We start from the raw sequence: 57,671 nt of genomic DNA, 5'->3' as shown, positions 1-57,671 counted from the left end.
TGATGCTCCGAGCTGGCGATCGAAGCTGCGCAGCAACTCGGTCTGCTCAAGGAACGTGTCCACCATGCCAACGCTCAGGCTGCGGGACGACTCGATCCGGTTCAGGAGGTCGTCGTAGCCGTCCGCGACCGGCGGGGCCCCGGGGTCCGTGCTGCCGAGCAACTCGGCATCGGTGAGCCCCAGTATGGACCGGAGTATCCCGACGTACTGCCCGGAGATCTGGCGCTTGCCGTTCTCCCACTCGGAGACATAGACCTTCAGGCTCGCTCTCGAAGCCACGTTGATCAGGTGCCGTCGGGCGTACGTCTCGATCTCGTGGATCAGCCGCTCTTGCGACCATCCGCGAGCCTTCCGAGCTTGTCGTAGCTGCTGGGACATGTGGGCACCCCGTGGCAAATCAGTTCGCTGACTGTCAGCAGCATGCATCACCTGATCACGATCCGTCAGGAGTTAACAAAACTGGGTTAACCCCAGCTAGCTACCGGGGGCACCCCTTCCGGAAGTTCCATAGAGGCAGCAGAAGTTGACAACCCATCTGATGCGGTGGGGGTTGACACTGGTGCGCACCAGTTGTTCACTACTGGTACGCACCAGTTGCTACCCGGAAATGCAGTGGGGACGGCACTCCAGCCGCCAAGCCGTCGCCGTCCCCGTCGCCCCTCTTCCAAGGGAGTTCCATCATGCCTGCAACGCTGCCCGTCACGCTTGCCTCCGCTGCCGCGTTCTCCTCGGAGCTGGCGGACCTGACCGAGACCGAGCTGATCGCGGCCATCCACGCCTCAGACTACGAGATGACGGTGAACCCCGACCCGTCCGAGCTGGCCGCCTACGCGGTGCAGGGCCTGCGGTTCCGGGGTCGCCTCGGCATCGCCCAGGACGCCATCCAGCTCCTGAGCTACTGGCTGACCACCGCCCAGCAGGAGCACCACAGCGCCGCCAAGGTGGCCAAGATCCGGGCAGCGCACAGCGAGAGCTTCGACGCCGACCTGATCATCCACATCTCGTTCGTGGTGCAGAGCAAGCGCCGGGAGATCCGCTCGACCCGGACCGGTCACGGCTGCCCGGTCTGCGGCGACTTCCACGGGCAGATCAACCCCGAGTGTGCCGCCGAGTTCGCTTCCCGCTCGTGGCTGTCCTGCCCGGAGTGCGAGGGCACCGGATGGGACTCGACCGGCATGGAGATCTACTGCCGGATCTGCGGCGGCTCGAAGCTGGTCGAGGCCGCTGACCCCGCCGGGGCGGTGGCTGCGTGACCTACGCCCTTCCCGCTGACGAGTCGGAGCGCGCCGCCATCTTGGACCTGGCGCGCCTGGCTCGTCGGGGCGACGTGCCCCGTCAGGTGGAACTGATCCGCCGCACTGGGGGCTGCTCGCACCCGATCCACCTGCAAGGCTTCCGCACCCTGCTGCACGGCCCGACCGGGCAGGTTCTCCACCGGTACGCCACGGACTCCGAGCCGGACGGCCGAATCAAGGTCGCCTGCGGCAACCGCCGGGCCTCGCGCTGCCCCGCCTGCTCGCGCACCTACGCCGCCGACACCTACCACCTGATCCGCGCCGGGCTCATCGGCGACGAGTCCAAGGGCGTCCCCGCCACGGTCCGGGATCACCCGCGCGTCTTCGCCACCCTGACCGCGCCGTCCTTCGGCCCGGTCCACAACCGTCCCGACTCCGGGGCCTGCCGCTGCGGCACCGCCCACCTGACCGGAGACCCGATCCTCGGCACCCCGCTCGACCCTGAGCGCTACGACTACGCCCACGCGGTGCTGTGGAACAACCAAGCCCCGGCCCTGTGGCGGAGGTTCACGATCTGTCTGCGCCGGAAGCTGGCCAAGGCCGCCGGGCTCACACTCAAGGACTTCAACGACGTGGCCCGCGTCAGCTTCGGCAAGGTCGCCGAGTACCAGCGCCGGGGCGCGGTCCACTTCCACGCCGTGATCCGCATCGACGGACCGGACGGTGCCGACAGCCCTCCGCCCGCCTGGGCCACGGTCGCCCTGCTCGATCGCGCGATCCGTGAGGCGGCTCGGGACTCCTACGTGCCGGTCGGCCCGTTCGCCGGTCGCCCGGAGGTCGTGGAGCGCTACGAGACCGTGCCCGCGATCCCCGCCCAACCGTCCCGCGTCATGCGCTGGGGCGAGCAGATCGACGTGCGCCCCATCCAAGCCTTCGGCGACGGCTCCGAGATCACCGAACAGGCTGTCGCCTCGTACGTGGCCAAGTACGCAACCAAGGCCGCCGAGAGCACCGAGAGCGTGGACCGTCGACTGATCGACCGCAGCGAGGTGGAGCGCTACGACGTGCCCGCGCACACGCGGCGCCTGATCGAGACGTGTTGGGACCTGGACGGGGCCTACCCGGAACTGCTGCTCGCGCACTGGTCTCACATGCTCGGCTTCCGGGGTCACTTCTCGTCCAAGTCCCCGAGCTACTCGACCACGCTCGGCGCGCTGCGGCAGACCCGGACGGACTTCCGCGCCGCCCAGGCCCGCGAGGAACTGCGCGAACGACTGCTCGAACAGGGTCTGCCCGACCTGGACGACCTGCCCGACGAAGAGACCTTGGTGCTCGCGCACTGGAGCTTCGCCGGGTCCGGACTCACACCGGGTGAATCCCTGCTCGCCGCCGGGATCGCCCGCGACATCTACGAGAACCGCGTCACCGCCCGCGAAGAACTCGCCTACCTCGAATCGGAAGGAGACATGCCCGACCATGCCCGATGAACTGCTCACCGTTCCGGAGGTGATGACCCGTCTCAAGGTCGGCCGCTCCACGGTCTATGACCTGATCCGCCGCCGCGAACTGTCCTCGATCACCATCGGCCGCGCCCGCCGCATCCACCCGGACGCCCTACGGGCCTACCTCGCCAACCGAACGGAGGCGGCTGCCTGATGCCCACCCCCAGGAAGAATCGCGCCAACGGCGACGGCACCGTCTACCAGCGCAAAGACGGCCGCTGGGAGGCCGCCGGATACGTACTTGCCACGGACGGCACCCGCACCCGCATCCGTGTCTACGGCCGCACCCGCAAGGAAGCCTTCGACAAGCTCACCACCGCCCTCGCAGCCAGCAACGAGGGCATCCCCGTCAGCACGGAGACACTGACGGTCGGCCAGTACCTGACCTACTGGCTCGACTATGTCGCCGCCGACCGGCTGCGCCCCACGACCCACCGCCAGTACACCGTCTGCATCGCGAAGTACATCATCCCGGCCCTCGGCAGCAAGAAGCTCGCCCGGCTCACCACCCGCGACGTGCGGACCTGGCTCGACCGCCTCCGCGTCACCTGCCAGTGCTGCGCCAACGGCACCGACGCCAAACGGCATCCCAACCGCTACTACCCCCACCGCGTCCCCCGCTGCTGCGCCATCGGCCAGTGCTGCGGCAAGCGCCTCGCTCCCCGCACCCTTCAGTACGTTCACGCCGTCCTCGGCTCGGCTCTCCAGCACGCCGTTCGCGAGGAACGCATCACCCGCAACGTCGCCCGCGCGGTCCAGCTCGGACCGATCCGGCCCCGCCGCTTCGAGCCGCTGACCTCCGAAGAGGCCCGACGCTTCCTCAAGACAGCCCGAGACGATCGACTTCACGCCCTGTGGGAGCTCGCCCTGCGCACCGGCATGCGCCGCGGCGAACTCCTCGGCCTCACCTGGTCCGACCTCGACACCCGCGCTCGAACTCTCGACATCCGCCGAACCCTCCAGCACGCCCCCGCCGGCGGCGGCACCGCGCTCTACCCCACCAAGACCCTGGCCTCCGAGCGGCGCATCGCCCTCCCCGACGCCTGCATCACCGCCCTGGCCCAGCACCACCGCGCGCAGCAGGCAGAACGCCGCGCTGCCGGGGCGGACTGGCACGAATCGGGGCTGATCTTCACCACCCCGGACGGGAGTCCCTTGCTGCCGACCTCGGTCACCGCGCACTTCCGGGTGTTGCTCGGCCACGCGGGCGTACGCCGCACCCGGTTTCACGACCTCCGGCACACCTGCGCCACCCTGCTCCTGGAGCAGGGCGTGGAGCTCGTCGTGATCAAGAACCTACTCGGCCACGCGCACATCTCCATTACCGCCGAGATCTACGCACACGTCCGTCTCCGCCTCCAACGCGACGCCATCGAAGCCCTCGGCAACGCGCTCACCGACCCCGACGACGACGGCCCCGAAGACGACGAACCCCCAGCTTGTGGGATCACCGTCCGCTGACGTTGCCGTCAGCGTTGCCGTCAAGCCACCCGCACACGCCACAGCGCCCCGCCAGAAAAACTCTGGCGGGGCGCTGTTCTGTGCAATCTGACGAGAAGCTCTAACTCGATGCTACGTGATGATAGTCGACTATTCTCGCACACCAAAGAGGATCTCTTCACTGCCTAGCTGGGAAATCAACCCAACGGCGGCGTCGCGAGCCGCCTTCTCGCGACGCATAGCAGCTGGATACGCATCTTCAGCCACTTCGCGACAGGCCGCCAGCTTGCCATAGAGCCCTTCAGCCTTCCGATAGCGCTGACTGCCCGCTTCGTCGAAGTGGATGGTAAGACCTTCAATCCTCTCCACCATTGGACCCAACTCGCCGTCCAATCTCCCACCTTCAAGGGCAGAAATTGCGAGATCGCAGAACTGCCGCAGGAGCATCAACTCCTGAGCCTCCGACAGAACTCCAAAGACGATGCGACTTCTCAGCGGCCAACCGGAGAGTGTGATGTATTCATCTTCTGGTGTTCCGCCGTCACCGCTCAGCGCAGGACAAATCCATTGTGTCTGCGAATCACCACGCTGAAAGCTCTCAAGATCGGCAACGAGAAGGTCTTCCACCTCCCCGGCCTCGATCGACTGCGCGCCCGTTGCCTGCAGGCACAGCACAGCATCATCACTGGTCAGGGGCACATAGATGCGCGCCAGAAGGCCGGCTACAAGCGTGCGCTGATCGTTCATGGCGTCGTTCCAATCCTCACCTAGCCACACCTGAGCGGAGCATACATCGGAGAGCTTGCCAGCTCATGCAGTCCAACGCGGGTCGCCTCACAAGCCGAGGCTATGAGGCGACCCGACCACGCTACGGCAACGCTCCACCTGGGCCTATTCGCCCCTGCTGCCACAGGTTGACGCCCTCATGGTAGACCTCCCGCCAGGATTGACCAGTTGGGACAGTATTGGCCCAGTCCTCATAATTCTCCGGCCCACCGACACGCTCGGTCATATAGCGCTCAAGCGTCAAGGCATCGTCCCGAGTATCAAAATTCCGCACGATGGTCATTTGATACTTCCCGCCGTACTGTGCACTCCAGCTCTCGAAATCTCCGAGCGAGTACCTACCAGCAGGATCGTTGGTAATACCCCACTTCAAGATGTCTCCATTCGAGGTGCCATGGATGACATACAGCGAGGTCTGACCCTTGTCCGGATAGTTACCGACAATGGGCTTCGAGGTATTGGGGATATTTCCACTCTTCGCCCCACCAGGAGGGCAGCCAAGCGTGTTGTGGACCAAGATCGGGGTCGATCCGGCCATCACATAGTACGTGTGATAGGCGACCCCTCCCCGCCTGCGTTTTCACAGGTCAGCGGGAAACTATCTGTCCACTGACGTCCATGGAAGTGCGCTGGTGTCCGCCGTCGTTGCCGTCAGCGTTGCCGTCAGAGGTCTACACCACTGCGATTGCCGAGCCTCGGCAGACTCGCGACTGAGCGGGACTGGTCCCTCCTCGGTCGGCCAGCTTCGCCGGACCAGGGTTCTCCAGGGGCCGCCAAGGCTCACCCGGTGACGCTTGCGCTTGGCCTTGGCGGCCCCTGGAGGTTCCTGGTACGCCTTCGGTGGCGGTCGAGGAGGGATCTGTCCCGCGACCGTGCACGATCACCACGACGTCGGCGCACCAGCGATCTTGCGTCCCCTCCGAGAGAGGCCCGGGGTTTGGGGCGGAGCCCCAAGTCCTCTCCCCCGCCGCCCTTGCGGCGCGGGCGGGCCGCGCGCCGGGAGCGGGGCGAAGACAGGAGCGTCGGCGCAGCGGTCCGCGCTGCGCCGCGCGAGCCGTCAGGCGAGCGCCTTGATGAAGCAGAGAAACTCCAAGCCACTCAGTGGCCTGACTGCTCCTGATCCAGAATCACCCGGCCGTCGTGCGTCCGGATGTGCGGTGCCTCGTCCCGCAGGGCGTCGAGCACGCGCACGGCATAGACCTGGGCCATCGTGGAGCGGACCTGCTCGGGCGTGAGCCAGTCAATCGCTACCGACTCGTCGGAGACCTGCTCGTGGCCGCCCTCTGGTCGGCATCGGAAGACCAGGGCGACGACGCCACGGGTCATGTTCTTATAGACCCCGGTCAAGCGCTCTACGTGGACCTTGATCCCGGTCTCTTCGTAGATCTCTCGGCGGACGCCGTCTTCGAGGGTCTCGGTCAGTTCGAGCACGCCGCCGGGTGGCTCCCAGGTGCCGTTGTCGGCACGCTGGATCGCGAGCACGCGCCCGTCTTCGCGGATCACTACGCCCGCGACGGACACGGAGTGCTGGGGCATGTTCCTGGCCCCGGTCGGCGTGGTACTCATGTACAGGAGACTACGGGACGAGAAGGACTATGGGCAGCACTGAGGCGGCGTCGTCCGCAAAGTCGAAGTACCTCCAGATCGCTGATGACCTGGCGGGGCAGATCCGCTCCGGCGTGCTGGAGCCCGGTGCCCCGGTGCCCAGTGAGGCTGAGCTCATGGACCGCTACGGCGTGGCCAGTGGCACCGCCCGAAAGGCGGTCGCCGAGCTCCGCACGGCGCAGCTGATCGAGACTCACCACGGGCGCGGCTCGTTCGTCCGGCGTCGTCCGCCGGTGCAGCGCAAGTCCAATGATCGCTTCCGCCGCTCCTACCGTGAGGCGGGCAAGGCTGCCTACCTCGCTGAGGCGGAGCAGCAGGGCGGCACTCCCTCGGTCACGGTGCTCTACGTGGGCGCGACGCCGGCACCGGAGGAGATCGCCGAACGGCTGGGGGTTCCGACCGGGTCGAAAGTGCTCGCGCGCAAGCGGCGGTACTTCACTGACGGGACTCCGACCGAAGAGGCGACGTCCTATCTACCGTGGGACGTGGTCAAGGACATCCCGGAGATGTTCGAGCAGAACCCTGGCGGCGGCGGGATCTACGCCCGCCTGGAGGAGCACGGGCACCGACTCGGCAGCTTCGCCGAAACCGTCCGCGCCCGACTGGCCACCAAGGCTGAGGCGGTCGCTCTGGCTCTGAGCCCTGGCGCTCCCGTGATCCACCTCGTCCGTCAGGCGGAGACCGAAGCGGGCCGCGTCGTAGAGGTCTGCGACACGGTCATGTCCGCTGACCAGTTCGTTCTTGACTACAGGTTCCCTGCCGAAGACTGATCGTCCGTCAACCTCGTTGGCCCGCCGCAAGATTCTTTCTCGCGGCGGGTTTACTTATGTACAGGAGTAGGGCATCCTCGAATCATCACTCCTGTACATGAGTGCAGGAGATCGACTCCACTAGAGGAGATTGCCTCTCATGGCTATCCGCTTCTTCAACGTCGACACGTCCAACGCTCAGGTGCTGCTCATGCAGAACCGTGGCCCGAAGCTCAAGAACCGCGAGACGGGCGAGATCGCCACCGACCGCGACACCGGCGCGACGCTCATGGTCCTGGACCTGGCCTACCTCGCGAACGGTGAGGCGGACGTCCTGACCGTGACGGTGCCCGAGCCGGGCATCCCCGCCGACTTGATGCCGGGCATGCCCGTTCGGATCACGGGCCTGATCGCGCGCCCCTGGGAGAACCCGTCCGGGCACGGCATCGCCTTCCGCGCCGTCGCCGTCGCCGCCGCCGTCCCCGCGAACTCGAAGGGCTGACCGTCGTGACCGCGGCTCAGATCCTCACCCTCCTGGCACTGGTCGCCATCGCGGCCGGAATGGGGTGGGCGCGCTGGTTCCGCCCGGCCGTGTTCTGGGCCCTGGTCGGCCTGCCGCTCGTCCTGGCCCGAGTCGCCTTCACCTACTACGCGACCATGGACGTCTGCGGGCTGACGGTCCCTCCGACCCGCTGGCAGATCTGGCTCCAGCGGGCCGTGTCCCCTGAGCGCGAGATCCGTCCCGTCCCGCCGAAGATCCGCCGTATCCGCCCGACCGCCACCGGCCTGCGTCTGCGGCTCCGCCTGGCTCCCGGCCAGGAACCCGCCGACGTGGCCGCCGCATCCGAGCGTCTGCGCCACACCTGGGGCGTGCATGGCGTCCACGTCCGCCCGATCAAGCCCGGCGTCATCGAACTGCGGTTGGTCGGCTACGACGTCCTTCGCCGCGTCGCGATGCCCCGCAAGACCCCGGCCGCTGAGGCGCTGCGCATCCCCATCGCGCTACGCGACGACGCGACCGTGTTCATGCGCGATTACCGCGTGAGCCCGCACGCCATGACGCTCGGTGCCACCTTGTCCGGCAAGTCCGTCTACCTCCGCAACCTGATCACGGGCCTGGCCCGTCAGCGCGTCGCCCTCGTCGGCATCGACTGCAAGCGCGGCGTGGAACAGGCACCCTTCGCGCCCCGACTGTCCGCGCTGGCCACCGACCAGGACCAAGCTGCCGAGCTGCTGCCGCTGCTGGTGGCAGAGATGGAGGCCCGCTACGACCTGATCCGCGCCCGTCAGGGCATCGCCCCCGGCGTCGCTGCCGAGGAGATCGCCGCCGATATCTGGGACCTGCCCGAGAAGATCCGCCCGGTGCCGATCGTGCTCCTGGTGGACGAGGTCGCCGAACTGTTCCTCGTCGCCACCGCCAAGGACGAGAAGCGGCGAGACCAGATGGTCACCGACCTGATCCGACTCGCCCAACTGGGCCGCGCCGCCGGGATGTTCATGGAGATCTGCGGGCAGCGGTTCGGCTCCGAACTCGGCAAGGGCGCGACCATGCTCCGCGCCCAGCTCACCGGCCGCGTGGTTCACCGCGTCAACGACGTCGAAACCGCCCGCATGGGCCTCGGCGACGTCGCCCCCGAAGCCACGGCCGCAGCCTGCGAGATCCGCCCCGATCGCCCCGGCCTGGCCGTGGTCGGTGACACCTCCGGCGGCTGGTCCCGCATCCGCACTCCGCTGCTCACCATGCGTGACGCCGTCACGGTCTGCCGCCAGTTCGCGCACCTGACTCCCGAGCTCCCCGCGCTGGCCCGCTTCCGCCCGTTCGTCCCGGCACCGGCCGATGCACCGGCAGACCTGCCGCCGCTGATCAGGCCCCTCCCGGTCGCCGAGTAGGCCCCCACCCCCAACGGTCGGCGCGTCCGTCTCGCGCCAAGTCCCTACCCCCGCCATGCCCGAACCCACCGAGAGGAGCCCAACATGGCCGCCGCTGCCCGTGCCCCCCGACGCCGCAAGCCTGCCGAGAAGCCCTGCGAGACCTGCACCGGAACCGGTTCCGAGTCGACCGCGCAGTACGTCGGCCGGGGCAAGGCCCGCCGATGGATCGGCATGGCGGACGCCCTGTGCATGGACTGCCTCGGCACCGGCATCGCTGCCACCGACTGAACTTCTACGACCGCCGGGGCCTGGCGGTGACCAGCCTCCCGCCCAGCCCCGGCCCAACGTCCGCTCTCTGGAGGTGATCCCCAATGAAACGCACCCTGGCCCGCCGCGTTGACGCCGTACTGATTCAAGCGCTCATCGCCGCCGCCCTGTCCTTCGCCCACCTGCACGACGTCGCGCAGGCAGCCGGACAGCAGGGCTGGAAGGCGTGGGCCTACCCGGTCTCGGTTGACCTGCTCCTGGTCGCCGCCTGGCGCAGGCTACGGGCCAACCGCGCAGCTGGCCGCCCCGTCCGGCTCGGCTGGGTCTGGTTCCTGATCGCGCTCACGGCGTCCCTCGGGGCGAATGTCGCGACCGCCGGACTCCTGAACCTGAACGCCGTCCCGGCCTGGCTGCGCATCCTCGTGGCCGGTTGGCCCGCCGCCGCATTCCTCGGCGGCACCCTGCTCGCCCACACCGGTACCCCCGCCACCGCTCCGGTCCCAGAAACCGAGCCGGACAGCGTCTACCTGCCCGATCCCACACCCGCGCCGGCACCTGCCGATTCGACCCCGGCCGTGGCCATCCCCGCCGTCTCGGCGGTCCCGGCCCCGCTGCTGGCTCACGCCCAGCGCATCGCCAACGAACACCACCGAACCACCGGCCACCGGATCGACACCAGCACCCTGCGCGCTCGGCTCGGCGTCCCCGCACCGCTCGCCGCCGCCATCACCGCCCAACTCGCCTGACAGGAGGAACACACCATGCCCCGCCCGAACAACTTCCGCGACCTGATCCGCATCGGCCCCGTCCACGTCGGCACCCACCACGACGAACGCGGACGCCTCCGCTACGCCGCCGTCTGCACCGCCCCGCGCTGCGACTTCTCCGCCGACTACCACAACCGAGCCGCCGCCGAACTGGCCGCCCGCACCCACCGCTGCCAGCCCAACTGACCAAGGAGCACCCGAGATGACCATTCACCTGCCGCTGCTGGCGTTCCTCGCCTTCCTGGCCTGGCTCGCCGCCCGCTTCTTCGCCGTCCGGCTGTGGATCGTCGCCGTCCTGGTGCTCCTCGGCTTCTACCTCGCTCACAGCTTCCTCGCTTCGGCGATCGACTCCGGCACCCGCACCGGCGTGCAGGTCGTCAACGGCACCACCCACTGACACAGACAGGAGATCCGCCATGGGCCTTCGCCCGAAGTACGCCGACCCCGTCGTCTACACCCCGACGCCGATGGTCCAGCCCCCGGCCGTGTACGCGCCGCAGAGCGCCGCCCCGGCCCCGACCCAGCCGGTCATCATCGCCGCCCCGGCCCCGCGCCGCTCGATCGCCCCCTACGTGGCCGCCGGTGCCGGTGCAGTCGCCGCTGTGGTCGTCGTCGGGGTGGTCCTCACGGCTCTGCTGCTGGCCGTGGCCATCACCGCCGCATCGCTCGCAATCACCGCGTTGGTGATCCGCTCGCTCCTCAAGCAGGACACCACGCACAAGCGCTGACGACGCCTCGGGGCGATCGAACTCCCGGCCAAGGACAGCCGATCGCCCCGAGCTCCCCGCCAACCCAACAGAGCCGACAGGAGACCTCCATCATGCACGCCCACAACCACGCCCCCGTCTGCGGCCACTGCGACGGCTTCCCGATCGTGGCCATCACCACCGGCCAGCAGACCGACTCCGGCGAGCGCGTCACCATCCGCGTCCAGTGCCCGGCCTGCCAGGGCACCGGCACCCGTGCCACCAACCGGCCGGTTCTCGCTCTGGCGGGCAGGTGACCGCCTTGGCCTCGGACATCCTCGACCCGATCACGCGCGCTGACCTGCTCCGCGTCGCCACCGCGCCCGGCTTCGACCGCTGGCGGCAGCAGATCACCCGCACCGGCGGTTGCGCCGCTCCCATCCGCCTGCGCGGCTGGACCAAGACCCTGGACCGACGCTCCGGCGCAGTGCTCCACCACTACGCCACCACCGATGAACCCGGCGGCGTGCTCCGGGTCGCTTGCGGCAACCGCCGTGCCTCTCGCTGCCCGTCCTGCGCCACGGTCTACGCGGCCGACACCTACCACCTGATCCGCGCTGGACTGGTCGGCGGCTCCAAGGGCGTCGGTGATGCGGTCCGCACCCACCCTCGCGTCTTCGCGACGCTCACCGCACCGAGCTTCGGCCCCGTGCACAACCGCCCCGGCACCGGCCGTTGCCGCTGCGGGCACCAACACGCCGAAAATGACCCTGACCTGGGCACCGCGCTCGACCCCGACACGTACGACTACGCCACCGCCGTGCTGTGGAACAACTACGCCGGCGAGCTGTGGAACCGCTTCACGCAGTACCTCGTGCGTGAGATTGCCCAGCGAGCCGGACTGTCCCGCTCCCGGCTCAAAGACGTGGCCCGTGTCTCCTACGCCAAGGTCGCTGAGTATCAGAAGCGCGGCGCGGTCCACTTCCACGCCGTGATCCGGATCGACGGACCAGAAGGGACCGACGACACCCCGCCCGCCTGGGCCACCGTCGACCTGCTCACCGACGCGATCCGCGCTGCCGCACGCCGCGCTGAGCTGGTCGCCCCCGCCGCCAAACCGCACCCCGCCCGACTGATCCGCTGGGGCCGACAACTCGACGTACGACCCATCCGGGCCTTCGGCGACGGCTCCCAGATCACGGAGCAGGCGGTGGCCTCCTACGTGGCCAAGTACGCCACCAAGGCCGCTGAGACCACGGGCACGCTCGACCGCCGCATCGCTGAGCTGGCCGACCTGGACCGCCACCAGGTACCGGACCACGCCCGCCGCCTGATCGCCGCCTGCCTCGCCCTCGACGACGACTACCCAGAACGGAACCTCCAGCGCTGGGCACACATGCTCGGCTTCCGGGGCCACTTCGCCAGCAAGTCACGCCGCTACTCGACCACGCTCACCGCCATCCGGGACGAGCGCGCCGCCTTCCGCGCCGCAGAACAGCGCGCCGCCCTGGGCCTGCCCGAACCAGGCCCGGACCGCGACCCGACGACCCTCACCCCCACCCACTGGATCTACGCCGGACAGGGCCTCACCCCCGGCGAATCCCTGATCGCAGCAGGCATCGCCGCCAGCCTGCGCGAGAACCGGGAAACCGCCCGCGAAGAACTCGCCTACCAGCGCGTCACGGAAGGAGAACCCACCCATGCCCGATGACCTGCTCACCGTCCCGGAGGTGATGCTCCGCCTCAAGCTCGGCCGCTCCACCGTCTACGACCTCATCCGCACCGGACGCCTGCCGTCGATCACCATCGGCCGCGCCCGCCGCATCCACCCCGAAGCCCTGCGCTCGTTCGTCAACACCCGGATGGAGGAGGCAGCCTGATGGCCACCCCGAAGAAGAACCGCGCCAACGGCGACGGCACCATCTACCAGCGCAAAGACGGACGCTGGGAAGCCGCCGGATACGTCCTCACCACCTCCGGCACACGCACCCGCATCCGCGTCTACGGCAGCACCCGCAAGGAAGCCTTCGACAAACTCACCAGCGCGCTCACCGCCAGCAACAACGGCATCGGCGTCAGCACCGAGACGCTGACGGTCGGCGAGTACCTGACCTACTGGCTCGACTATGTCGCCGCCGACCGACTGCGGCCCACCACCCACCGCCAGTACACCAACTCCGCCGCCCGATACATCACCCCCACTCTCGGCACCAAGAAGCTCGCCCGACTCACCACCCGCGACGTCCGCACCTGGCTGGACCGGCTCCGGATCACCTGCCAGTGCTGCGCCTGGGGCATCGACGCCGCCAGGAAGCCCAACCGCTACTACCCCCACCGCATCCCGCGCTGCTGCGCCATCGGCCAGTGCTGCGGCAAGCGACTCTCCCCCCGCACCGTCCAGTACATCCATGCCGTGCTCGGCTCCGCCCTCCAGCACGCCGTACGCGAGGAACGCATCCCCCGCAACGTCGTCCGAGCCGTCCAGGTCGGGCCGATCCGGCACCGCCGCTTCGAACCCCTCACCGCCGACGAAGCCCGACGCTTCCTCAAGACCGCCAAGGACGACCGACTCCACGCCCTGTGGGAACTCGCCCTGCGCACAGGAATGCGCCGCGGCGAACTCCTCGGACTCACCTGGACCGACCTCGACACCCGCACCCGAACCCTCAGCATCCGCCGCACCCTCCAGCACGCCCCGGCCGGCGGCGGCACCGCCCTCTACCCCACCAAGACCCTCGCCTCCGAACGGCGCATCGCCCTCCCCGACGCCTGCATCACCGCCCTGGCCCAACATCACCGCGCCCAGCAGGTCGAGCGCCGTGCCGCCGGAGACGCCTGGCACGACTCCGGGCTGATCTTCACCACCCCGGACGGCCATCCGCTGCTCCCGACCTCGGTCACCGCACACTTCCGGGTGCTGCTCGGCCACGCAGGCGTACGCCGCACCCGATTTCACGACCTCAGGCACACCTGCGCCACCCTGCTCCTGGAACAAGGCGTCGAACTCGTCGTGATCAAAGACCTACTCGGACACGCCCACATCTCCATCACCGCCGAGATCTACGCCCACGTCCGCCTCCGCCTCCAACACGACGCCATCGAAGCCCTCGGCAACGCCCTCACCGACCCCACCGACGACAACCCCGAAGACGACGAACCCCCAGCTTGTGGGATCACCGTCCACTGACGTTGCCGTCAGCGTTGCCGTCAAACCACCTCACACACCACATGGGCCCCACCGGAAACAAACTCCGGTGGGGCCCCTCACGGTTTTCTTCTGCGTCCAATCGGCCCTGGGCTAGAAGTAGCCAGCCCTCGCCAGCGTGACAGTCTGGAAATACCTGCCATCGCTATCCAATTCATCTTCGGGAAGCGTCGGCCTCCAGAACACGAGTGACTGCTCGGGAGAAATCAGCGCTCGACCGTCTTCGTGAACTTCGGCACCCAGACGTTCGCTCAACCATGAAATTACTTCTTCAGCGGGCGTCAAGAAGACGTCGCGCCCCTCATATCGAACGGCATCGCCCGACTCAGGCCGATGTACTTCGATGGCCTGAATTCTCCCACTCCCGTCCGGCGATGCCGAGATGCTCATGCCTGACGAGTAGTGAGCAAATCCCCGCACGGGAAAGAGCTCGCTTCCGGACGACTGAAAGCCGGGCAGACCCCGCAAGATCTGCTCAACCTCGTCGATGGTCATTCCGAGCGCGACAGGGCCCACACCCTGCAGCGGAACCAGTTCAACATCCATGGACTCTCCCGAGATCGACGTGCCGAGTCTACCTGCCCTACGGAGTCACCGCTGGCCACTGTGGACCGCCGGGGAAGACCTCACCGGTGCGAGGAACTGTCCGTTGAGCTTGGTACTGAGGATTGTCGGCCAAGCTATCGATCATTTCAGTTATCGCGTCGTCATACTTGTTTCCGAACCTTGCTCGGACATCATTGATGTCCATCTGCATGGCGTCATCAATTCTCCCCTGACCGATCAACTCACTCTGCCAGGAACGCCATGCCTGAGCCTCCCTGTAATAGCCAGTGCTGTACAGCTGAGCATGGTCGGCGATATCCATGCGAATGGACGGACCACTGTACTTTGTTATCAGCGACCCCGTAGAGGCATCCGCAGGCATGTGGTTGATCTGATTTCCCGACCCCGCAGGCTGCAAACGGCCGTACATTCCTCCGTTTGCCGGACAGCCGGTGTTGTGAACCAAGATCGGCGTCGATCCGGCCATCACATAGTACGTGTGGAGTTGCTGGACAGTCAGGTTCCAGCGGTTCGCCGCGCCCGGAGTGACCTTCGTGTTGACGACGGTGGGGTGCTGACCCTTGGTGCTGGCGAGCTTGTGGCCGGGCTTGAGGTGGTCTGCGCGGACCCAGGAGTGGGTGGTGTCGTCCCAGAACGGGTGGTTGGCAGTGGTGTGGATGACGGAGGTGCGACCGTGGCCGTCGTTGACGGTGACATCAAGGAGGTCCGTGTCGTGGTTGATCCAGACGTGCTGGACTGAACGAGCGCCCTTTTCCTTGCCAGTGTTCGGGTCGGCCGATTCGACCTTGTCCCCGACCTTGAGGGTGCCGATGGCCTTGGTGGTCCCATTCGCCATGAGGACCGGGGTCTCAGGCGAGAAACTGCACTTCGGCGTGGAACTGCTGACCTCAGTGCCGCCATTGCCCTTGGCGGGGTTGGAGGAGCCGGTGGTGGAGGCGTTGGTGTCGTTGGTGGTAGCGGTGGAGTCGTTGGCCGTGCCGCCCTTGCTGGTGTCCGTGGCTGCGCTGCCGGCGCTGTCGGAGGTTGCTGCCGATCCGCTGCCGGAGCCCTCGGTACTGGTACCACCGCCGCCGCTCGTGTCGGTTCCCGTTTGGTCATGGGAGGCAGGGCCGGCGGTGCTTCCGGTTGTGGTCGGTTCGTCGACTGGGCCCGTGCCTGCTCCGGCGCAGCCCATCTCGAGACAGCCTTCGGCTCCCGTCAGGCCGGCTACGCCGGCTACTTCGCTGGCGGCCGCTGAGGCCGCCATGATGCAGGCTGGGGCGAGGATGACGGTTTCGCCGCAGGCTACTGCTGCTGCTGCGACGGTGACGAGGACTACTACGACTACGACTACGGTGACGACGTCGGTGACGATGCTGCCGAGGCAGCTCCAGAATCCGTGGCAGCCGCCATCGTTGCTGGAGGTTGTTGTGGTGGTGGTTGTGGTGGTGACGGTGGTGGTAGTGCCTGTCGAGCCCTTGCCGGCGCTGCCAACACTGCCAAGGGATCCGCCTGGCTGGAAGGCTTGTGGGTTTCCGCAGATGCCGCCGTCGCAGACCATGAGGCCGGTGGGGTCGCGCCCGGTTGAGGGGTTGTCGGCGGCGTAGGTGTAGCCGCCCATCTGGTTGGGGTCGCCAGCTTCGAAGACGGGGTCGGGGCTGGTGAAGCGGCCTTCGGTGGGGTCGTAGGTGCGGGCTCCGAGGAGGTTGAGGCCGGTGTTGGTGTCGGTGGGCTTGCCGAGGTAGCCGTGGTTCTCGTCCGCGCTGACCCAGGTGGTGGGTTGCGTGCCGCGGGGGTTGCCGTAGGGGTCGTAGTAGCGGCGGGTGACGGCCAGTGAGCTGGCGTCGATGGCGGTCTCAGCGGTGCCCTGCCCGTTGGCGACCTCGTAGGTGAGGCTGCCTGAGGTGGAGCGAGTGAGGGTGGTGCCGTCGGTGCCTGGGTAGTAACGCAGGGCCGTCCAGGACTTGGTCGGGACCTGCTGGGTGATCTGCTCGGCGCCGCCGAACAGATACAGGACACGAGTCTGGGGAGTGTTGTTGACGCTGGTGGTCTGCTCCAGCAGGTTGCCGCTGGCGTCGTAGAGGTAGCTGCTGGTCTGGGCGCCGGTTCCGGCGGCGTCGGTGACGGTGGCGGTGCGGCCTTCAGCGTCGTAGGTGAAGGTCTGCGGTGAGGCGAGGGCCTGGCTGGCGCCGGGGCTGGTCCAGGTCTGTCCTCCGGCACCGCATCCCCAGATGATCATCTGGGTTCCGAGGGTGGCGCTGGAGCTGGGGTCGGCCAGACACATGCTGCTGGAGCTGTTGCTGGCGCCGAGGTTGACCAGTGTCCCGCTCGGGGTGGGCTTCCACTCCTGGGTGGGCTTGGTGTGGTCGCAGGTGTCGATGACGACCTTGGTGCCCTGGGCGGTGCCGTCGGCGGCGGTGTCGAGGCAGACGCCCTTGCCGGTGAGCTGGACGGTGCCGTCGGAGGCGAGGGTCCACTGCTGGGAGCTGGTGCTGTTGCAGGTGTAGATCTGGACCTTGTTCTCGGGGGTGGTGGAGCCCGAGGCGTCGTCCAGGCAGAGCTTGCCGCCGGTGGAGAGGGTGAACGCGGTGGCGAGCGGCCCGCTGGTGTTGCGGGCGGTGGTGTCGCCTGCGTTGGCGTTGTTGTGGCTGGGGTCGGTGTAGGTGGGGGTGGTGGTTGTCGTGCCCAGGCTGGGGTTGCTGCTGGTGATGCTGGTCGCCTGGTTGGGCAGGCTGGCTGCGGTGGTGCCGTCGGTTCCGGCGTAGGCGATGGTCTGGGTGGTGTCGTTGAGGGCGTTGCCGGTGGTGTCGTGGTTGACCATGCTCGTGCGGTCGCCGAGCAGGTCGTAGGTGTAGCTCTGCCAGTACGGTGCCGGGCCGCCAACGCTGGTGGTCTTGATGGGTGCGGTGGTGCTGGTCTGCGGACTTGCGTTGGCGCAGCCGCCGATGTCACCGACAGTTGGGTCGACGGTGTTGGGGCTGGTAGTGCCGCCGGTGTCACTCCACGCCTGCGTCAGGCGGTTGAAGGAGTTGTAGGTGAAGCACTGGGTGTCGTGGGTGGTGTTGTTCTGCAGGTCGTCGATCGAGGTGAGCGCGCCGGCCTGGTTGTAGCGGTAGTTGACGACGTCCAGTGCGGATGTGAGCGTCTGCAGGCTGGCGCTGGTCTGGGTGAGCGCGCCGGTGGTCTGGTCGTACTGGGCCGTGGTCGCGAACTGCTTCCCGCTGGCCTGGGTCTGGTAGTTCGCCTGGGTCTCACGCCCGAACGCGTCGTAGCCGGTCTGGGCCAGGTAACCAGGCGCACCGTAGATGCTCGACCCAAAGCCGTTCAGCTGGTCGGTGCCCCAGTATCCGTAGGTGACGGTCTCGGCCGGCAGGTTGCCGTCGGCCTGGTAGCTGGTGGAGTTCAGCAGGCCGGTGTTCGGGGTGTAGGTGGAGGAGAGGCTGTAGGTCACCGTTCCGCTGGACGGCGGCGCCGGCTGGCCCGCCGCGGCGAACCCGTCGCCGGCCGGAATCGTCATCGTCGTGCCGGTGGGCTGGTAGGCCGTGTTGTAGCCGGTGACCGCCTCGGTGTACGCGGAGCCGCTGGCACCGCCGACGTACCGGGTCGAGGAGGTCGGGTAGCCCTTGGCGAGGGTGTCGTACGTGTAGCCGGTCAACTGGTCGGCCGGGTTGGGCGTGGCCGACCAGGCGCCGGTGTACTCGCCGGTGACGCGGCCGTCCCAGTCGTACTGGTAGGACAGCGTCTGGCCGCGGCTGTCGGTGGTCTGCTCCAGGTTCCCCAGGGCGTCGTACGGTCCAAAAGTGGAGGTGCCGGTGTTGGGGTCGACCTGCTGGGTCTTCTGGCCGAGCAGGTTGTACTCGTAGGACCACGTGTTCCCGGCGCTGTCCTTGACCGAGGAGACCTGGCCGGCCGGGTTGTAGGTGTAGCTGGTCGTCGCGTTGGCGACACTCGCCTTGAGGTAGGTGTTGCTGGCCCACACTGAGGTGCCGGCGCTGTTGTAGATGACGAGGTTGGCGTCGTTCTGCAGCTTCAGGGTGCTGCCGGTGGTGGCGGTGAGGTTGCTGCTCCACAGGGAGGTCCCGGTGCTGCTGTAGACGTGCAGGTTGCCGTCCGTGCCGAACTGGGCGTACGCACCGGGGTTGTTCATGGTTCCGGCGGCCCACAGGGCCTTGCCGGTGGCCACGGAGTACAGCACCAGGTTGCCGTCGGCCTGCATCGCCAGTCGGGAGGTGCCCGAGGTCAGCGAGGTGCCGGACGGGATGACCTGACCACCGGTCAGTGTGACCATAGAGTCGGTGTCGTGGACGACGGTCGAGGTGGTCTGGCCGAGTGCATTGGTGAACGTCGAGGTCGAGGTACCTCCGGCGCCCGCGATCACGTTGCCGCTCGGGTCCAGGATCTGGCTTGTGTCGGTCTCGTCCGCGCCCGGGTAGCTGGTGTCGGTCTGCCACTGCTCGACGCCCTGGTGGTACAGCACCGAGGCGGTGGCCTGGCCCTGACCGTCGTACACGGTCGCCGTCTCCGACGGGACCGTGGTCTCGTCGGCAGCGTAGAGAGTGGTGGACGGGGAGTTGTTCGGGTCATAGTAGGTACCGTACGACAACCGCTCCCAGCCGTGGGAGTCGTAGAAGGTGTCGCTGATCAGCCGCCCGCTGGTGCTCGAGCCGTCGGGGCTGGACTGCGTCTGACGAGGCTGCAGCATCCCGTCGTAGATCGCGATCGAGGTGGCGTAGCTGCCGTCCTCACGCAGTGTGTTCGTGGTGACCGAGGTCGGGGCGCCAGGGTTGGTGATGGTCCCGCCCGGGGCGGGAACGGCGCCAGGGTTGATCGAGTAGGAGAACGACTCGCTGGGGCTGGTGGGGTTGGCGCTCATCGAACGGTCGGGCAGCCACACGGCGGTGCGACGTCCGAGCGCGTCGTAGGTGATGTCCGTGACACGCCCGTTGGCGTCCGTGTTCTCGGTGGCCTGCGCGCGGAGCGGGTCGAGCTTGCTGGTGGTGGTCCAGCCCTGCGGGTTGGTTGAGACGATGGTGGTCGGGTTGGTGTTGCCGCCAGTGCTGCTCCACGCCGGAGTGTAGGCAGTACTGGTCACATGGCCTTCGGCGTCGAGAGTCTTGACCGTTCGCCCGGCGCCGTCGTAGGTCATCGCCGCGGTGGTCTGCCAGTTCTCACCGCTGCCGGTGCAGTAGGCACCGCTGGCGCAGGAGGTGGCAATGCGGGTGCCGGTGACCAGGCCGGTCGCGTCCAGCTGGCCCAAAGTGCCCAGACTGGTCAGACTGCCATTCCCGCCGTAGTACATCTGCTGGTCAGACAGCAGGGTTGTCGGAGTGCCGCAGGGCCCGGCGGCCTTGGTGACCTGGTCGGGGTAAGTCAGCATCATCGGAGTGCTGCTGCCCGGGGTGGCGTACGTGGTGGTGGTACAGGCTTCCGTCGGGCTCGAACTGGTCACGTCAGCGGTCGCGTCGACCGTGGACGGGCGACCCTGAGCGTCGTCGGCGGTGACGGTCTGGTTCTCACGCCAGGTGCCGTTCGCCAACAAGGCGTACGTGCGGCTGGTAGTTCCGGCGCCACGGTTACTGGTCAGCGGCGGGAGCGTCGACAGAGTGGGCTGAGTAGTGCCCGGGTCATCCGTGCTGTTCCAGTCCGTCCACGGCGTCTGCGTGACCGAGTCGGTCTGCGTGACGTTGGTGATCGGCGTGATCGTCTTGGTCGTGATGGACCCGCCGGCCTGGGTGTAGGTATCGGTCTCCAGCGCGGTACCGGCCAGCCAGTTGCTGTCGGTGACCGGGTCACCGACCGAGTCGGTGACCTTGACGGACTTCTGGGTACCGTCGGCGTTGTAGTCACCGTCCATACCCTGCAAGTACTTGGTGGTCACCTCAGTGATCGCATCGGACGTGGTCGGATCGCCCGACTCGACGGTGACGGTACTGAACCCGCGGAACTGGTCCCACGTACGGTACTGATCGTCCGTCATCGCCGAGTCGTCGCGGTGCCACGCCGGGGTGCCGTAGGAGTAGACCGAGACGTGCTGTGCGGATCCCGAGACCACCTTGGTCTGGCCGGGGACATACGTGTGAGCGATCGTCAGGTCCGAGGCAGTCACCTGGTGGACGGTGACCTTGTTGAACCAGTCCTGAACCGGCTTCGACTCCCCAGGCGGAGTCCAGTACACCGGGTAGCAGGAGTTCGTGTTGGTGTCGGCTGTGGAGAACGACAGCGTCAGTCCCGCGCAGGGTGTGCTGTTGTACTCAACCGCCACTCCCTCGCCGGTCTCGGTCTGGATCGAGGCAATGCGCGGCCGGTACAGCGGCGGCGCGGCCGGGCTCGAGTCGTTGACGCGGTTGTCGATCTCGGTGCCGGTGAAGGAAATCTGGTTGAGGGTGATCGGGCTGCTGCCGCCGTCGTAAGAGTCGGCGTCGCCGGTGTGCGTGATGGACTGCAGCCACATCACCGACTGCAACTCACCGGCGTCGGTGGGGTCGACAGTGGTACCCGTGACTGGGTCCACCGAGCCACCGGCGTCGGAGTAAACCTGTCCCAGCTGGTAGGTGTCCACGGGCACCAGGCCCTTGTCCGTACCGCTGCTGGGGTCCTTCACGTGGACCTTGGTGACCACCTGGTCCAGCCGGAGCTGCGACCAGAACGTCGGAGACGAGGTGATGCACGTTCCCGCCGGGACCGAGGTCGAGCCCGCTGGCAGTGTGGTGGTGTCACCTGCCCCGCAGGCCAGGTCAAAGGGGACGTCCGGCCAGTTCGTCGCGTTGGAGTCCGTGATGCCCTGGGTGCAGTCGAAGCTGGAGCTGGTCTGGCAGCGCTGCGCGGTGACGAAGTCGACCTGCGCCCCGGCCGTCCGCCCAGCCAACTCGTCGGCAAGCTGGTAGCCGTAGGAGATGGAGGAGAGGACACCGCCGCGTGTGTAGGACGTCAGCGTGCCCGAACTGCCCGATGCAGCCTGCCCGCCACCCAAGTCGTAATAGTTCGTCTCAGGCGTGTAGTCGTAGCGCTGCACGAACCCGGTCGGGGAGACGACGAAGTCCAGGTTCCAGCGCCAACCCTCATTCGTGGAGCACTTCGAGGCCGTGCCGGTGCTGGAGTTGTAGCAAGGGTCTCCGGAGACCGGGTGGAGCACCGGCTCCCCCCACGCCGAGTTCGTCGAGGAGTCGGTCGGCGTGCCCGACTGCGGGCTCGCGTTCTCCGCGGTCGAAGACGGGGCGTGGTCGGAACCGAAGTACGCGATCGAGCCGTCCGTGGACAGGACCCGGTAGTAGATGCCCTGGAACAGGCCATTGTCGGCACCGGACAGCTCCTGCACGATGGTGCCGTCATCGCCTTGCAGCTTCCACTGCGCCACGATCCCGGGGACGGAAGTGTCCTTGGCCGTCGGGACCAACTGCCCGGAGTGCGAGCCGAAGGAGATCGTCGCGTTGTCGCCGGCCCAGCACTCGTCGCCCGAGCCCTTGACCACGTGCGTGCCGTCCGAGTTCAGCAGCGAGCCACAGCCGCGGTAGGAGCGCTCGATGTAACCGGACTGGTAGTCCCAGCCGTCACCGATCCACGACGACTGCGAGTTGCGGGCTGAGGTCTCCCCGTCCACCGACTGCGAGTCGTAGGAGAACCCCACCGACGGGTCGTTACCGCCGAGCGCGGCCGGAACGGTGATCGGATACGAGTACGTGAACGACCCCGTCGCCGACGCCTGCCAGGATCCCGACGGGCTCAATGACGTGGCCGCGTAGTTGCCCTGCGAACCGGCGTCGCCGGAAGAGACGCCGACCAGCGACATGTTCGAGGTGGTGTCCATCGGCGCCAACGCCGTCCGGGCCGCCGCCCGTGACGCCGCACCAGTGGAGGTGGTCACGCTGCCGCTGCCCACGTCAACCGTGGCCACCAACTGGTCGGCGGCGGGACGGTTGGTGAACGTCAGTGGGGTGCGGGTGTCGCAGCCCTTCGCGCCAGGGGTGGTCAGGGCACATGCCGGGAGCTGGAACAGCTCAAGTCGCGAACCGTAGCCGCCGCCGTATGCCTTCGCCAGGGACGCGTAGTCGATGACGACCTGCACCGAGCCCGCACCGGTCGCACCGTCAGCGCGGCTGAGGCCGACGAGCATCCCGTTCGCGCCCGCTGCCAGCGCCTGCTGGTGGGAGGCCACTTGGACCGCCACCCGGGCCAGTGCGGCGCCGAGGGCAGTGTTCGCGTGCACACCCCGAGCCGTCGGTGCGGGTCCGACCCATACGGGCAGCGAGCCCGCCTTGACCGGGCCGGTCACTGGAACAGTGCCGGCCGTGCCGGCAGTGGCCCGTGCTGCGGCAGCCGAAGAGGCACTCGCGACGACCGAGGCCTGGGCACTGGCCGTGGTGTGCGAGCTCGCGTGGGCTCCGGCCCTTGCGGAGGCCGAGGCGCTCCCGGTGGGGGTGGGTGTGGCCGAGGGGGTGACTGCGACGGATCGCGTCAGCGCGACTGTACTGGTCCCCGCCGCAGGCCACGCCGGTGCCTGGGGCGTGTAGTGGCCGATGGCCTTGTCGCCCTTCGGCAGCCCCGTGGCCGGAGCACCCGTCAGTGCGTGGCCGCTCACGACCGGCAGGGACGGCAGCGCGCGCGGATTCCAGATGGAGCCGTCGAAGTGGTACCCCGTCACTCCATCGGCGACGGCCATTGGTGGCAGCACCACGAACGCCGCGACGAGCGCCGTGGCCGTCACCGCTCCGCGGCTCCATATCCGGTGTCGCACGCTCGCGAACCAGCGCCGTCTGCCAGCCATTTTGTTGCTCCCAGGATCCACCAGGCAGCCCGGACCCGAACTGCCAAAGGCACAAACCGCCCGAAGATCAGCGGCAACGGGAGGCTATTGATGGGCATGACAGTGCGCCATACCCTGTCCGAGCTTTGTGTGCTGTCGCTGCGTAGGTTTTGCGCCCGATGTGTCCGTTCCGTGCGGAGACGAAGGCTGGCATCCGTCAGCAAAACGGACAGCGCGCGAATCCACTTCGTGAGCCCGCAGTGAGATTTGTCACGCATTCTCGCGGGACCCTTTGGAACCAGGAAGGCCCATGTCAGCATCCTTGAGAGCCCGAACTCGACGCAGAAAACGATCATTGACGCCGCGTTGGGCCCTCGTGCCGCTCGCCGTCTCGCTCGCGGTGACAGGCCTGACCGCGCCGGCGTTCGCGTCCAGCGGCTTGATGCCGGACCCCACTCCGAGCGCGGGGCCGGACCCGTCCACGCCCAGTACCTCGCCGGTCGCGACCGCCCTGGCTCAAGCGTCGTCGACCGGGCAGCCCGTGGTGGTCGCCTCTGCGACCACGCAGACAGAGCAGTTGACGGCCAATCCGGACGGAACGCTCTCGTTCACTGACAGTCTTCTGCCGGTCCGGGTCCAGCAGTACGGCGCTTGGACGCCGGTCAATGCCGCGCTGGCCGAGAACAGTGACGGCAGCTACAGCCCTGCCGCCACGCCGAGCGGACTGGTCTTGTCCGGCGGCGGCGCCGGCCCGCTGGCTACCATGACGGATCCCGCCGGCGGCACGGTCTCCTACTCCCTGCCGTTCTCCCTGCCCGCCCCCACGGTCACCGGGTCGACTGCGCTGTATGCGTCGGTGCTGCCCGGTGTCGACCTGTCCGTGCGGGTCACCGACCAGGGCGGCTTCGCGGAGACACTCGTCGTCCACGACGCGACGGCGGCTGCCAACCCCGATCTGAAGACCCTGACGCTGTCCGCCACGGCCAAGGGCCTGACGCTGGGCACCGACGCACAGGGCGACCTGCAGGCGGCCGCCTCCGACGGCACGGTGTACTTCACCGCCCCGAAGCCGGTCATGTGGGACTCCAGCACCGGCGGCGCCTCCACTGCGGCAACCCCGCAGGCCCAGGTCAAGAGCATGGCCACGACGGCGGACGCCACCGCCTCGCCCTCACCCTCGTCCAGCGGTTCACCCACGTCGAGCCCGTCACCGTCCCCGAGCTCCACAACAGCAACCGCCAGTGGCTCGGGCGACACCACCACCTCGACCGCAGCAGCGCCCGGCACCGGCGCCCAGGTGGATCCGGTCGGCATGGGAGTCTCAACCACTCAGGTGACTCTGACGCCGGACCAGAACCTGCTGACCGGCTCGGGAACCACCTACCCGGTGTACATCGATCCGTCGATCAATCCGACCAACACCACCAAGAACACCAACTACGACGAGATCTACTCGAGCAGTGAATGCTCCGGGTCTCCGCAGTACAACACCCCGCAGACCGACGGTGAAGGTGCCGGCTACCAGCAATGGGGCGACGGCTGCGGTATCGGCCTGGAGCGCTCCCTCTACACTCTCGCACTGCCGTCCGGCATTCCCACCGACGCGACGGTGATCAAGTCGCAGGTGGACGCCTGGGACACCTACGCTGCGAGCTGGAGCTGCTCCCAGGAGCAGCCCGTCACTCTGCACACTGTCGGCTCGATCGGCTCCGGCACGGACTGGAACAACCAGCCCGGCACCAACGACGGCAACTACCCGGCGGTGTCCACCACCGTCGCGAGCGGCTCGAACTCGAGCTCCAGCTGCAGCAACGAGGACGCCGTGTTCACGGTGACCAGCCAGATGCAGAGTCTGGTCAACGCCGGCGTCTCCAACTGGACGGTCGAACTGCGCGGCGACGAAACCGAGTCGAGCAGCAACGCCAACTTCCTCCGCTTCTCCACCCAGATCAGCGTCACCACCACCCTGGACGTGCCGCCGAACACGCCGACCGGATACCACACCACCCCGCAGTCGATCAACCCGACCGGACCGGGCTGCAACAACACCGGAAACGGCTGGATCGGCGCCTCAGGCGCCAGCGGGGTCACCTTCACCGGCACCCTGTCCACGGACATGAGCGGGGAGAACCTCGCCGCCGACTTCGATATCTGGGACAACAGCCTCAACAACGGCAGCGGCGGCGCCACCGTCGTCAACAACAAGACCGTCGGCTGGGTCGGCTCCGGCGGCAGTGAAAGCACCAGCATCACCCCGCAGGACGGCCACTCCTACGGCTGGGCCATCCGCGGCGAGGACGACACGAGCCTGCACCTGACCTCACCGTGGGTGACGGAGTGCCACTTCGTCTACGACGCCACCCCGCCGGCCACCCCGGCCGTCACCGCTGGCGACCCCTCCTTCCCTCAGGTCGGCAACGGGGCGGCCAACCCGGTCCAGTACGCCGGCTCCACCACGCAGCTCAGCGTCCAGGTCAGCGCCACCGACCCGCTCCCGGCGAACACCTGCACCGCCGGCACCTGCCAGGCCAGCGGCGTCGACCACTTCCTGTGGAAGCTCGACGGCCAGCCCACGGTCTTGGACAACGGCGGCAGCGTAGGCGACTCCAGCACCGGAACCGACAGCACCGGTGCCCCCACCGCCGCCGCCACGATCACCGCGCCGCTGCCGAACTGGGGCGTGCACACCCTCTACATCGCGGCCGTGGACAAGGCCGGCAACCTCTCCCAGGTCCCGACCAGCTACACCTTCTACGTCCCGTGGAACCCCAACACGAAGATCATGGCCGGTGACCTGTCCGGCGACCAGATCCCCGACCTGGTCGCCGTCACCAAGACCGGCGACCTCGACATGATCAGCGGCGACAGCGGACCGGGGGCCTCACCCACCCTGCTTTCCACCGCGGCACAGAGCCCGGCCGGAGACGGCTGGAACAACTACTACCTCGCCCACCGCGGCAGCGCGGTCGGCGGCAAGGTCGACGACCTATTCGCCTACGACCACAACACCACCGGCACCGGCGCCAAGCACATGTTCATCGTCGTCAACGACATCAACGCCCCCAGCGGCACCCCCGGTTCACCGACCTCCACCCCGGGCTTCACGCTCGGCCTGCACACCGACATCACCAACCAGCCCTCCTGCCTGATCAAGGACACCACCCGCTGCGGAAGCACCGTGGGTCAGCCTTCCGACTGGTCCCAGGTCACAGGGCTGACCGCGGCGGGCGACCTGATCGGCAACGGCAACTCCACCTTCGTGATCATCCCCCAGACCAAGCCGGGCACCACCACCCGCCAGCTGTGGCTCTACCAGACCACCACCGGCCCGAGTCTGATCAACCCCGTCCTCCTGGGCGACGGCGACTGGACCGGCTTCACCCTCACTGAAGGCAATGTCGGCTCCACCTACGCCAGCGGCTCCTGGACTCCGGGCACGCCGACACTGTTCGCGCGAGATGACGCCACGGGCAGCGTCTACAGCTTCCCGCTGACGCTGAATACCCCCGAGACGCGCCAGGACGGCACAAGCGAGAACATCCCCGCCCTGCTACACGCCCCCGTGCACACCGCGCTGCAGTCCGCGGTCGTCCCGAGCAGCGGGAACCTGTGCGTCGACGACAACAAGCAGGGCACCACCGACGGCAACGTCATCCAGGTCTGGACCTGCAACAACAGCATCGCCCAGTCCTGGACCGCAGCCGCCGACGGGTCCCTGCGAGTACTCGGCAAGTGCATGGACGCCACCAGCGGCGGTACCGCCAACGGCACCCTGATCCAGCTCTACCAGTGCGACGGCACCGGCTCCCAGGTGTGGCAGTCCGGAGCCAACGGATCGCTGATCAACCCGCAGTCGGGCAAGTGCCTGGCGGACCCCAGTTCCAACACCACCAACGGCACCCAACTGATCCTTTGGACATGCGACGGCGGTCCCGAGCAGAACTGGACCAGCAGCGCCACCGCGGGTTGGGACACCTCCCCAGCCACCGCGCTCGCCCCTGTCCTGCCCGCCTCCCAATACCCCGGCTTCGCCTCCCCCGGCGACGTCAACAGCCCGAGCGGCGGCCCTGACGGCAATCCCGACCTCTACGTCGCGGACACCAACGGCCAGTTGATCGAGTATCCCGGCGCGGCCCCGTCGGGCACCACCGCCGTCTTCGGCAGCCCGATCAGCCTGGGCACGGTCACCAACACCGCCACGGACTGGTGGAACCTGTCCGAGGGCAGCGGCAGCACGGCAGCCGACAGCCTGAACTCAGCAGCCGCCAACCAGCTGACCCTGAACGGCAGTTCCGACTGGAAGGCCGATGCCACGCTGGTCGCCGCCGACCCCACGCTGCAGAACAACCCGACAGGGGAGAGCCTCCTGCTGGACGGCACCACTCAATACGGCTCGACCAGCGGGCAGACCATCGCGACCACCGGCAGCTACACCGTCTCCGCGTGGGCCAAGCTCACGACCGCTCCCGGCGCGAGCAGCTACTACACCGTGCTGGCCCAGCGCGACGCGACCGGCGCACGGTGCGGCTTCTACCTGCAGTACTCAAGTGCCTTGCACGGCTGGGCCCTCGTATCGCCCAGCAGCGACAGCACCAGCCCGACCACGTACTACAGCGCCGGCTACGGCAACACCCCAGCTGTCGGGGCCTGGACCCATCTGGTCGGTGTCTTCGACGCCATCACCGGGAACATGAGCCTCTACATCAACGGTCACCTTGCCGGATCCGGAAACGACCCGACTCCGTGGGACGCCAACGGGCCGTTCCTGGTCGGCGGTAGCGACAACGCAGGCACCGGCAGCCAGGCCAACTTCCCCGGCCAGATCGCCGACGTCCACGTCTACAACACCGCGCTCCCAGACGCCGACGCCGCAGCTCTGGGCGACAACACCACCATCACCAACCTCAACTGACGCCCGGGCGCAGAATCGGGCTGGGAGTCGGCTACTTTCGGCTCCCAGCCCGGTCCCGGGCAGCAATCGCACTCCTCACCCGCAACATAAGGAATCACATGGCGCTCTACATCGCCGCAGGACAGCAGACCACCCCGGGCAACTTCATCTACCTCACCGTCGTCTGCGCACTCCTCGCAGCCATGACGTTCTTCATCGCACGGGGCACCCGCAGCCGCAGCACCGACCCCGCCCTGTCTCCCGGCGGGCAGCAGATCCAGCGCGTCAGCTCGACCATCCTCACCGTCGCCGCATGGATCCTCACCGGTCTTGCTGCCCTCTGCCTCGTGGCCGGCATAGTCATGGCCGCCACCTCATAGACTCCGCAGGCCACGCACCACGGAACAGCCTCTCCAGCCTCTACGCGCGAGGGAAGGGGCGGGAACCGCTCGGCGGCCTCGCCCCCAACGTCCGAGCGGCCCGCCCGTGGCGCCAAGACCGACCACGCCGCAAAGTACATACGCGCGCTCGCGCGCCACCGTCAGAAACCTCAACTGCCATGAGCCTCAGGCCCGCCAGCCACCGACGTCCCGCCGCCCGCCATGTGGTCACAACACGCGTCCGACACCCTCGGAGGAAGGATCGAGCCCGCAAATGGCTCGCGGCCACCGCCGCCGCAGGCGTGGCCGCGCTGGCCGCGCTCGCCACCGCGACGCCGCCCGCCGTCGCCTCGTCAGCCACCCCACCGCATTCCGCTACCGGCAACAGCACACCCCTGCACACCGCGCTCCCCCCGACCAGCGCCCCCACCGTCGCCGCCTCGACCGCCCCCGGGTCTCGGGGCACGACCAGCGGCGGCGGGAACTCGGTCGCAGTCGGCGGGAGCGACATCCCCACGATCGTCGAAGCCGCCTACATCGATGCTCAACGCTCCATCGCCGCAAGCGATCCCGGCTGCCACCTCTCCTGGACCGTGCTCGCCGGCATCGGCCAGGTCGAGTCAGGCCAGGCCAACGACGGCAACGTCACCGCCAACGGCACCACCCGCACCCCCATCCTCGGACCCGTCCTGAACGGCACCAGCGGCAACGCCGCCATCCCCGCATCGAGCGGCGGCGGTTGGGCCCGCGCCGCAGGCCCCATGCAGTTCATCCCCACCACCTGGGCCACCTGGGGCGCCGACGGCAACGGCGACCACGTCGCCGACCCCAACAACGTCTACGACGCCGCCCTCGCCGCAGGCCACTACCTCTGCGCAGACGGACGAGACCTCGCCCACGCCGCCGATCTCGACGCCGCAATCCTCAGCTACAACAACTCCCCCGCCTACCTGGCCACCGTCACCGCCTGGATCACCTACTACCAACACCACACCACCCCCGCCCCCACAACGAGCAGCACACCCCTCATCCCCGGCGGCAGCACGCCGACGACCAGCCACCCGACCCCCAGCACGAGCGCCGCACACCCAACGATCGCACCCACAGCAACTCGGACGCCCACACCACCACCATCCCGCTCAGCGAGTCCGACCAGCCGTCCCACCCCAACGCCCGCCAGCCCCAGGCCCACAGCGACGCCGTCTAGCTCCCCGACTCCCCCTGGCCCGGTCTGCTCCCCAACCAGCAGCCCCACCCCGACCAGCACCACGACCCCGACACCCTCCCACTCCGCAACGCCAACACCAACCGGAACAGCCAGCCCCACCGCCTCCCCCACACCGAGCAGCTGCACCACTCCCACCACCACACCAACCCGGTCCGGACCGGCCGCACCGAGCCCGTGACCCGACGACGTGCCTTCGAGGAGTCCCTCGACCCGAAGTTCCGTCGCTCCCGCCACTACGAGCTGGTGATGGCCGCACGCCACACCGAGGCCGAGGGCCACGGGTTGGTCCAAGCCGCGACCCTGGTTGACCTCGTCATAGAACAGGAACTGGACCAGCCCGACGGCAGGACCACGGCAACAAGCGTGCTGCAGAAGGTGCGCGACCTGTGCACCGGAGCCCCTGAACTCGTCAACCTGGCCACAGCAGCCCTCGCGCCCATTGGCAAACTTCCAATCTGAGAGGACCTGGTCATTCACCGCTACAGAGCCTCGTCTGAGCGGCTCTTCGAAAATCGGCCAGAGTTCTGGGGGGCCACCGCGGCGACACGAGGGCCCCTACGCCGCGACGAACCCCGAATCGACGGCGGGGCTGAGGGTGGTTCAGTTCAGGGTTCTGGATCGGTCAGGGAGTCGGCCGAGTCCCTGAGGCGCTGGACGATCTCGTCGACGAGTGCGTCGATGCGGTGCTGCTCGGCAGGGCTGTCCGGTGTTCGCACCGGGGTGGTGAGGTCTCGTTGGATCGCGACGACTCGGCGGAGGATGTCCTCCAGCACGAACACCGCGTCCGGCGCTGATACGGCCAGCTGCGCACCTGCGTCGACGGCAAAAGGCCCGGTGCGGATCGCGCGCTCAACTCCGGTGCTGGGAACGGCGGGAGGCGCCGGGCTGGCGGGGTTGGTCGTCGGCGCGGCGGTGATCACGTGGGAGTTCACACTGCTCTCCCTCACGGTGCTCGGCTCTGCCTGTTCGGTAGCCGGAGGCGGCGAAGGGACCACCGTTACCGTTCGGTGATCTTTTGCGAAATTTCGCAGGTTTTCATCGCTGCCAATGGACTGCCGAGTTGGGTCCGCCTGCTGCTGCGTTGGGGCGGGCTTTGTGCCGGTGCCGATCGCGAGTGGAAGGGCTGGCACGGCCAGCACTTGACGTGCCGCCTCCTGGAAGTGGACCTCTTCGGACTGCTTGCCCACGGCCCGCCGGATGGCCTTGACGATCTGACCGATGAGCGAGGCGGTCAGGCGCACTGACTCGTCCTGGGCGCGGGTGCGGAGCTCTTGGTAGAGGGTGACCGCCTGGTCGAGGCCGAACTGGGTGGCGACGGGGAGCAGGGCACGGGTGTGGGATGCCGTGGCCGGTTTGCCGAGGGCGGTGTTCAGCCGTTCGGCGAGCGGCCATTCCTCGATCATCTGGTAGGCGGTGCGCTCGCCGATCTCCCAGCGTTCGGTGATGTAGTCCTCGAACCTGGGGTGGGTCTGGCGGTAGAGCTTGCCGTCGCGGATAGTCTGCAGGGCCTTGCCCGCGAGCCACGTCGCGGTGCCGAGGTTCTCCACGGCCCGCTCGCATGTGCCGAGCGCGTCGGCCTCGTCCGGCGTGAGGTCTCCCTTGGCCTGGCCTTCGACGGGGGTGGGGATCATGTCAGAGGTGATCACCAGGTCGGCGGGACGGCCGGTCGGACGGGTCGCGGGCCCTCGGTCGTGGGGCAGGTTCTGCTGGTGCTGGCCGCGGGCGCGCAGGGCCGCGGTGCGGTCGGTGCTCATCGGGTCGCCTCGATCCGGGGCAGGAGGCCGCGGGTGACCATCTCGGTGGTGAGCTCGTCGTAGGCCGATCCGCGGGCGGTGACCGGCAGGAGGACCGACTGAGCGTAGAGCTGCGTGTTGGGGATGGTGGTTGTGAAGACGTTCCAGCCGGTTTCCCGCAGGTAGTCCCGGTGCTGCTTGATGGCCTTGGTGCCATTGACGGTGCGGTTGAGCAGGACCCAGGTCGGCGGCGGCGTGTCGTCGGCACGCAGGGCGGCGACGTCGTCGATCAGGGCGCGCATGGGCAGGCGCTCGATGCGGTCGATGTCGGCGGGTGTGGCGGACGAGTTGAGGATCGCGAGGTCCGCGACGCGAAGCACGGACTGGACGATGCCGCGGTGGTCCTCGGCGTGTCCGCAGTCCACGACGCCGATCTGTCCGGGGGCCATGGTCGGTGGGACGTTCTTGTGGAACATGGGGCTGGCCTGCTGCTGGACCGGGAAGGGGAACCCGCCGGCGCAGGCGTCCCACTCGGTGAGCTGCCTGCTGTAGTCCGCTTCGTACGCCTGGACGTCGTAGCCGCGCTCGTGCAGCGCGTGGGCCTGCCACCCGACGGAGGTGGTCTTGCCTGCGGTGCGCGGGCTGATGTGAGCGATGATCACGGTGTTGCTCCGATCAGGTTGATGGGATGTCAGAAGCTTTGGCTGGTCGGGGGTCACGGGGAGCGGTCGCCTCGCGTGTCCGGCGCGGGCCGGTTTCGGTGCCGCATCGGGGTCCGGGCCTGGTGCAGCAGCCGGTAGACCGTGCTGGCCGAGTAGCCGCAACCGGCCGCGAGCAGCACCACCGACACCCCCGCCTCGTAGCGGGCCCGCAGGGACTGCATCAGGTCCTGCCGGGCCTTCTTGTCCGAGCTAAGGGCGCGGGTCTGGCACGGGGAGCGCAGGACGGTTCCGGCTTCGACCAGCAGCCGCCGCACCGTTCGGGGCGAGCGGTCGAAGGCCGCCGCCAGGGCGAGCACGGAGGCCCCGGTCTCATACCAGGCCCGCACCGCGAGGGCGAGTTGACGGCGTGCTGCGGCATCGGCGCTCATGCGCCGGGTCTGCTGCGGGGTCCGCATCGGGGTGTCGACCAGGCGCAGCCGGTTGATGACCGTGCCCTTGGACAGGCCGGTCATGTGGGCGAGCTCGTTGACGCTGGCACCGTGGCGGTAGCGGGCGGACAGGTCCAGCGCCTGCCGCTGCCTCGCTGCGGACCAGGTCGTGGAGCGGGTCTTGGTCATGCGGCTGACTCCCAGGATTGGAGGGCGAGGGTGTGGGCGGCGACAAGTTCGTCGTAGGTGAGCCGGTCGCCGGGGCTGTGCAGGATCAGTCGCCCGTCCGTCGCCACCCGCCAGCCGGGCACGGGATGGCCGTCGACCGGGACAGCCCGGTAGCGGTGGCGAGTTCGCCCACGGTCTCCCCGTGGCGGTAGCGGGCGCTGAGTTCCAGGGCCTGCCGCTGACGGGCAGGACTCCAGCGGGTGCGGGGCAAGGGCGTGGTGGTCATGCTGCTGACTCCCATTCCTGGAGAGCGATCTGGTTCGCGGCGGTGAGTTCGGCGTAGGTGAGCTCGCCGCTGGGGCTGAGCAGGATGAGGCGTCCGTCCGTGGCCACCTGCCAGCCAGGCACGGGCAGGCCGGTCAGCGGGTCCAGCACGTCTCCAGTGGGGGTTTGCCAGCGGGCCGGAACCTCGTCGGCACGCACGCCGGGCACGAGCACGGTGTGGCCGTCGACCACGACCGTCAGGGCAGGACTGCGTCGCTCGTCGAGAGCAGCGAGGGCGGCGCGGTAGGCGGCCCGCTCCGCCGCATGCAGCGCACGCCGGGCAGCCGCCACCCCCTCGGTGCCGTAGACGGCCGCGAGCGCGTCCCACCCGCTGACGGCGTGCTCGGACTCGGTCTCAGGGGCGGTGCCAGCCTCCGGCAGGCCGTCCCCGATCCCCCGAAACGCATCGGCCGTGAGCGACCAACCAGAACCGATCCGCTGGACCAGGTGGTGGGACTCCAGGCGGGCGAGCGTGCGATAGACGGTGGCCCGCGACAGGGACGCGGTGACCACCAGCTCGGCAGGTACCTGGGCAGGGCGGGCATGCAGGGCACCGATGACCATCAACGCCGAGGAGCCAAGGGCATTGTGGGCAAACGCGTCGTGCGCCATCAGCAGGGCAATGACCCGGGAATCGACGTCAGCTCCGCTGTCCGTCTCAGGGGTAGACCACTCCCCAAGCTCCCCGTCGGGGTGGCACTGACTGGGCTGATCACGAGACACACCAGCGCGCTGCTGGTCTGCAGGTCCGTCGGCCAGGTACCAGGTCGAACCCTCGGTGCCGTAGCCGACCCGCAGACGACGCAGCCAACCGCCCGGCTTCAACACCAACTCGTAGGCCTGCCGCAGGGTCTGCCGGGAGATCCCGGCCTCCTCCGCCGCCTGCCGCTCACTCGCGAAATGCAGACGGCCCCCGGCTGCCTGGGCGAAGTTCAGGTGCGCCCGCAGCACCCGCAACGCGGTCCGGCCCCGCTCGCCGCGCCACGCAGTGGTCTCGATGCGCTCCCGCAGCCGCGCCAGAACCTCATGCGCCTCGCCACGCGACGCGACATCCGTCGTGGATTCGACCAGGGCCAGCGCGGTGGCCCAGACACGCTCGACATACCCCCGGGCGCGGGCGTGCCCCGACCGCAACGCGATCACCTGCGCATGTCGGCCGCCCTCGTGCTCCGGGTGCAACAACAGCCGGGCCAGCTGCTCGACCGTGCCACCCGCGCGGGCCACGTGGCACGCAATCGCCGCGGTGATCCGGTGACCGTGCTCCGACTCCGCCTGCCGCCGCTCCCGCAGCCGGACCGTGCCACCACCGGCCCGGGAGTAGGCACCGGTTGCATACCGGCCACCGAGATCACCCAGCAGAATCAGATCAGCGGCCGAGCGCGGGAGGCCCGACAGTCCGAGGGCTGGTCCCGTTATGGGGGGCGTGCGAGATGGGCGTGAGCTTGATAGCGCTTCCTCGCGCTGCTGCCGAGGGAAAGCTGAGGCTGGCATCCTGGTCGTGTCTCGCAAGGACGTGGACACCACCAAGGCCCGCTAAGACCGCGGGTGGTGTCCGGGACCGACCTCCAATCGGTGCCAGGGATGCCTCCAGGACTCCACTCCTGGGGGCATTCGTATGTCCGGCACCGCTCGGAGGCAGGCCTGCGCTCACAGCATCAGCCCGGCACCAGCAGGGGGCCAGACTCGGGGCCAATCGGGGGCCAAGCAGCATGACTGCCTGTGACTCCCTCTGACTGCCTCTGACTGCCCTTCCCGCAGGTCACAACCGATTCGCCACCCCATCGGTGCAGGTCAGAAAGGTGGGGCAGGAAAACCCGGCGTACAGGCCGCCTCGTCCGCCGCTCCCCCTCTGACCAGGGGCGGAGCCCTCCCCCCAGTAGCCCCGAGCAGACCCTGGGGAGTCTCTGGGGATCGATGGGCTGCTCTCACCGATGTTGGTTATCGCACCCGCTGGTGTTCGACGACGGGGTTGGCAGCTGACGTCTGGTCAGGTTGATTCGCGAGGGTCAGGGTTGTGGCAGCCAGGAGGGCAGCCGTGGTCGCAAGCGTGGTTGTCGGCCAGCCGAACCTTGTGACTGCGGTGGGGCCGAGTGCTGTGCCGAGGCTTCCGCCGATGAAGTAGACCACCATGTATCCGCTGTTGTATCGGGCGGGCGCAGTGGGGTCGATCGCCAAGACCGTGCTTTGGTTGGCGACCTGTGCTGCGAACAGGCCGGCGTCGAAGAGGGCCAGGCAGGCCAGCGTGGCGATCATGCTGTGAAGGGTGAATGCGCTCGTCAGCGCTGCGGTAGATGCCAGAAGCAGGCCAACGAGGATGACCTTTCGGGCACCGAGGCGGTCAGCGGATCGGCCGGCGATCTGGGTGGCAGCGATTCCTGACAGTCCAGCAAGCCCGTATACGCCGATCCGCTCCGGCGAGTACGTGAAGGGAGGTTGGGAGAGCGCAGCCCCCAGGCCTGCCCAGACGGTGCAGAACCCGAAGAACCACAACGCGCCTCGCAGTGCGGCGAGACTCAGGTCTCGGTGCCGGACGAAGAGCCCGGGTACGGAACGAAGGTTGGTGAACAGGCCTCCGGTTGCTGCGTTGCGCATGTTTGGCAGCACGAGCAGGCAGCAGAGCGCGCATACGGCGCACCCGGCGGCGAACGTCCAGAGCATGCCGCGCCACCCGAAATGGTCGGCGAGGAGTCCACCGACGATGCGCCCGGACAGGATCCCGGCTGAGATTCCGGACGTGACGATTCCCAGCGTGGTAGCGCGCCGGTGAGGCCGTGCCAGCCGTCCGGCGATGGAGCTCATGCCTGCACCGACCACAGAGAAGGCACCCGTCACAGCGGTCAGCGCGCCGAGTGGTGCGATGCCGCGGACGAGGGCGCTGATCCCGAGTGCGGCTCCGAGCACAGCAAACTGGACGGCCATCACCCGGTTGGGTGAGTAGCGGTCCACGAGCGGAACCAGTACGGCCAGGCCGATCATGTAGCCGATCGGGCCGAAGGCTAGTGCGAGGCCGACTTCTGCGATCCGCGACCCCAGCGAGTCTGCGACCTGCGCAACCGAGGGCTGCAGCACGTAGATGGTAGAGGTTCCCAGCGCCGCCGCCACGGACATGAAGATCACTGCCGCGTCGGCAAGCCCGCCCGTCCGCTCACGCGCGGCCATCAGCGGAACCTGCTCGTCTGAATCGGTGTCGTCGCGGCAGCGATCTCGGGCCGCCTGGGCCGAACTGTCGTGCAAGGGGCGGAGGCAGCGCTCCGTTCAGTCATGCGTCCACGATCGCCAAGATCCAGATCCGGCAACAGTGACCGATCTGTCACCGCTGATAAAATTTCGGACATGCCTCATGTGGTGGCACTGGCACTCAGCGACAGCGTTCCAGTCTTCGAGCTGGCGGCACCATGCACGATCTTCGGAACCGACCGCAGCGATCTGACCGGAACCGACTGGTACACGTTCAAGGTATGCAGCCCGCCCGGCGCCCGCGTCGATGAATGGTTCACAGCCGCGACTCCGTACACCTACGACGACTTGATTGCGGCAGACACCGTCATCATCCCGGCATGCCATGACGCGGCACTCACTCCCGCGCCCGATCTAGTGGTCGCTGTACGGGAGGCGGCGCGACGAGGCGCACGGATTGCCTCGATCTGCACCGGTGCATTCGTGATCGCCGCAGCGGGACTGCTCGACGGGCGCCGTGCCGCGACGCACTGGGTGCACGCGCTGGCGCTGGCCGAACGGCATCCGCAGATCGTCGTCGATCCAGCACCGCTGTACATCGACCACGGCGACGTCCTGACATCGGCCGGGAAATCCGCAGGCATCGACCTGTGCCTGCACCTGGTGCGGAAGGACTACGGCGCACACGTCGCCAACCAGGTGGCGAGACGCTTGGTCGCGCCGCCGCAGAGAGAAGGCAATCAGCGGCAGTACATCGACCCCGTTCCGGCACCGAAGGACAACGGTGATTTCGGCGCCACGTTGCAATGGGCGCTGGAGCACCTTGCTGAAGCGCTCACGGTCGAGCAACTGGCACAGCACGCGCGAGTGAGTGTCCGCACCTTGCACCGGCACTTTGTCAGGCGAACCGGTGCGAGGCCGCTGGAATGGTTGAACATCCAACGCGTCCGGCAGGCCCAACAACTCCTCGAAACGACCGATTTCACGATCGAGCGCATCGCCACGCTCGGCGGCTTCGGCACCGCAGTGGCTCTGCGCCGTCACTTCCACGACGCGCTCGGCATCAACCCGGATGCCTATCGCAGGACCTTCACCGCAGGGACCTCGTAAGCCGCAGACGACGAGGGCCCAGATGGACCGCGCATGCTCTCGGGACGTCTCGGGGTGGATACCCTGCGCAAGCGGGTGCGTCGAGCGCACTGCGGGCCGAGGGGCGCGAGTTGCCCGCCTGACGATGTCGCCTGGTCCGTGGGCTGGAGGCGCCCCACTGCGCGGCATCCAGCGCTCTCCTCAGGGCGACAGGCCTGGGCGTCACCGCTGCCGTGGTGGGGCGGCAACCGGATGCCCGCCGATCGTCACATTGCATGAGTCCTCTCGAATCGAGGACAGATGTCCAGATGCGGCGCCTTTGCGCACCAAGAGATACGCCCCCTGACTCTTCGTGTACACGCAGCTGACGGCTATGGTCCGGCTCGATGTCGCTGGCCAGGGCCAGCGGCGCGAACCCGCTGGCATCCAAAATGAGCGCAGCACGGCAGCCCCACAGCGGTTACTTCCGCTGTGGGGCCGTCGACAGTCCAGGAGCCGCGCCTACTCGACGACCAGCTCGACCGGAATGTTGCCGCGGGTCGCGCGGGAGTACGGGCAGACCTCGTGGGCCTGCTTGACCAGCTGACGGCCGGTCTCGTTGTCGAGGGAGTCCGGCAGTTCCACGCGCAGGGTGACAGCGAGGGCGAAGCCAGCCTCGTCCTTGCCGATGGTGACCTCGGCGGTCACCGAGACCTCGCTGGTGTCGACCTTCGCCTGGCGGCTGACGACGCCGAGCGCACTGGCGAAGCAGGCGGCGTAACCGGCGGCGAACAGCTGCTCCGGGTTGGTGCCCTGTCCGCTTCCGCCGAGCGCCGGGGGCATGGCCAGGGCGAGGTCGAGCTGCCCGTCCGAGCTGACCGCACGTCCCTCGCGTCCGTTGGCGGTCGCCGCAGCGGTGTAGAGAGCCTCCATGGAACTCAGATCCCTTCGTCGGTCGGTTCACTGTCGTCGGTCGGTTCACTGGTGGAACCTGACATCCAGAAGTAGAGCATGCAATTAAGTTGTGCGCAACTAAAACGCTCGCAGCTATCCTGGGTCCATGGCCACCACCGCACTGCCCGACGTCCCCGACGAGGAACTGCTCCGCCTGGACCGCCAGGTCTGCTTCTCGCTGAATGCCGCTTCGCGTGCGTTCGGGGGCGTGTACCGGGTGGTTCTGCAGGAGCTCGGCCTCACCTATCCGCAGTACCTGGTGATGCTGGTGCTTTGGGAGCACGGGCCCCTGCCGGTCAAGCAGATCGGCAGCTACCTGCGTCTGGACTCCGGCACCCTCTCTCCGCTGCTCAAGCGCCTGGAGGCGGCCGGGCACGTCCGCCGCGAGCGCAGCGCGGAGGACGAGCGCTCGGTCACGGTCCGCCTCACCGACTCCGGCACCGCGCTGCGCGAACAGGCTCTGCACGTCCCGCGCCGGATCTTCGCGGCGACCGGACTGTCGCTCGACGAGGTCACGGCGCTGCAGTCCCTGCTCGACCGGGTCACCGCCCGTCTGGACACCGGCGACCCGACAATCGGCTGCACCGGCTGATCCGCTCCGCAGGGCGGGGGTTACCTTGGGCGGCGACGTATCGGAAGGCTGGAGTTCCCGGTTGACGAGTGGTACTGATCATCATGGCGAGCCGCGAGCCGCGAGCCGCGAGCCGCGAGCCGCGAGCCGCGAGCCGCGAGCCGCGAGCCGCGAGCCGCGAGCCGCGAGCCGCGAGCCGGACGGGCTTGGGCCGGGCGGGGCGGGCGGCTCGCGGATGAGGAGCGGTGGCGTACCTTCGCGGCTCATCGGCGATTGCTGGTCGCAACGCGCACCCTGACCTCGGCGATCCGGGCCCTGGAGGCACTCCCGGCGCTGGTGGACGGTGACGAGCGCGTCGAAGTGCTTTTCGCGCACGACCCGACCTCGGCGTTCGGAAGCGGCGTGCCGGAGCTGCTCCGACGGCACGGTTGCCGGACCGTGCCCTGGGAGCACGTCGCCGAGGCGGCACCGGATCTGGTCCTGTCCGCGAGCGAGAACGTGGACGTGCCCGGCGACTGCCCGGTCCTGGTGATCCCGCACGGGGTGGGCTTCCACAAGCACGTGCCGGACGCGCGCAGCACGGGCAGCCGACTCTCCGGACTCGTACCGGAACGCCTCCTCGGCCGCGCCACCATGACCGTCGCCCACCCCGACCAGCAGGCCCAGTTGGCCGCAGCGGACCCACGGGCCGGTGCGGGAGCGGTCCTGGTCGGCGACGTGTGCCGGGAACAACTGCTGGCCAGCCTGCCGCAACGTGCCGCGTACCGACGAGCGTTGGGCGTGCAGCCGGGCCAGCGCCTGGTCGTGGTCAGTTCGACGTGGGCCAGTTCCTCCCTCCTCGGCCGTCGACCGCACCTGCCGACGCAGCTTCTGGGCGCACTGCCGATGGACGGGTACCGGGTGGCGCTTGTCGCCCACCCCAACATCTGGGCCTTCCACGGCCCCGAGGCGATCCACCGCGTCCTGGCACCAGCCATCGGAGCGGGGCTGCTGCTGATACCCCCGGACCGCGGTTGGCAGGCAGCGGTGGTGGCGGCCGATGCGGTGCTCGGGGACCACGGTTCGGTCACCTTCTACGCCGCCACGCTGGACCGCCCCACTGCGGTGGCGACGTTCGGCGAGGACGCCGTCCCCGGCACGACCGGCGCGGAGTTCGGCTCGTCGGCGCCCCGCTTGGCATCGCACCGTCCGCTGCGCGAGCAGGTCGAGGAGCTGATCACGGGTCATAAGCCTGGGCGTTGGGACGATCTGGCACGACGGACATTCATCGGGGACGCGGGCAACGGCTCTGTCGACGGTATCGATGTCGGTGACGGTGACGACCTTCACGGCAGCGGGCGCTCCTCTGACTCCGCACGGTTGCGTGCGCTGGTGTACCGGATGCTGGGCCTGGACGAGCCCTCGGAGCCGGTACGGATCCAGGGGTTCCCGGTGCCTACGCTGCCGCGCGCGGTCCGTCCTCGGGCCGCGCAGGCCGCGTGGGTCTCCCTGCGGAGCGTGCCGGACGACGCGACTCTCGTGGCGGAGCGCCTCCCCACACGACTCGCTCCAGTCCGGGACGAGGAGCACGACGAGCTGTACTTCCTCGCCTGCGACAGCGAGGAGCCCGACAGCGCGATCCGGCTCAGTGCCTCAGTCGTACTCGTGACGGGTCCTGAGGGCATCGAGGCATCAGCGGTCGAAGACGCGTCCGGGCCGGGGAACGTCGAGGCCGTGCTCGGCGAGGCCTTCGACGCCTGTCCCACTGCCCGGATCGCCGTGGTGGAGACGGGACCCGGGCGCTTTGTGGCGGCGGTCGCGGGTGGTGGGCTGGTGCAGGCGGAGTTGGAGCCTCCGACCCACGACCCGTTGCCCGTCGCGGCGGCCGTCTATGCCCGCCTGCGCTCGGGGGTCGCGCCGGTGGTCGCTCAAGCGGCTACTACGCTGGCCGGAGGCCAACTCGCGCTGCGCATCGGCCCGGTACGGTACCGGGTCACGCTGACGTCGCTGGACGACGGATCTCAGGCGCCGTCCAGTCGACTGAGCCGGGCGGTGACCGTGGCGGCCTTGGGGTTGCCGCCGAGGTCGTAGATCTGGCGAGCCTGCTCCAGTTCGTTCCGTGCCGTCGCGAGGTCGGTCGGGTCGAGCGTGAGCAGGACCTCCGCGAGCAGGCAGCGCGTGTCGGCCTCGTAGGCGGTGGCCTGGTGCTCGCGCAGTGCCTGCGCGGCCTGCCGCAGTTCCTCCGCTGCCCGTGGCAGGTCACCGAGAAGACGATGTGACTCCCCCGCTGCTGCACGAGCGCGGGCGGCCATCCTGCCATCCGGCGTGGGAAGTTCTTCCAGGTCGACCCGGGCCTGGTCCAGCGCGGCCAGGGCCGGGGCCGGCTCGCCGTTGGCGTTGAGCGCGACGCCGAGGAAGAGCCGAGCCAGCGCGGTTCCCCGGTCGTCCGGGACGGCGAGGTTGAGCTCTACCGTGCGGGTGAACACGGCCACGGCCCGGGTCGGATCGTGCTCCAGCCAGTAGCGGCCGAGCATCTCGTGGACGGAGGCGGCGAGGAGCGGACGATCGGCCCTGGCCGCGTGTTCGGCGGCAAGGTCGAGCTCCCGGATCGCGTCGTCGTCCCGGCCCAGGTCGAGCAGGGGCCGGGACCGCAAGCTGCGCAGCCTGGCCTCTCCCGCGTCCGAGCCCGCAGCAACTGCGGCATCCACGCCGAGCCGTAGGCTCTCCTGCCACTCCTCCAGCCGACGGTCATGGAGGAAGAGCACCACAAGTGCCTCGGCCAACGGCCAGACCAGTTCGGCCAAGGCCCGCTCCCTGGAGGCCTCGCGCAGGACCGCGAGCAGCGCCTCGCGCTCACGTCCCAACCAGGCCAGCGCCACCGGCCCGGCGTTCCCACTCTGCGCCGCGAAGGGGTTGGGGCGACCTTCGAGCAGGCCCTCAAGATCCGCGACACGGAGTCGGTCCAGTCGGACGGCGCGGTCCGCCTGTGCCGCGAGGACCAGGTAGTGCTCGGTGACGCGCGCCAGCACATCGGCCGCCTGCCGGTTCGGCCCCGGCGACGCATGCTCGTGCCGCATTTCGTGCTGGTGCTGGGCGCGTTCGCGTGCGTGTAGCCGGACCAGCGGATGGACCTGGAAACGGCCGTCACCGACAGCTTCGAGCAGGCAGGTCCTCACCAGGTGGTCGAGGGCGCCTCGGATGGGCTCGGCATCGGCGGCGAGCGCGGCTGCCATCACGGCGGCGTCGAAAGAGGCGACCGGGAGTAGACCCACGGCACGGTAGACGGCCGCCTGCTCAGGGGTCAGGTCCCGATAGGTGAGGTCCAGGGGCCCTCGCACGCTGCGTTCACCCTCCTGCAGGGGATCGTCGCCGTCCGAGCCCGTGACAGTGAGCACGTCGAGCCGCCGGGACTCGTCGCGGAGTTCCTCAGTGAGCCTGGCGGGGGTCATCCCCGGGTGCAACGCCAGGCGTGCGGCCATCAGTTGGACGGCCAGTGGCAGGCCGCCGCAGAGCGCCACCACCTCGGCTATGGCCGCTTGGTGCTCGGCGGCCTGTACGGGATCGTCCATCAGGGCCGTGAGCAGCTCTGCGCCTGCCGCCAGGTCCAGCGGTCCGAGGCGGAGCAGGCGGGCACCGTCCAGTTTGAGTTCGCCGAGATAGCGCCTGCTGGTGGCAAGCACGGCCGATCCCGGAACGCCCGGCGTCAGCATCCGGATCTGCGCGGCGGTCGCGGCGTTCTCGACCACGACCAGGACCTGCTTCCCCGCGCAGCGGCGGCGGAACTCGGCCAGCTTCTCCTTGGCCGAGTCCGGTTGGTGCTCCTCGGCAAGGCCGAGTGAGCTCAGGCATCGGGTCAGCGCGCGACTCGGGTCACCGCCCAAGCCACCCAGACCGACCACGCTGCCTGGGCCTCCGCCGGGTGCAGGACCGACCTCAGCCGCGGTGGCGTAGTCGACATAGAGCTGCCACTCCGGGTGACGGTCCGTGAGGGAGTGGGCGATGTGGCGGACGAGTTCGCGCTTACCCACCCCGTGCAGGCCGCTCACGACCGCCGTTCGTGCGGCACCTGATGCGGCACCTCGGAACCACTCGCCGAGGCCTGCACGCTCCTGTGACCGGTCGACCAGCAGCGGGGCGCTCGCCGGGACTTCCCATGCGCCCGACGGCAGTTCGGCCCGCTGGCCTGGCTGCCCATTGTTGATCGTCACGGTGCCGTAGACCGCGCCCATCTGGACCACCGTGCCGTGGCTGCCGCCCGACACGGAGTTGGAGATGTTCTCCCCCATGTCCGCGCCCTACGCGCCCGCGCCGCTGGGGCGGTTGCTGTCGCTGGCGCCACCCAAAGTGAGGCTTCCTACCTTGCCGATCGTGCCCACCTGGATCACCGTGCCGTGGCTACCGCCGTCCAGCGAGTTGGTGATGGTCGTCCCGCCGGTCGCCCGCTCCTGGGCCGCCGCCCGGAGGTCAGACACCAGCGCCCGCACCTCGTCGGCGGCCGTCGCATCCTGGGCGAAGACCTCCAACAGGCGTGCCTGCCACGCCAGACGGGTCTGCTCGGCCAGTGCGGATGCGGTGCCTGCGTCAGTGGCCGGCCCGCCTGCCGCCCCTGGCCCCTCGGCGGGCTCCGCCGCCACCAGGATCTGGGTGCGCGCGAGTTCCAGCTCCGCGGAGGCGACCCGCTGGTCCTTGCCTCGGCCGAGGACCTTGGCGATGCCGCCCTTGAACTGCTCCCACAAGTCCCCACCGGCCGCTGTCACGAAGGCCGTCGAACCCACTGTGGCCAGCTCAACCAACTCGGCAACCATGACGCTCCCCCTTCTCCCGTGATCTCCACGGTAGCGAGAAGTCGGGCCCGTGGCGTTCCGTTCGCATGTTCCCACTCGATCGAGCGCATGTACCACTCCATCAGGTGAACAGCGGCGCAAAGAGGATGGCGTCCTGCGGTTCCAGGTCTAACGTCTCTCTCAACGACGCGTCAGCGACCCCGACGATCGGGTCGCATCGCATGAGGGGTATCAGGGTGCCGCACACGGGATGGCACCGAAGACACACGCTTGAGGGCACGCCGGACAGAAGTGCACATCACTGCTCCGGCATCCCGCTCAGCAGGGACTTGAACCGCCCGGTCAGCGTACGGCGGGCGGCGCGGCGTTCAGCGCGGGTGTGCTTGGAACTCCCCTCGCCGTAGAAGCGGCGGAACCAGGGCGAGCCGGGGTATGCCAGCCGGCAAGCGCCCCACAGAGCGAGGAACGGGAGCAGCACACCAGCAAGGCCGAGAAAGAGCCGCCCCTTGAGAGCGGAGACCACCGACAACACACAGTTGAGCAAGAGGAACGTGACGAAGAACCAGGTCCCCTCCCCTGGTTGGCGGGAGAACGGGTTGGAGACGAGCAGCCCGATCCCACCCAGAGCGGCGACACCCACGACGGTGTCGACCGACTTACGTCCCTCCGCTGCCCAGTAGACGTCGGAAAGATGGAGCCAGAGGGCGAACTCGTCCAGCGTCAGCGCGGCGCCGACACCGAAGACCCCGGCGACGACATCGCGGAAGAGGCCGTGCGGGACGGCCACGAACTCGACTGGTCCGGCGATCAGCATCAGGAAGATCCCGGGCACCAGATGGTGCACATGCACCGACCCGACGGCCACATTGCCCAAGGGACCGCGCCCGGAACGGATCATGCGCACGACCAACCGGGTGACCGCGAAGGTCGCGACGAACGCGACCAGCATGAAGAGCAGAGCGGAACGGCCGGTTCCGTAATGCAGGTGCATTCCTCGATGGTGACCGGCCCTGCTCCGGACGGCGGCTTACGCCGCGCCGTCGTCCTCCTCGACTTCCTCCCGGGAGATCCCGAGCAGGTACAGGACGGTGTCCAGGAAGGGCACGTTCACGGCCGTGTGCGCGGCCTCACGGACGACCGGCTTGGCATTGAAGGCGACACCGAGCCCCGCGGTGTTCAGCATGTCCAGGTCGTTGGCGCCGTCGCCGATGGCGACGGTCTGCTCCAGCGGGACATCCGCCTCCGCTGCGAAGCGACGCAGTATGGCGGCCTTGCCGGCCCGGTCGACGATGTCGCCGACCACCCGGCCGGTGAAACGCCCGTCCACCACCTCGAGGGTGTTGGCGGCTGCGAAGTCCAGCCCGAGCCGGTCGACCAGGTCGTCCGTGACCTGGGTGAATCCGCCGGAGACGATGCCGACCTGGTAGCCCAACCGCTTGAGGGTGCGGATCAGGGTCCGGGCACCGGGGGTCAGCCGGACCTCGCTGCGGACCTTGGCCACCACGTCCGCGTCCAGGCCCGCCAGCAGGGCGACCCTGGCACGGAGCGACTCGGAGAAGTCCAGCTCACCGCGCATCGCAGCGGCGGTGATCTCAGCGACCTGCGGCTCGCAGCCGGCATGGGCGGCGAAGAGCTCGATGACCTCGTCCTGGATCAGGGTCGAGTCCACGTCCATGACCACCAGTCGCTTGGCCCGGCGCTGCAGGCCCGAGGCGACGACGGCGACGTCCACGCGCTGGGCGGCGGCCTCTGGGGCCAGGGCGGCGCGCAAAGTCTCGGTGGGGACACCGGAGACGGCCAGCTCGACGGCGGTGACCGGGTACTTCGCCAGGCGGAAGACACGGTCGATGTTGCCGCCCGCCTCGGTGATCCGAGCACTGAGGGCGGCCACGGCCGAGGCAGGCAGCGGGTGGCCGAGCACGGTGACGTGCGAGCGGCCCTCGCCACGGGGCCGGTTGTCACCCTTGCCGGAGATCACCTCGGCCTCGAGCCTGCAGCTCTCCGCCCACTGGTGCACCTGGGCGCGAAGCTCACCGTCCCGGGGCGGGGCGGTGACCAGGGCGCAGAGCACGATGCGTCCACGGGTGACGACCTGCTCGAAGTCGACGACGTCGACGTCGTGCTCGGCCAGGGTGGCGAACAGGCCCGTGGTGATGCCCGGGCGGTCCTTCCCGAAGACCTTGACCAGCAGGGTCGGGGTGTCGGGGCTCAGGGTCTCGGCGGTGGCTGCGTCGGCGGCAGGCTTTGCGTTCATGGTGAGGCCCACGCTACCGGCTGCCCATCAGGCACCTCGCCGGTGTCCCGCCAGACGGACACCCGGGCGGACCGGCGGCTCGGCGCAGACACGGGCAAGCAGACCGTAAGGTTGCCTGCGGGAAGACCTGTCAGGAGGAGTCGCTCAGTGCTGGTGCTGTTGCCGCCGTCGGAGGGGAAGGCCGCGTCCGGAGAGGGCGCGCCGCTCGATCTGGAGGCTCTTGCGCTTCCCTCGCTCACCACGACCCGTCGGAGCGTGCTCGACGCGCTCGTCGCCCTCAGCACCGGAGACGAGCCGACCGCATTGGAGGTCCTCGGGCTCAGTGACGGTCTTCGGGGTGAGCTCACCCGCAACGCACAGCTCCGGACGGCCGCCGCACTGCCGGCCGGCGAGCTCTACACGGGAGTGCTCTACGACGCGCTCGGCCTGGCCGAGCTCCCGGCGCAGGCGCGGTCGCTGGCCGAGCGCAGCCTGCTGGTCTTCTCCGGCCTCTGGGGTGCGGTCCGGATCACCGACCGGATCCCTCCCTACCGCTGCTCCGGCGGCGTCAAGCTGCCGCCGCTGGGCGGGCTCGGCGCGTACTGGCGCAAGCCGATGGCGGCGGCCATGCCCGAGGCTGCGGGCGACGGGCTGGTGTTGGACCTGCGCTCCTCGGCCTATGCCGCGCTGTGGAAGCCGACGGGCGAGGTCGCCTCACGCACCGCGACGGTCCGGGTGCTGCACGAGCGGGTCGTGAGCGGCGTGACCAAGCGGTCGGTGGTCAGCCACTTCAACAAGGCCACCAAGGGCCGCCTGCTGCGGCAACTGCTGGAGGCGGGGGCCGACCCCGGCTCTCCGGCCGAGTTGGTCGAGGCCCTGCTCGACCTCAAGTACACGGTCGAGGCGCCTACGCCGGCGCCCACGGCCGGGAAGCCGTGGGCGCTGGACGTCGTCGTCTCCGAGCTCTGATCATCCGAGCTCTGATCGGGCGAACAGACGCGTGGTCAGACGGGTGATCGGGCGGGCGATCAGAGAGGTGCTCAGGCTGCGGTGCCGCCCTGGTAGTCGCTGCTGAAGGCGTTCTCGATGGTCGAGGCCACACCGCCGTCGGTGAGGATCACGCCCAACTCGCGGTTGTTGTCGAGCGAGTTGCTGCTGATGTTCATCGAGCCGGCCTCGACCGCCTGGGTGGACAGGCCGTAGTCGGCGACGATCGCCTTGGCGTGGATGTAGAAGCCGGTGCTGGAGGAGTAACCCACCACGATGCCACCGGCGTTCTGGATCTCGGAGACCTCGCTGGAGTAGCTGGCCGGGTCCTCCACAACCACGCGCACCTTGACGCCGGCCGAGGCGCGCGCCGCTATCGCGTCGACCACGGTCTGGTCGCTGAACTCCTCCTCCTCGACGTCGAGGGTCGTCGTCGCGCCGTTGATCACGGTCAGCAGTCGGCTGCGCGAGTCGGTGGGCGACCAGAGCAGGTTGTCGCCGTCGCTGGGGGTGACCGCGGTCTGCGTGTAGTCCGCGTTGAAGACGTTCTCGATCGCGGAGACGTCGTTGGGGTCGTTGTCGAAGACGCCGTAGTCACGGCTGGTCGAGTAGTACTTGGAAGTCAGGTTGCCGGTGAGGATCAGCGACTCGGAGCCGTCCACCGTGATGGTCTTCTGGTGGGTGTAGACGTAGGACGAGGAGGACCAGACGACACCCACGCCCGCGTTCTTCAGTGTGTTGTACGCGGAGTCGTTGACCGAGGTACGGGTGCGGTCGAGGATCACGCGGACCGTCACACCGGCCTGCTCACGGGCGATCAGGTCGTTGACGGCGGTGGTGTCACTGAGCTCGTACATCGTCATGTCGAGCGTCGACGTGGCGGAGTTGATGAAGTTGTAGATGTCCGGCTCGGAGGATCCGAGGTTGAACGCGAAGGCCGAGTAGCTTGCGGCGTGGGCAGGCATGGCGCCGGCGAAGAGTGCGGCTCCGGCGGCGCAGGCGACGAAGGCCTGGCGGATTCCCTTGCGCATGTGGTGCTTCTCCTAGGGGAGTTGACGGAGAGCCAGTGCTGCTGACGGGGCTCGCGGAACGGTCGGCCGACCACGAACCAGCACACCACGCGCGTAGACTTCTTCAGAAGAAGTTCAAAGTGAAATGTCCATGGCTAAATTGCGACGCACGCAGGGAGACTCCGTGAGGGAGATCGCTACGCGCGTGGAACGGCGCTGGTCAACGCAGATGTGACGTGTCGTTGAAGAGGCGCAGCGAGGCGTTGCCGTCCGCGTAGTACTGGACCGCGGAGAGTGCTGCCGCGCTCAACTCCATCCGGTAGAGCGCCTCGGCGGGTGCACCCAGTGCGAGGCGCACCAAGGTCTTGATCGGGCTGACGTGAGAGACGACCAAGACCGTCCGGCCCGCATAGCGGGTGAGCAGCCGGTCGCGGGCCGCCGAGACGCGACGGGTGACGGCGACAAAGCTCTCGCCATCCGGCGGGGCCGCCTTGGGCGAGGCCAACCAGGCATCCAGCGCCGCCTGGTGACGCTCCTTCACCTCGGCGAAGGTAAGGCCTTCGAAGATGCCGAAGTCCGTCTCGCGCAGGCCGTCCTCCACGTGGACCTCAAGGCCGAGGGCGTCCGCGACGACGCCCGCGGTCTCACGGCAGCGGGCCAGCGGAGAGGAGACGATCGCCTCGATCGTTCCGCGCACGGCAAGCGCGGAGGCGGCCCGCCCTGCCTGCCAGCGGCCCCGGTCGGAGAGGGAGAGGTCGGCACCACCGCTGCCGGAGAAGCGCTTCTCCGGGGTCAGCGGGGTCTCGCCATGGCGCAGCAGCACGAAGGTCGTCGGCGTGCCGAGATCAGGCGGCGCGGCCCATCCGGAGCTTGCCGGAGCGGGCGCGGTCGTGACTGCCGGGGTGGACTTCGGCTCCCAGGCACCGCCGGCCTGGCCCGCGTCCATGGCCTCGTTGGCCAGCCGGTCCGCATGCTTGTTCTGATTGCGCGGGATCCAGGTGTAGCCGACCCGGTCGCCTGGAAACACCGAACGTGCCTCCGCGGCCAGCGGCTTCATGTCCGGGTGCTTGACCTGCCAGCGGCCCGACATCTGCTCGACGACCAGCTTGGAGTCCATCCGCACCGCGACCGACCCCTCCGGGTCGATGGCGTGCGCGGCACGCAGGCCCGCGATCAGGCCGCGGTACTCCGCCACGTTGTTGGTGGCCCGCCCGATGTACTCGGCGGCCTCGGTCAGCAGTTCGCCGGTGTCGCCGTCGCGCACCACCGCGCCGTAGCCGGCGGGCCCGGGGTTGCCCCGAGACCCGCCGTCCGCCTCGACGATGAACCGTCGACCGGCTCCCGCAGCTACGGTCACGGCCTGCCTCCGCTTCTCAAGCTCCCCACACTCGCCGCACTCGCCGCGATCCCGGAGATTCCGGCGTCCACCGTGTCATACCCGCGTCGGGGCCGGATGCAGCGGTCAGAGACCGGAGTCCGCCGTGCGGACCAGGATGCGGCCGCAGTTCTCGCAACGGAGCACCTCGTCGGCCGCGGCGGCGCGGACGACGCTCAGGTCGGTGATGCTGAGCTCGACCCGGCAGCCCTCGCACCGGCGCTGGTAGAGGCGGGCCGCGCCGATCCCGCCGTTCTGCTGGCGCAGGCGGGTGTAGACCTTCATCAGGTCGGCCGGGAGCGCGGCGCCGACGGCCTCGCGGTCGCGGGTTGTCTTCTCGATCTCGGCATCGATCGAGCCGTAGGAGACACCCCGGCGGGCCTCGGCCTCCTTGGCGCTGCTCTCGGCGTCGTCACGGCGGGCGGTCATCTCGCTGACCCGGGTCTGGGCGGACTCGAGCCGCTCCATGATCTCCAGGACCACGTCCTCCAGGTCGCCCTGGCGCTTGGCCAGCGAACCGACCTCGTGCTGGAGGTTGGCCAGGTCCCTGGCGGAGCTGACACTGCCCGAGTCGAGGAGCTTCTGGTTGCGTGCGGCGCGCTGGCGGACCTGGTCGACGTCCTGCTCGGCCTTGGTCAGCTCGCGCTGGGTGTCGCTGAGCTGGGTCTCCGCGGCGACGGTCAGCGACCGCAGCTGGGACAGGTCGGCGTTGCGCTGCTCGATCTCCGCGTGCTCGGGCAGCGTGCGCCGACGGTGGGCGAGCTGGTCCAGGCGGGAGTCAAGTGCCTGCAGGTCCAGCAGGCGGATCTGGTCGGCGGGCGCGGCGTTCAGGGGGTGCTCCTCAGCGGGTGGAAGGGGTGGCTGTCAGGGGGCCGTGACGGCGGTGGTGGCCGAAGTGGCGGCGTCGGCCATGACGGCCGACGTGGCCGGGAAGGCCATCGGGGCGTGTGCGGTCCAGGGGTCGGTGACCTGGGTGGACACCCGCGTCTCCAGCTCCCAGCCGTGCTTCTCGGCGGTGGCGAGCAGTCGGCTCTCGGCGCTGCGCAGCCACGGCCACTCGGTGGCCCAGTGGGCGGCGTCGACCAGCGCGATGTCCGCGTGCTCGCGGGCCTCGGAGGCGGGGTGGTGCCGTAGGTCGGCGGTGACGTAGGCGTCGACGCCGGCCTCGCGGACGGCGGCGAAGAAGCTGTCTCCGGAGCCGCCGCAGACAGCGACGCGTCGGATCGGACGGTCCGGGTCACCGGCGGCGCGGACGCCCTGGGCGGTGGCCGGGAGACCGGCGGCGACCCGCGCGGCGAAGGCGGCGAGTGGCTCGGGCTCGGGCAGCTCGCCGATCCGGCCCGTGCCGCGGCGGCCCTGCGGGTCGGTCGGATCGGGGATCAGCGGACCGGTGATGCGCAGACCGACCGCCTCGGCCAGGGCGTCGGAGACACCGGGGTCGGCGTGGTCGGCGTTGGTGTGGGCGACCAGCAGGCCGATGCCGTTGCGGATCAGCGTGTGGACGACCCGGCCCTTGAAGGTGTCGGCGGCCACGCTCGTGGTGCCGCGCAGATAGAGCGGGTGGTGCGTGACCACCAGCTGCGCGCCGAAGGCGACCGCCTCGTCGACCACGGCCTGAACCGGATCGACCGCGAACAGGACCCGGCTGACCTCGTCCTCGGGGTCACCGCAGACCAGTCCGACGGCGTCCCACGACTCCGCCCAGGCGGGCGGGTACAGCTCGTCGAGGACGGAGCGGACGTCAGCGAGTTTCGGCACGTGTCCGAGGGTATCGCGGCAGAGCCGCCGCTTCGGACAACGCGGAAGGTTACGGCCCGATTGGCAGCTCCACCCGTACGAGTGATGAATCCGCGATCCCGTGCGAGCGGCGCACAGACGAAAGTAGCTTCGGTGGTGCGGACGAGGTCACCGCCCGGCCGCGTTCCACAGCGGGACGTGCCGGATCACGAGCTGCGAGCAGGGCAGAGGCGGCTCAGCTGGTCGGGCCGATCCCGTCGGCGCCGGGGGGCGCGTCACGCCGCGCTGCCTCGCGCCCTCGTACTCGGACGCGCAGTACACGCACACGCACATCTCCTCCTCGCACTTGTACGCGCACACGTCTCCTACTTGTCCGTCGACCGCCCCTCGGCCGTCGACCGAGCAGCGGTGGTGCAGCCATGACCGCGATCCCTCTCACCGTCCCTCCTCGTTCTCAGCGCTCGCAGGGTTCCCAGGGTTCTCCGCACCGCAGCTCCGCGGCGGGTGAAGCCTCCGGGCAGCCCGGCGGGCACACCTCGGCCGCGCTGCGGCGGGTGAGCTTCGCCTTCTCCGCCGACGGCTCGCACGCGGCCTGCCTGGCCGCCGAGGCGGACGGGCGCTGGTTCGTGGAGAGCTGGCGGCTCAGCCAGGAGCCGGGCGGGCTCTGCGTTCCGGAGCCGCTCCGGCCCGGCACGGGCGGCCACCGGTCGGAGCACCTGCAGTCGCAGCTGCTTCCGCTGGCCGACGGCCGGGTGCTGATCTGCCGTCACGAGGGACTCTGGCAGGAACTGGTGGTCCGGGGCACGGACGGTCAGGCGGATCTGTCTGCCGGTCGTCTCCAACAGGCGGGCCTGCGGTTGCTGCCACTCCCCTCGCCTGCCCCCGGCGCTCCGGTCGCGGTGGCGCTCGGCACCGACGGCGTGAGCACCACCTCGGTCTGGCTGGTGAGCGCCGACGGCGTCTCCGCACCGCAGCTCGTCGCCGAGCTGCTCGGCCGGAGCGGCGGCGGGATCTGGCTGGACGAGGGCGGACGCCTGCTGGGGCTGGACCAGTTGCAACGGCTCGCCGACGGCTCCCCCCGGGTCAAGGCGGTCGCGCTGGACCTGGTCACCGGATCGGTCTCGCCGCTGCTGGAACTCTCCGCCCGCAGCAACGACCGCCTGGCCGCCTGTGATCCGGCTACCGGCCTGGTCCTGGTCCGCAGCGACGCGCCCGGTGAGGATCGGCTCGGCTGGGGGCGGCTCGGGTCCGACGAGCCGCCCCGCTTTCCCGAATGCCTGCGCGGCGGACGCCAGTTCCTGCGGCCGATCGCCATCGAGCCCGGGCGCAACCGGGTCGCCGTCCAGGCCGACTGGGGCGCCACCTCGACGCTCGCCCTGTGGGAGCCGGGCTCTGCGCGGCTCGATCCGCTCCGCGTCCCTCCGGGGAGGCTGGGCGGCGTGGCGCACTGGTCGGTGGCGGGCCTGCGGATGCCGTACTCCGCCCCGGACCATCCCGCGGCGATGGCCTCCGTCGACGTCGATCTGCTGCTCAGCGGCGAGACCAGACCGATAGTCCAGCCCGTGCCGCTGGGGCTGGCTCCGTTGCAGGGCGGCCGGGCCGGGTTCAACAGCGTGGTCAAGGTCATCCCCCAACCACGCGAGACGGGTTGGCGGTTGGACGGCAGCGCACGGCGCGGCGACGGCCGCCCATGGGAGTCCGCGCAGACGGTCACCCTGCCGGGCGCGGCCGGTCCGCTGGAGGGCGTCGTCTACGGCGGCGACGCCTGGCTCACCGCCGAACACCTGGTGATGGCCCTGCACGGCGGCCCCGCCGACGCCTGGCGGTTGGAGTTCGAACCGACGCTGCAACGCTTCGCGGCAGAGGGCATGGCCGTGGTCGCGCCCAACCAGCGTGGCAGCACGGGTTACGGCACCGAGCATGCCGAAGCCGTCCAGAACGCCTGGGGCGGCCCGGATCTGGACGACGTGCTGACGCTGCTCCGGAGCATCGGCGGGCAGCGCGCGTCACTGGGCCTGGGCCGGGTGGCGTTGTTCGGCGTCAGCTACGGCGCGTTCCTGGCGCTGCTGGCAGCGGGAACAGCGCCGGAGCGGGTGGCTCGGGTGGCGGCCGTGTCACCGTTCCTGTCGGGAGCACGACTGCAGGCGGAGGCCGGACCCGCGGTGCAAGGTCTCGCCGAGCGGATGGGCGCGGCCGAGGAGCCTGCCGACGGGCGCGGCCCCCGGGACGTCCTGCTGCTCTGTCATCGGCTGACGTCCGAGTTGCTGATCGTGCACGGCGACGCGGACGATGTCGTGCCGGTCACCCAGTCCCGTTTGCTGCGGCAGGAGTTGCTGCGGATCGGCCGGGTCGAGGGGAGCGACTTCCAGTACGTCGAGGCAGCGGGCGCGGGGCACGAGGTCCTGGCCGAGGAGGGTGCGCCGCTGCTGCAGGAGTTGCTGGCGGGTTTCTTGCGTAGTGCGCGCCCGACGTGAATCGAGCCGAAGGTTTTACTAGGGTTGAAACACAAGTGCGGTAACGCACTCGTCGCAGTAGAGCAGTAGAGCAGTAGAGCAGTAGAGCAGTAGAGCAGTAGAGCAAGTGCAGTACAGCAGTAGTGAACGTGTACGACGACGATGAGCAAACGGAGAAGACAACTCTCATGTCTGATGCCCTCACCGACATCAATGAGAACGGCGCCGAGGAGGACGCCCACGGGCGTCACCGGGGCCACCTGTCCGAGAGCGAGGTCAAGGAGAACAGCAGCCAGGGCAACCCCGCGACACACGGCCGCCACCGCCGCGCGGAGTAACCGGGCCACACAGCTCAGGGCGCGGGGTTCCACCGGGTTTCCGGCGAGGCTCCGCGCCCTGCATGTGGCAGTGCAGTGCTCAGACCTCGTGCTTCAGGCCCAGCACGGCCATGTTGGCGAAGCCGTCACCGGGCCGCCGCTCCGCGTAGAACGGCGACATCAGCTCGTCGAGCTCACCGGGGGTGAAGGCCTCCTTCGCCGTGTCGAACTTGGCCAGCACCGGCGGCGCGCCGAGGACCGCGACCATGCCGCCATGGACCACGAAGCACTGCCCGTTGACGTTGCCAGCCGCCGGGGACGCCAGATAGGCAACCAGCGGGGAGACGTGTTCCGGGGCCAGGGGGTCGATCCCGTTGCCCGGAGCGGACATCGAGCCGGTGAAGACGTCCTCCGTCATCCGCGTCCGGGCGCGCGGGCAGATGACGTTGGCGGTGACGCCGTAACGCGCCAGCGCCGAGGCGGAACTGGTGGTGAGCCCGACGATTCCGCCCTTCGCCGCCGCGTAGTTGGGCTGCCCCGCCGAACCCGCGACGAAGGCCTCGGACGAGGTGTTGACGATCCGTCCGTAGACCGGAGCGCCGGCCGCCTTGCTGCGGTCGCGCCAATGGGCGGCGGCGAAACGGGTGGTGGCGAAATGCCCCTTGAGGTGGACGTGGATGACCGAGTCCCACTCCTCCTCGCTCATCGAGAAGACCATCCGGTCGCGGAGGATCCCGGCGTTGTTGACCAGGATGTCCAACTGCCCGTAGGTCTCGACCGCCAGGTCGACCAGCGCCTCGGCCGCGGCCAGGTGGGCGACGTCACCGTAGTGGGCGACGGCGTGGCCGCCCAGGGCGAGGATCTCGGCCACGGTCTCATCCGCAGGCGCCGCCGAGGCTCCTCCGCTGCCGTCCCGGCCGGGCGCACCGAAGTCGTTGACGACGACGTTGGCGCCCGCGCGGGCGAGTTCCAGCGCCTCGGCGCGGCCGAGACCCCGGCCCGCGCCGGTGACGATCGCGGTGAGGCCTTGCAGAGAGGTGGTCATCCGTTGACTCCCGGTCGATGAGCAAGGTTCGGATCGATGAGCGAGGTTCGGATCGGAGGAGAGCAGAACAGGGGGCTGTCTGAAGCCGGTCAGCCCAGGTCGATGACGGTGCGCAGGGCCTCGCCCGTGCGCATCTGCTGGAGCGCGTCGTTGATGGCCTCGAGTCGGACATGGTGGGTGACCATGCCTTCGAGGTCGAGTCGCCCGGCCCGCCACAGCTCGATGACCGTGCGGTAGGTGGCGAGTACGTCCGAACCCCCGTAGAGGGACGGCAGGATGCGCTTCTCGTTGAAGAACAGCTCGAACATGTTGAACTGCGCCATGTCGTCCATCGCGCCCGCGCCGACGACGACCAGCGCGCCGCCGCGCCGGGTGGCGTCGTAGGCGGTGCGGACGGTGGCGGACCGGCCGACGACCTCGAAGGCGTAGTCGAAGCCCTCACCACCGGTGATCCGGTTCTTGGCCTCGTCGAGCTGGTCGGGGTGGACCGCCTCGGTCGCACCGAAGCGCAGCGCCCACTCGCGGCGTCCGGCGACCGGGTCGACGGCGAGGATCTGGGCCGCGCCCGCGACCTTCGCGCCCTGGATCGCGGCGATGCCCACGCCACCGCAGCCGACCACCACGACCGACGAGCCCGGTTCCACCTTGGCGGTGTTGATGGCCGCGCCGACACCGGTGGTGACCCCGCAGCCGATCAGCGCGGCGACCTCGTAGGGGACGTCGTCGGGGATCTTGAACGCGCACCCGGCCGCGATGACGCTCTCCTCGGCGAAGGTGCCGGTGGCCGAGAAGCCGAAGATGTCCTTGCCCTGGTGGGTGTAGCTGGGCGTGCCCATGTTCATGAACGCGGCCAGGCACAGGTTGCCCTCGCCGCGCTTGCACGCGGCGCAGTTGCCGCACGGCGGCATCCAGCAGACGATGACCCGGTCGCCCACGGCCAGGCCCTCGACGCCCTCGCCGACTTCGGTGACCTCGCCCGCGCCCTCGTGCCCGGGCACGAACGGCGCGGGCTGCGGCAGCACGCCGCTCATCGCGGACAGGTCGGAGTGGCACAGGCTGGCGGCCTTCATCCGGACCCGGACCTTGCCCGGTCCGGTGGCCGGGACGTCGACGCCCTCGTGGACCTCGAGTTTCTCCTGACCGGTCTCGTGCAGTACCGCTGCGCGCATCTTCGGGCTCCTCGGTCGTTGCAGTGCGGGGTCGTTGCAGTGCGCGAATCGCTGTGAACGAAGTCGAAAGCGGGTGACGGAACGCCTGTGTCCGTCAGGGCTGGTAGGTGACGACCGTGTCGGCCAGGACGGGGGCGTCGTCGCGCTCGACGCTGGTCGCGCTCACCAGCAGCCGGTTGCCGGACTCCTCCCAGATGCGGACGCGCAGCGTCTCACCCGGGAAGAAGATCCCGGCGAAGCGGGTGCCGTAGCTGCGGACCCGGGTCGCGTCGCCGCCGAGGACGGTGTCCACGACCGCCTTGAGGGTGACTCCGTAGGAGCAGAGCCCGTGCAGGATGGGGCGGTCGAAGCCGGCCAGCTTGGCGAAGTCGGGGTCGGCGTGGAGCGGGTTCCAGTCGCCGGAGAGCCGGTAGAGCAACGCCTGGTCGTGCCGGACCGGCACCTCGCGCTGGTAGTCCGCCCCGCGCTCCGGCAAGGTGACCCGCGCGCTCTCGCCGCGCTCTCCGCCGAAGCCGCCCTCGCCGCGCACGAAGATCTCGGTGTCGCAGGTGTAGAGGCGACCGTCCGCGTCGGCAGCCTCGCTGCGCATGACCAGGACGGCAGCCTTGCCCTTGTCGTAGATCGCGGCGAGCGAGCTGGTGAGCGTCGCCTTGCCGACGGCCGGGACGGGACGGTGCAGTTCGATCCGCTGGCCGCCGTGGAGGACCTGGGCGAGGTTGATGTCCAGCCCCGGAAGGTTGAAGGCACCCGCCTTGGCCAGTCCGCCGCCCGCAACGGTGACGAAGCTGGGGATGACCTGGAGATCCTTCTCGTAGGTGAAGCGCAGCTCGTCCGGGTCGGTGGCGGGACGCTGCGCGCCGGCGCCGATGCCCAGGTGGTAGAGGATGACGTCCTTGTGGTCCCAGGCGAGGTCGGTGGTGCGCGCGGGCGCGGCCAGCGCCACTGCGGGATCGATGGGCATTGCGGATGCCTTTCTCTGTCGCCGTCTCTCTGTCGCCGTGTCTCTGTGGCGGTGTCTCTGTGGCGGTGTCGCTCTCTGGCTGTCGCTCTGTCGTCCCACACCATGTCGCCCGGCAGCCGTCGCTGTTGTTGCCGGGGACTGGGAGACCCCGGCGCGACCGTCCGCACCGTCGGCCGCGCCGGGGTCGATCGACGCGGGCTCCGGCAGTCGTCGTCCTGCCGGTCCCGCGGGCTGGGCGTACCTATCCGTGTTCAATCAAGTATCAGTGGGCTAGAACAAGTTCTAGCGCATCGCAGTGGAGTTGAGAACGCTCCGGCACGGCCTTGTCGGTGCGATTCCCCCGCCGACCGCGTCACTTCCGCAGCAGGGTGACCACTGCGGCTCCCCCGAGGCCGATGTTGTGCGCCAGGCCGACCCGGGCCCCGGCGACCTGGCGGCCCTCCGCCTGGCCGCGCAGCTGCCAGACCAGCTCGGCGGCCTGGGCCAGGCCGGTCGCGCCCAGCGGGTGGCCCTTGGAGATCAGACCGCCCGACGGGTTGACCACCCAGCGCCCGCCGTACGTGGTCGCGCCGTCGGCGACGAGCTTGCCGCTCTCTCCGTCCGCGCACATGCCCAGCGCCTCGTACGTCAGCAACTC

At 69.1% G+C, this 57,671-nt stretch carries 51 protein-coding genes (2 of these 51 running past the window's edge); 25 read left to right on the top strand and 26 right to left on the bottom strand.

Translation table 11 applies throughout. The annotated features are described in order from the left end of the window. Positions 1–378: the start of an XRE family transcriptional regulator gene (locus ABH928_RS23240; RefSeq protein WP_370069550.1), read on the bottom strand. The gene continues 753 nt to the left of window position 1, outside the view; 378 of the gene's 1,131 nt are visible here — the first part of the coding sequence; it begins with the start codon at positions 376–378; its stop codon lies beyond the left edge, outside the window. A gap of 302 nt (positions 379–680) precedes the next feature. Here ABH928_RS23240 and ABH928_RS23235 point away from each other — a divergent pair, with 302 nt between their 5' ends. From ABH928_RS23235 to ABH928_RS23220, 4 genes are read left to right on the top strand one after another with little or no spacing between them, the layout of a single operon-like run. Further along, a complete protein-coding gene (locus tag ABH928_RS23235; RefSeq protein ID WP_370069548.1) occupies positions 681–1,253 on the top strand; it encodes a hypothetical protein in 573 nt (190 codons plus the stop codon). Continuing rightward, positions 1,250–2,722, top strand: a complete 1,473-nt coding sequence (locus tag ABH928_RS23230; protein ID WP_370069546.1) for a replication initiator — start codon at positions 1,250–1,252, stop codon at positions 2,720–2,722. Before ABH928_RS23235 ends, ABH928_RS23230 begins: the two co-directional genes overlap by 4 nt. Beyond that, positions 2,712–2,891 carry a helix-turn-helix domain-containing protein gene (locus tag ABH928_RS23225; protein WP_370069544.1) on the top strand — a complete coding sequence of 60 codons (180 nt, stop codon included), beginning with the start codon at positions 2,712–2,714 and terminating at the stop codon, positions 2,889–2,891. The genes ABH928_RS23230 and ABH928_RS23225 overlap by 11 nt, the downstream gene beginning before the upstream one ends. After that, the gene (locus ABH928_RS23220) at positions 2,891–4,198 is read left to right on the top strand and encodes a tyrosine-type recombinase/integrase (protein ID WP_370069542.1); all 1,308 of its coding nucleotides are present in this window, start codon (positions 2,891–2,893) and stop codon (positions 4,196–4,198) included. The genes ABH928_RS23225 and ABH928_RS23220 overlap by 1 nt, the downstream gene beginning before the upstream one ends. A gap of 129 nt (positions 4,199–4,327) precedes the next feature. Here ABH928_RS23220 and ABH928_RS23215 read toward each other — a convergent pair whose 3' ends face one another. From ABH928_RS23215 to ABH928_RS23205, 3 genes are all read right to left on the bottom strand, one after another. Further along, positions 4,328–4,924, bottom strand: coding sequence for a hypothetical protein (locus ABH928_RS23215; RefSeq protein ID WP_370069540.1), 597 nt, complete (start codon positions 4,922–4,924; stop codon positions 4,328–4,330). Between the two features lie 121 nt (positions 4,925–5,045). Further along, entirely contained in the window at positions 5,046–5,501 is a 456-nt protein-coding gene (locus tag ABH928_RS23210) for a hypothetical protein (protein ID WP_370069538.1), read from the bottom strand. A 560-nt stretch (positions 5,502–6,061) separates the two neighbouring features. Next, on the bottom strand, positions 6,062–6,529 hold the full coding sequence (locus ABH928_RS23205; protein ID WP_370069536.1) for an NUDIX hydrolase: 468 nt from the start codon (positions 6,527–6,529) through the stop codon (positions 6,062–6,064). Between the two features lie 29 nt (positions 6,530–6,558). Here ABH928_RS23205 and ABH928_RS23200 point away from each other — a divergent pair, with 29 nt between their 5' ends. From ABH928_RS23200 to ABH928_RS23170, 7 genes are all read left to right on the top strand, one after another. Beyond that, entirely contained in the window at positions 6,559–7,338 is a 780-nt protein-coding gene (locus ABH928_RS23200; protein WP_370069534.1) for a GntR family transcriptional regulator, read from the top strand. A 145-nt stretch (positions 7,339–7,483) separates the two neighbouring features. Next, positions 7,484–7,819, top strand: coding sequence for a hypothetical protein (locus ABH928_RS23195; protein WP_370069640.1), 336 nt, complete (start codon positions 7,484–7,486; stop codon positions 7,817–7,819). A gap of 59 nt (positions 7,820–7,878) precedes the next feature. Then, positions 7,879–9,207, top strand: a complete 1,329-nt coding sequence (locus ABH928_RS23190) for an FtsK/SpoIIIE domain-containing protein (RefSeq protein ID WP_370069638.1) — start codon at positions 7,879–7,881, stop codon at positions 9,205–9,207. An 84-nt stretch (positions 9,208–9,291) separates the two neighbouring features. Continuing rightward, a complete protein-coding gene (locus ABH928_RS23185) occupies positions 9,292–9,477 on the top strand; it encodes a hypothetical protein (RefSeq protein WP_370069532.1) in 186 nt (61 codons plus the stop codon). A gap of 83 nt (positions 9,478–9,560) precedes the next feature. Beyond that, complete coding sequence (locus ABH928_RS23180) at positions 9,561–10,202, top strand: DUF2637 domain-containing protein (RefSeq protein ID WP_370069530.1); 642 nt, start codon at positions 9,561–9,563, stop codon at positions 10,200–10,202. A 15-nt stretch (positions 10,203–10,217) separates the two neighbouring features. Next, a complete protein-coding gene (locus ABH928_RS23175; RefSeq protein WP_370069528.1) occupies positions 10,218–10,409 on the top strand; it encodes a mobile element transfer protein in 192 nt (63 codons plus the stop codon). Positions 10,410–10,425: 16 nt separating this feature from the next. Then, entirely contained in the window at positions 10,426–10,620 is a 195-nt protein-coding gene (locus tag ABH928_RS23170) for a hypothetical protein (protein WP_370069526.1), read from the top strand. 171 nt (positions 10,621–10,791) lie between these two features. On the opposite strand, the gene ABH928_RS23165 is transcribed toward ABH928_RS23170, so the two are convergent. Continuing rightward, positions 10,792–11,118, bottom strand: coding sequence for a hypothetical protein (locus ABH928_RS23165; protein ID WP_370069636.1), 327 nt, complete (start codon positions 11,116–11,118; stop codon positions 10,792–10,794). On the opposite strand from ABH928_RS23165, the gene ABH928_RS23160 reads away from it, so the two are divergent. Genes ABH928_RS23160 through ABH928_RS23145 form a run of 4 tightly spaced genes read left to right on the top strand, consistent with a single transcriptional unit; the run spans position 11,044 to position 14,096 of the window. After that, positions 11,044–11,226 carry a hypothetical protein gene (locus tag ABH928_RS23160; protein WP_370069524.1) on the top strand — a complete coding sequence of 61 codons (183 nt, stop codon included), beginning with the start codon at positions 11,044–11,046 and terminating at the stop codon, positions 11,224–11,226. The two genes, ABH928_RS23165 and ABH928_RS23160, sit on opposite strands and share 75 nt — an antisense overlap. Before the next feature lie 5 nt (positions 11,227–11,231). Beyond that, positions 11,232–12,620 carry a replication initiator protein RepSA gene (repSA, locus tag ABH928_RS23155; protein WP_370069522.1) on the top strand — a complete coding sequence of 463 codons (1,389 nt, stop codon included), beginning with the start codon at positions 11,232–11,234 and terminating at the stop codon, positions 12,618–12,620. Next, positions 12,610–12,789, top strand: a complete 180-nt coding sequence (locus tag ABH928_RS23150) for a helix-turn-helix domain-containing protein (protein WP_370069520.1) — start codon at positions 12,610–12,612, stop codon at positions 12,787–12,789. The genes repSA and ABH928_RS23150 overlap by 11 nt, the downstream gene beginning before the upstream one ends. Continuing rightward, positions 12,789–14,096 (top strand): tyrosine-type recombinase/integrase, encoded by a 1,308-nt coding sequence (locus ABH928_RS23145; protein WP_370069518.1) that lies wholly within the window; start codon positions 12,789–12,791, stop codon positions 14,094–14,096. The genes ABH928_RS23150 and ABH928_RS23145 overlap by 1 nt, the downstream gene beginning before the upstream one ends. 111 nt (positions 14,097–14,207) lie before the next feature. Here the strand turns inward: ABH928_RS23145 and ABH928_RS23140 are convergent, their stop codons facing one another. Continuing rightward, on the bottom strand, positions 14,208–14,660 hold the full coding sequence (locus ABH928_RS23140; RefSeq protein ID WP_370069516.1) for a hypothetical protein: 453 nt from the start codon (positions 14,658–14,660) through the stop codon (positions 14,208–14,210). A gap of 37 nt (positions 14,661–14,697) precedes the next feature. Beyond that, the gene (locus tag ABH928_RS23135) at positions 14,698–23,361 is read right to left on the bottom strand and encodes a polymorphic toxin-type HINT domain-containing protein (protein ID WP_370069511.1); all 8,664 of its coding nucleotides are present in this window, start codon (positions 23,359–23,361) and stop codon (positions 14,698–14,700) included. Positions 23,362–23,755: 394 nt separating this feature from the next. Between ABH928_RS23135 and ABH928_RS23130 the strand changes: the two genes are divergently transcribed. The 4 genes from ABH928_RS23130 to ABH928_RS23115 all read left to right on the top strand — a co-directional run bounded on the left by ABH928_RS23130 (position 23,756) and on the right by ABH928_RS23115 (position 30,358). Beyond that, entirely contained in the window at positions 23,756–28,312 is a 4,557-nt protein-coding gene (locus ABH928_RS23130; RefSeq protein ID WP_370069509.1) for a ricin-type beta-trefoil lectin domain protein, read from the top strand. Between the two features lie 98 nt (positions 28,313–28,410). Beyond that, positions 28,411–28,671 (top strand): hypothetical protein, encoded by a 261-nt coding sequence (locus ABH928_RS23125; protein WP_370069507.1) that lies wholly within the window; start codon positions 28,411–28,413, stop codon positions 28,669–28,671. A 179-nt stretch (positions 28,672–28,850) separates the two neighbouring features. Continuing rightward, entirely contained in the window at positions 28,851–30,077 is a 1,227-nt protein-coding gene (locus ABH928_RS23120; protein ID WP_370069505.1) for a lytic transglycosylase domain-containing protein, read from the top strand. After that, positions 30,074–30,358: a hypothetical protein gene (locus tag ABH928_RS23115; protein WP_370069503.1), complete on the top strand. Its 285-nt coding sequence runs from the start codon at positions 30,074–30,076 to the stop codon at positions 30,356–30,358. The genes ABH928_RS23120 and ABH928_RS23115 overlap by 4 nt, the downstream gene beginning before the upstream one ends. Positions 30,359–30,504: 146 nt before the next feature. On the opposite strand, the gene ABH928_RS23110 is transcribed toward ABH928_RS23115, so the two are convergent. The 6 genes from ABH928_RS23110 to ABH928_RS23085 form a co-directional block, all read right to left on the bottom strand. Further along, positions 30,505–31,653, bottom strand: coding sequence for a hypothetical protein (locus ABH928_RS23110; protein ID WP_370069501.1), 1,149 nt, complete (start codon positions 31,651–31,653; stop codon positions 30,505–30,507). Beyond that, positions 31,650–32,294 (bottom strand): plasmid partition protein, encoded by a 645-nt coding sequence (locus tag ABH928_RS23105; RefSeq protein WP_370069499.1) that lies wholly within the window; start codon positions 32,292–32,294, stop codon positions 31,650–31,652. Before ABH928_RS23105 ends, ABH928_RS23110 begins: the two co-directional genes overlap by 4 nt. A 53-nt stretch (positions 32,295–32,347) precedes the next feature. Then, a complete protein-coding gene (locus ABH928_RS23100) occupies positions 32,348–32,911 on the bottom strand; it encodes a helix-turn-helix domain containing protein (RefSeq protein WP_370069497.1) in 564 nt (187 codons plus the stop codon). Positions 32,912–32,996: 85 nt separating this feature from the next. Then, positions 32,997–33,176 carry a hypothetical protein gene (locus ABH928_RS23095; RefSeq protein WP_370069495.1) on the bottom strand — a complete coding sequence of 60 codons (180 nt, stop codon included), beginning with the start codon at positions 33,174–33,176 and terminating at the stop codon, positions 32,997–32,999. Further along, a complete protein-coding gene (locus ABH928_RS23090; protein ID WP_370069493.1) occupies positions 33,173–34,438 on the bottom strand; it encodes a hypothetical protein in 1,266 nt (421 codons plus the stop codon). Before ABH928_RS23090 ends, ABH928_RS23095 begins: the two co-directional genes overlap by 4 nt. A 714-nt stretch (positions 34,439–35,152) precedes the next feature. Continuing rightward, positions 35,153–36,448, bottom strand: coding sequence for an MFS transporter (locus tag ABH928_RS23085; protein WP_370069491.1), 1,296 nt, complete (start codon positions 36,446–36,448; stop codon positions 35,153–35,155). A gap of 99 nt (positions 36,449–36,547) precedes the next feature. Between ABH928_RS23085 and ABH928_RS23080 the strand changes: the two genes are divergently transcribed. Beyond that, a complete protein-coding gene (locus tag ABH928_RS23080) occupies positions 36,548–37,501 on the top strand; it encodes a GlxA family transcriptional regulator (RefSeq protein WP_370069489.1) in 954 nt (317 codons plus the stop codon). A gap of 480 nt (positions 37,502–37,981) precedes the next feature. On the opposite strand, the gene ABH928_RS23075 is transcribed toward ABH928_RS23080, so the two are convergent. After that, on the bottom strand, positions 37,982–38,392 hold the full coding sequence (locus tag ABH928_RS23075) for an organic hydroperoxide resistance protein (RefSeq protein ID WP_370069487.1): 411 nt from the start codon (positions 38,390–38,392) through the stop codon (positions 37,982–37,984). Between the two features lie 127 nt (positions 38,393–38,519). On the opposite strand from ABH928_RS23075, the gene ABH928_RS23070 reads away from it, so the two are divergent. Next, entirely contained in the window at positions 38,520–39,005 is a 486-nt protein-coding gene (locus ABH928_RS23070) for a MarR family winged helix-turn-helix transcriptional regulator (RefSeq protein WP_370069485.1), read from the top strand. A gap of 252 nt (positions 39,006–39,257) precedes the next feature. After that, entirely contained in the window at positions 39,258–41,054 is a 1,797-nt protein-coding gene (locus ABH928_RS23065) for a hypothetical protein (RefSeq protein WP_370069483.1), read from the top strand. Here the strand turns inward: ABH928_RS23065 and ABH928_RS23060 are convergent. From ABH928_RS23060 to serB, 4 genes are all read right to left on the bottom strand, one after another. After that, positions 40,985–43,249 carry a hypothetical protein gene (locus ABH928_RS23060; RefSeq protein ID WP_370069481.1) on the bottom strand — a complete coding sequence of 755 codons (2,265 nt, stop codon included), beginning with the start codon at positions 43,247–43,249 and terminating at the stop codon, positions 40,985–40,987. The two genes, ABH928_RS23065 and ABH928_RS23060, sit on opposite strands and share 70 nt — an antisense overlap. Before the next feature lie 9 nt (positions 43,250–43,258). After that, positions 43,259–43,768 (bottom strand): hypothetical protein, encoded by a 510-nt coding sequence (locus ABH928_RS23055; protein ID WP_370069479.1) that lies wholly within the window; start codon positions 43,766–43,768, stop codon positions 43,259–43,261. Between the two features lie 277 nt (positions 43,769–44,045). Further along, a complete protein-coding gene (locus ABH928_RS23050) occupies positions 44,046–44,738 on the bottom strand; it encodes a hypothetical protein (protein ID WP_370069477.1) in 693 nt (230 codons plus the stop codon). Positions 44,739–44,774: 36 nt separating this feature from the next. Then, a complete protein-coding gene (serB, locus tag ABH928_RS23045; RefSeq protein ID WP_370069475.1) occupies positions 44,775–46,001 on the bottom strand; it encodes a phosphoserine phosphatase SerB in 1,227 nt (408 codons plus the stop codon). Between the two features lie 147 nt (positions 46,002–46,148). Between serB and yaaA the strand changes: the two genes are divergently transcribed. Beyond that, positions 46,149–46,949 carry a peroxide stress protein YaaA gene (yaaA, locus tag ABH928_RS23040; RefSeq protein ID WP_370069473.1) on the top strand — a complete coding sequence of 267 codons (801 nt, stop codon included), beginning with the start codon at positions 46,149–46,151 and terminating at the stop codon, positions 46,947–46,949. Between the two features lie 71 nt (positions 46,950–47,020). Here yaaA and ABH928_RS23035 read toward each other — a convergent pair whose 3' ends face one another. The 4 genes from ABH928_RS23035 to ABH928_RS23020 all read right to left on the bottom strand — a co-directional run bounded on the left by ABH928_RS23035 (position 47,021) and on the right by ABH928_RS23020 (position 51,110). After that, positions 47,021–47,998 (bottom strand): phospholipase D-like domain-containing protein, encoded by a 978-nt coding sequence (locus tag ABH928_RS23035; protein ID WP_370069471.1) that lies wholly within the window; start codon positions 47,996–47,998, stop codon positions 47,021–47,023. Positions 47,999–48,197: 199 nt separating this feature from the next. After that, entirely contained in the window at positions 48,198–49,334 is a 1,137-nt protein-coding gene (locus ABH928_RS23030) for a bifunctional RNase H/acid phosphatase (protein ID WP_370069469.1), read from the bottom strand. A gap of 105 nt (positions 49,335–49,439) precedes the next feature. Beyond that, positions 49,440–50,183, bottom strand: a complete 744-nt coding sequence (locus tag ABH928_RS23025) for a zinc ribbon domain-containing protein (RefSeq protein WP_370069634.1) — start codon at positions 50,181–50,183, stop codon at positions 49,440–49,442. Between the two features lie 33 nt (positions 50,184–50,216). After that, complete coding sequence (locus tag ABH928_RS23020; protein ID WP_370069467.1) at positions 50,217–51,110, bottom strand: Nif3-like dinuclear metal center hexameric protein; 894 nt, start codon at positions 51,108–51,110, stop codon at positions 50,217–50,219. A 398-nt stretch (positions 51,111–51,508) separates the two neighbouring features. Here ABH928_RS23020 and ABH928_RS23015 point away from each other — a divergent pair, with 398 nt between their 5' ends. Both ABH928_RS23015 and ABH928_RS23010 read left to right on the top strand, forming a co-directional pair. Then, positions 51,509–53,563 (top strand): alpha/beta hydrolase family protein, encoded by a 2,055-nt coding sequence (locus tag ABH928_RS23015; protein ID WP_370069465.1) that lies wholly within the window; start codon positions 51,509–51,511, stop codon positions 53,561–53,563. 167 nt (positions 53,564–53,730) lie between these two features. After that, entirely contained in the window at positions 53,731–53,880 is a 150-nt protein-coding gene (locus tag ABH928_RS23010) for a hypothetical protein (RefSeq protein WP_370069463.1), read from the top strand. Between the two features lie 79 nt (positions 53,881–53,959). Here ABH928_RS23010 and ABH928_RS23005 read toward each other — a convergent pair whose 3' ends face one another. The 4 genes from ABH928_RS23005 to ABH928_RS22990 all read right to left on the bottom strand — a co-directional run. Next, positions 53,960–54,904: a 3-oxoacyl-ACP reductase gene (locus tag ABH928_RS23005; protein ID WP_370069461.1), complete on the bottom strand. Its 945-nt coding sequence runs from the start codon at positions 54,902–54,904 to the stop codon at positions 53,960–53,962. A gap of 89 nt (positions 54,905–54,993) precedes the next feature. Continuing rightward, positions 54,994–56,073, bottom strand: a complete 1,080-nt coding sequence (locus tag ABH928_RS23000) for a Zn-dependent alcohol dehydrogenase (protein ID WP_370069459.1) — start codon at positions 56,071–56,073, stop codon at positions 54,994–54,996. A 94-nt stretch (positions 56,074–56,167) separates the two neighbouring features. After that, positions 56,168–57,034, bottom strand: a complete 867-nt coding sequence (locus ABH928_RS22995) for a MaoC/PaaZ C-terminal domain-containing protein (RefSeq protein WP_370069457.1) — start codon at positions 57,032–57,034, stop codon at positions 56,168–56,170. Between the two features lie 352 nt (positions 57,035–57,386). After that, a protein-coding gene (locus ABH928_RS22990) for a lipid-transfer protein (protein ID WP_370069455.1) crosses the window boundary here: on the bottom strand, positions 57,387–57,671 show its 3' portion. Its footprint extends 909 nt past the window's final position; only the last 285 of its 1,194 coding nucleotides appear in the window; its start codon lies beyond the right edge, outside the window; the stop codon is at positions 57,387–57,389.

It is taken from the genome of Streptacidiphilus sp. MAP5-3 (assembly GCF_041262505.1).
Classification (GTDB): domain Bacteria; phylum Actinomycetota; class Actinomycetes; order Streptomycetales; family Streptomycetaceae; genus Streptacidiphilus.
This window is presented reverse-complemented; position numbering and strand designations above follow the sequence as displayed.

Bases quoted from the DNA above. Each gene is read 5' to 3' on its own strand.
- ABH928_RS23235 (WP_370069548.1), top strand. From the start codon at position 681: ATGCCTGCAACGCTGCCCGTCACGCTTGCCTCCGCTGCCGCGTTCTCC.
- ABH928_RS23225 (WP_370069544.1), top strand. From the start codon at position 2,712: ATGCCCGATGAACTGCTCACCGTTCCGGAGGTGATGACCCGTCTCAAG.
- ABH928_RS23220 (WP_370069542.1), top strand. From the start codon at position 2,891: ATGCCCACCCCCAGGAAGAATCGCGCCAACGGCGACGGCACCGTCTAC.
- ABH928_RS23215 (WP_370069540.1), bottom strand. From the start codon at position 4,924: ATGAACGATCAGCGCACGCTTGTAGCCGGCCTTCTGGCGCGCATCTAT.
- ABH928_RS23210 (WP_370069538.1), bottom strand. From the start codon at position 5,501: ATGGCCGGATCGACCCCGATCTTGGTCCACAACACGCTTGGCTGCCCT.
- ABH928_RS23205 (WP_370069536.1), bottom strand. From the start codon at position 6,529: ATGAGTACCACGCCGACCGGGGCCAGGAACATGCCCCAGCACTCCGTG.
- ABH928_RS23200 (WP_370069534.1), top strand. From the start codon at position 6,559: ATGGGCAGCACTGAGGCGGCGTCGTCCGCAAAGTCGAAGTACCTCCAG.
- ABH928_RS23190 (WP_370069638.1), top strand. From the start codon at position 7,879: ATGGGGTGGGCGCGCTGGTTCCGCCCGGCCGTGTTCTGGGCCCTGGTC.
- ABH928_RS23185 (WP_370069532.1), top strand. From the start codon at position 9,292: ATGGCCGCCGCTGCCCGTGCCCCCCGACGCCGCAAGCCTGCCGAGAAG.
- ABH928_RS23180 (WP_370069530.1), top strand. From the start codon at position 9,561: ATGAAACGCACCCTGGCCCGCCGCGTTGACGCCGTACTGATTCAAGCG.
- ABH928_RS23175 (WP_370069528.1), top strand. From the start codon at position 10,218: ATGCCCCGCCCGAACAACTTCCGCGACCTGATCCGCATCGGCCCCGTC.
- ABH928_RS23170 (WP_370069526.1), top strand. From the start codon at position 10,426: ATGACCATTCACCTGCCGCTGCTGGCGTTCCTCGCCTTCCTGGCCTGG.
- ABH928_RS23160 (WP_370069524.1), top strand. From the start codon at position 11,044: ATGCACGCCCACAACCACGCCCCCGTCTGCGGCCACTGCGACGGCTTC.
- ABH928_RS23150 (WP_370069520.1), top strand. From the start codon at position 12,610: ATGCCCGATGACCTGCTCACCGTCCCGGAGGTGATGCTCCGCCTCAAG.
- ABH928_RS23145 (WP_370069518.1), top strand. From the start codon at position 12,789: ATGGCCACCCCGAAGAAGAACCGCGCCAACGGCGACGGCACCATCTAC.
- ABH928_RS23140 (WP_370069516.1), bottom strand. From the start codon at position 14,660: ATGGATGTTGAACTGGTTCCGCTGCAGGGTGTGGGCCCTGTCGCGCTC.
- ABH928_RS23125 (WP_370069507.1), top strand. From the start codon at position 28,411: ATGGCGCTCTACATCGCCGCAGGACAGCAGACCACCCCGGGCAACTTC.
- ABH928_RS23120 (WP_370069505.1), top strand. From the start codon at position 28,851: ATGAGCCTCAGGCCCGCCAGCCACCGACGTCCCGCCGCCCGCCATGTG.
- ABH928_RS23110 (WP_370069501.1), bottom strand. From the start codon at position 31,653: ATGAGCACCGACCGCACCGCGGCCCTGCGCGCCCGCGGCCAGCACCAG.
- ABH928_RS23100 (WP_370069497.1), bottom strand. From the start codon at position 32,911: ATGACCAAGACCCGCTCCACGACCTGGTCCGCAGCGAGGCAGCGGCAG.
- ABH928_RS23095 (WP_370069495.1), bottom strand. From the start codon at position 33,176: ATGACCACCACGCCCTTGCCCCGCACCCGCTGGAGTCCTGCCCGTCAG.
- ABH928_RS23080 (WP_370069489.1), top strand. From the start codon at position 36,548: ATGCCTCATGTGGTGGCACTGGCACTCAGCGACAGCGTTCCAGTCTTC.
- ABH928_RS23075 (WP_370069487.1), bottom strand. From the start codon at position 38,392: ATGGAGGCTCTCTACACCGCTGCGGCGACCGCCAACGGACGCGAGGGA.
- ABH928_RS23070 (WP_370069485.1), top strand. From the start codon at position 38,520: ATGGCCACCACCGCACTGCCCGACGTCCCCGACGAGGAACTGCTCCGC.
- ABH928_RS23060 (WP_370069481.1), bottom strand. From the start codon at position 43,249: ATGGGGGAGAACATCTCCAACTCCGTGTCGGGCGGCAGCCACGGCACG.
- ABH928_RS23055 (WP_370069479.1), bottom strand. From the start codon at position 43,768: ATGGTTGCCGAGTTGGTTGAGCTGGCCACAGTGGGTTCGACGGCCTTC.
- ABH928_RS23050 (WP_370069477.1), bottom strand. From the start codon at position 44,738: ATGCACCTGCATTACGGAACCGGCCGTTCCGCTCTGCTCTTCATGCTG.
- serB (WP_370069475.1), bottom strand. From the start codon at position 46,001: ATGAACGCAAAGCCTGCCGCCGACGCAGCCACCGCCGAGACCCTGAGC.
- ABH928_RS23035 (WP_370069471.1), bottom strand. From the start codon at position 47,998: ATGCGCAAGGGAATCCGCCAGGCCTTCGTCGCCTGCGCCGCCGGAGCC.
- ABH928_RS23015 (WP_370069465.1), top strand. From the start codon at position 51,509: ATGACCGCGATCCCTCTCACCGTCCCTCCTCGTTCTCAGCGCTCGCAG.
- ABH928_RS23010 (WP_370069463.1), top strand. From the start codon at position 53,731: ATGTCTGATGCCCTCACCGACATCAATGAGAACGGCGCCGAGGAGGAC.
- ABH928_RS23005 (WP_370069461.1), bottom strand. From the start codon at position 54,904: ATGACCACCTCTCTGCAAGGCCTCACCGCGATCGTCACCGGCGCGGGC.
- ABH928_RS23000 (WP_370069459.1), bottom strand. From the start codon at position 56,073: ATGCGCGCAGCGGTACTGCACGAGACCGGTCAGGAGAAACTCGAGGTC.
- ABH928_RS22995 (WP_370069457.1), bottom strand. From the start codon at position 57,034: ATGCCCATCGATCCCGCAGTGGCGCTGGCCGCGCCCGCGCGCACCACC.